Origin of the sequence: Haloferax sp. KTX1, assembly GCF_902410085.1 — an archaeon.
Taxonomy (GTDB): domain Archaea; phylum Halobacteriota; class Halobacteria; order Halobacteriales; family Haloferacaceae; genus Haloferax; species Haloferax massiliensis.
In genome coordinates this window covers 1-57,671 of the sequence record NZ_CABPRH010000005.1, presented here as the reverse complement: position 1 = coordinate 57,671, position 57,671 = coordinate 1, and the positions used below count along the sequence as shown (strand labels likewise).

General features: G+C 62.7%; 53 protein-coding genes (1 of these 53 running past the window's edge). 26 read left to right on the top strand and 27 right to left on the bottom strand.

What is annotated here, in order from left to right:
* Positions 1-521: the start of a sulfatase-like hydrolase/transferase gene (locus FY251_RS09920; RefSeq protein ID WP_187367383.1), read on the bottom strand. The gene continues 649 nt to the left of window position 1, outside the view; the window shows 521 of its 1,170 coding nt (coding positions 1-521); it begins with the start codon at positions 519-521; its stop codon lies beyond the left edge, outside the window.
* Positions 522-884: 363 nt separating this feature from the next.
* Between FY251_RS09920 and FY251_RS09915 the strand changes: the two genes are divergently transcribed.
* Genes FY251_RS09915 through FY251_RS09905 form a run of 3 tightly spaced genes read left to right on the top strand, consistent with a single transcriptional unit; the run spans position 885 to position 4,092 of the window.
* The gene (locus FY251_RS09915) at positions 885-1,826 is read left to right on the top strand and encodes a polysaccharide deacetylase family protein (protein ID WP_148414568.1); all 942 of its coding nucleotides are present in this window, start codon (positions 885-887) and stop codon (positions 1,824-1,826) included.
* 2 nt (positions 1,827-1,828) lie between these two features.
* Positions 1,829-2,899, top strand: a complete 1,071-nt coding sequence (locus FY251_RS09910; protein WP_148414567.1) for a GNAT family N-acetyltransferase — start codon at positions 1,829-1,831, stop codon at positions 2,897-2,899.
* A gap of 2 nt (positions 2,900-2,901) precedes the next feature.
* Entirely contained in the window at positions 2,902-4,092 is a 1,191-nt protein-coding gene (locus FY251_RS09905) for a glycosyltransferase family 4 protein (RefSeq protein WP_148414566.1), read from the top strand.
* 10 nt (positions 4,093-4,102) lie between these two features.
* Here the strand turns inward: FY251_RS09905 and FY251_RS09900 are convergent, their stop codons facing one another.
* The 7 genes from FY251_RS09900 to FY251_RS09870 all read right to left on the bottom strand — a co-directional run bounded on the left by FY251_RS09900 (position 4,103) and on the right by FY251_RS09870 (position 13,227).
* On the bottom strand, positions 4,103-5,029 hold the full coding sequence (locus FY251_RS09900) for a hypothetical protein (RefSeq protein WP_148414565.1): 927 nt from the start codon (positions 5,027-5,029) through the stop codon (positions 4,103-4,105).
* Between the two features lie 119 nt (positions 5,030-5,148).
* A complete protein-coding gene (locus FY251_RS09895) occupies positions 5,149-6,009 on the bottom strand; it encodes a family 16 glycosylhydrolase (protein WP_148414767.1) in 861 nt (286 codons plus the stop codon).
* Between the two features lie 286 nt (positions 6,010-6,295).
* On the bottom strand, positions 6,296-7,792 hold the full coding sequence (locus FY251_RS09890) for a family 16 glycosylhydrolase (protein WP_187367382.1): 1,497 nt from the start codon (positions 7,790-7,792) through the stop codon (positions 6,296-6,298).
* Between the two features lie 748 nt (positions 7,793-8,540).
* Positions 8,541-9,053, bottom strand: coding sequence for a metal-dependent hydrolase (locus FY251_RS09885; RefSeq protein ID WP_148414563.1), 513 nt, complete (start codon positions 9,051-9,053; stop codon positions 8,541-8,543).
* A 100-nt stretch (positions 9,054-9,153) separates the two neighbouring features.
* The gene (locus tag FY251_RS09880) at positions 9,154-10,440 is read right to left on the bottom strand and encodes a PQQ-binding-like beta-propeller repeat protein (protein WP_148414562.1); all 1,287 of its coding nucleotides are present in this window, start codon (positions 10,438-10,440) and stop codon (positions 9,154-9,156) included.
* A 127-nt stretch (positions 10,441-10,567) separates the two neighbouring features.
* Positions 10,568-11,941, bottom strand: a complete 1,374-nt coding sequence (locus tag FY251_RS09875; RefSeq protein ID WP_148414561.1) for an ATP-binding protein — start codon at positions 11,939-11,941, stop codon at positions 10,568-10,570.
* Between the two features lie 236 nt (positions 11,942-12,177).
* On the bottom strand, positions 12,178-13,227 hold the full coding sequence (locus FY251_RS09870) for a PQQ-binding-like beta-propeller repeat protein (RefSeq protein ID WP_148414560.1): 1,050 nt from the start codon (positions 13,225-13,227) through the stop codon (positions 12,178-12,180).
* A 1,774-nt stretch (positions 13,228-15,001) separates the two neighbouring features.
* On the opposite strand from FY251_RS09870, the gene FY251_RS09865 reads away from it, so the two are divergent.
* The 6 genes from FY251_RS09865 to FY251_RS09840 all read left to right on the top strand — a co-directional run bounded on the left by FY251_RS09865 (position 15,002) and on the right by FY251_RS09840 (position 20,989).
* Positions 15,002-15,775: an IclR family transcriptional regulator gene (locus tag FY251_RS09865; RefSeq protein ID WP_089780757.1), complete on the top strand. Its 774-nt coding sequence runs from the start codon at positions 15,002-15,004 to the stop codon at positions 15,773-15,775.
* 198 nt (positions 15,776-15,973) lie between these two features.
* Entirely contained in the window at positions 15,974-16,927 is a 954-nt protein-coding gene (locus tag FY251_RS09860) for a mannonate dehydratase (protein ID WP_255516652.1), read from the top strand.
* A 173-nt stretch (positions 16,928-17,100) separates the two neighbouring features.
* The gene (locus FY251_RS09855; protein WP_255516651.1) at positions 17,101-18,171 is read left to right on the top strand and encodes a TRAP transporter substrate-binding protein; all 1,071 of its coding nucleotides are present in this window, start codon (positions 17,101-17,103) and stop codon (positions 18,169-18,171) included.
* A 25-nt stretch (positions 18,172-18,196) separates the two neighbouring features.
* A complete protein-coding gene (locus tag FY251_RS09850) occupies positions 18,197-18,748 on the top strand; it encodes a TRAP transporter small permease (protein WP_148414559.1) in 552 nt (183 codons plus the stop codon).
* 48 nt (positions 18,749-18,796) lie between these two features.
* The gene (locus tag FY251_RS09845) at positions 18,797-20,095 is read left to right on the top strand and encodes a TRAP transporter large permease (protein ID WP_148414558.1); all 1,299 of its coding nucleotides are present in this window, start codon (positions 18,797-18,799) and stop codon (positions 20,093-20,095) included.
* A 126-nt stretch (positions 20,096-20,221) separates the two neighbouring features.
* Positions 20,222-20,989, top strand: coding sequence for an SDR family NAD(P)-dependent oxidoreductase (locus FY251_RS09840; RefSeq protein WP_148414557.1), 768 nt, complete (start codon positions 20,222-20,224; stop codon positions 20,987-20,989).
* On the opposite strand, the gene FY251_RS09835 is transcribed toward FY251_RS09840, so the two are convergent.
* The gene (locus tag FY251_RS09835) at positions 20,984-22,024 is read right to left on the bottom strand and encodes an NAD(P)-dependent alcohol dehydrogenase (RefSeq protein ID WP_148414556.1); all 1,041 of its coding nucleotides are present in this window, start codon (positions 22,022-22,024) and stop codon (positions 20,984-20,986) included. The two genes, FY251_RS09840 and FY251_RS09835, sit on opposite strands and share 6 nt — an antisense overlap.
* A 1,114-nt stretch (positions 22,025-23,138) precedes the next feature.
* On the opposite strand from FY251_RS09835, the gene FY251_RS09830 reads away from it, so the two are divergent.
* The 8 genes from FY251_RS09830 (at position 23,139) to FY251_RS09795 (ending at position 30,046) form a co-directional block, all read left to right on the top strand.
* On the top strand, positions 23,139-23,915 hold the full coding sequence (locus FY251_RS09830; protein WP_148414555.1) for an IclR family transcriptional regulator: 777 nt from the start codon (positions 23,139-23,141) through the stop codon (positions 23,913-23,915).
* Between the two features lie 106 nt (positions 23,916-24,021).
* On the top strand, positions 24,022-25,182 hold the full coding sequence (locus FY251_RS09825; protein WP_187367381.1) for an amidohydrolase family protein: 1,161 nt from the start codon (positions 24,022-24,024) through the stop codon (positions 25,180-25,182).
* Positions 25,179-25,577, top strand: a complete 399-nt coding sequence (locus tag FY251_RS09820) for a Rieske (2Fe-2S) protein (RefSeq protein ID WP_042662997.1) — start codon at positions 25,179-25,181, stop codon at positions 25,575-25,577. Before FY251_RS09825 ends, FY251_RS09820 begins: the two co-directional genes overlap by 4 nt.
* A 50-nt stretch (positions 25,578-25,627) precedes the next feature.
* Positions 25,628-26,314, top strand: a complete 687-nt coding sequence (locus FY251_RS09815; protein ID WP_148414553.1) for an RraA family protein — start codon at positions 25,628-25,630, stop codon at positions 26,312-26,314.
* A 341-nt stretch (positions 26,315-26,655) separates the two neighbouring features.
* Positions 26,656-27,597 carry a glycine betaine ABC transporter substrate-binding protein gene (locus FY251_RS09810; protein ID WP_148414552.1) on the top strand — a complete coding sequence of 314 codons (942 nt, stop codon included), beginning with the start codon at positions 26,656-26,658 and terminating at the stop codon, positions 27,595-27,597.
* Position 27,598: 1 nt separating this feature from the next.
* Positions 27,599-28,348 carry an ABC transporter permease gene (locus FY251_RS09805; RefSeq protein ID WP_148414551.1) on the top strand — a complete coding sequence of 250 codons (750 nt, stop codon included), beginning with the start codon at positions 27,599-27,601 and terminating at the stop codon, positions 28,346-28,348.
* Positions 28,345-29,382, top strand: coding sequence for an ABC transporter ATP-binding protein (locus FY251_RS09800; protein WP_148414550.1), 1,038 nt, complete (start codon positions 28,345-28,347; stop codon positions 29,380-29,382). Before FY251_RS09805 ends, FY251_RS09800 begins: the two co-directional genes overlap by 4 nt.
* On the top strand, positions 29,375-30,046 hold the full coding sequence (locus FY251_RS09795; protein WP_148414549.1) for an ABC transporter permease: 672 nt from the start codon (positions 29,375-29,377) through the stop codon (positions 30,044-30,046). Before FY251_RS09800 ends, FY251_RS09795 begins: the two co-directional genes overlap by 8 nt.
* 99 nt (positions 30,047-30,145) lie before the next feature.
* Here the strand turns inward: FY251_RS09795 and FY251_RS09790 are convergent, their stop codons facing one another.
* Positions 30,146-31,309 carry an MFS transporter gene (locus FY251_RS09790; protein WP_148414548.1) on the bottom strand — a complete coding sequence of 388 codons (1,164 nt, stop codon included), beginning with the start codon at positions 31,307-31,309 and terminating at the stop codon, positions 30,146-30,148.
* Positions 31,310-31,548: 239 nt separating this feature from the next.
* Entirely contained in the window at positions 31,549-31,893 is a 345-nt protein-coding gene (locus FY251_RS09785; protein WP_148414547.1) for a hypothetical protein, read from the bottom strand.
* A 137-nt stretch (positions 31,894-32,030) separates the two neighbouring features.
* Between FY251_RS09785 and FY251_RS09780 the strand changes: the two genes are divergently transcribed.
* The 8 genes from FY251_RS09780 (at position 32,031) to FY251_RS09745 (ending at position 40,949) form a co-directional block, all read left to right on the top strand.
* Positions 32,031-32,837, top strand: a complete 807-nt coding sequence (locus FY251_RS09780) for an aldo/keto reductase (RefSeq protein WP_148414762.1) — start codon at positions 32,031-32,033, stop codon at positions 32,835-32,837.
* A 137-nt stretch (positions 32,838-32,974) separates the two neighbouring features.
* Entirely contained in the window at positions 32,975-34,222 is a 1,248-nt protein-coding gene (locus FY251_RS09775) for a saccharopine dehydrogenase family protein (protein ID WP_148414546.1), read from the top strand.
* A 341-nt stretch (positions 34,223-34,563) separates the two neighbouring features.
* Positions 34,564-34,974: an EamA family transporter gene (locus tag FY251_RS09770; RefSeq protein ID WP_042662600.1), complete on the top strand. Its 411-nt coding sequence runs from the start codon at positions 34,564-34,566 to the stop codon at positions 34,972-34,974.
* Positions 34,975-35,034: 60 nt separating this feature from the next.
* Positions 35,035-35,481 carry a universal stress protein gene (locus FY251_RS09765; RefSeq protein ID WP_148414545.1) on the top strand — a complete coding sequence of 149 codons (447 nt, stop codon included), beginning with the start codon at positions 35,035-35,037 and terminating at the stop codon, positions 35,479-35,481.
* A 126-nt stretch (positions 35,482-35,607) separates the two neighbouring features.
* A complete protein-coding gene (locus FY251_RS09760) occupies positions 35,608-37,056 on the top strand; it encodes an aldehyde dehydrogenase family protein (RefSeq protein WP_148414544.1) in 1,449 nt (482 codons plus the stop codon).
* A gap of 236 nt (positions 37,057-37,292) precedes the next feature.
* Positions 37,293-38,168: an IclR family transcriptional regulator gene (locus tag FY251_RS09755; protein WP_255516649.1), complete on the top strand. Its 876-nt coding sequence runs from the start codon at positions 37,293-37,295 to the stop codon at positions 38,166-38,168.
* 155 nt (positions 38,169-38,323) lie between these two features.
* The gene (locus FY251_RS09750; protein ID WP_148414543.1) at positions 38,324-39,082 is read left to right on the top strand and encodes an HpcH/HpaI aldolase/citrate lyase family protein; all 759 of its coding nucleotides are present in this window, start codon (positions 38,324-38,326) and stop codon (positions 39,080-39,082) included.
* A gap of 223 nt (positions 39,083-39,305) precedes the next feature.
* A complete protein-coding gene (locus tag FY251_RS09745) occupies positions 39,306-40,949 on the top strand; it encodes a BCCT family transporter (protein ID WP_148414542.1) in 1,644 nt (547 codons plus the stop codon).
* 582 nt (positions 40,950-41,531) lie between these two features.
* Here FY251_RS09745 and FY251_RS09740 read toward each other — a convergent pair.
* The 13 genes from FY251_RS09740 to FY251_RS09680 form a co-directional block, all read right to left on the bottom strand.
* Entirely contained in the window at positions 41,532-43,085 is a 1,554-nt protein-coding gene (locus FY251_RS09740; RefSeq protein WP_148414541.1) for a glycoside hydrolase 43 family protein, read from the bottom strand.
* Positions 43,086-43,388: 303 nt separating this feature from the next.
* Positions 43,389-44,024, bottom strand: coding sequence for a molybdenum cofactor guanylyltransferase (locus FY251_RS09735; RefSeq protein ID WP_187367380.1), 636 nt, complete (start codon positions 44,022-44,024; stop codon positions 43,389-43,391).
* A 10-nt stretch (positions 44,025-44,034) separates the two neighbouring features.
* Positions 44,035-45,333, bottom strand: coding sequence for a P-loop NTPase (locus tag FY251_RS09730; protein ID WP_148414540.1), 1,299 nt, complete (start codon positions 45,331-45,333; stop codon positions 44,035-44,037).
* A 2-nt stretch (positions 45,334-45,335) separates the two neighbouring features.
* Positions 45,336-46,166 (bottom strand): HEAT repeat domain-containing protein, encoded by an 831-nt coding sequence (locus FY251_RS09725; RefSeq protein ID WP_148414539.1) that lies wholly within the window; start codon positions 46,164-46,166, stop codon positions 45,336-45,338.
* The gene (locus FY251_RS09720) at positions 46,163-47,062 is read right to left on the bottom strand and encodes a hypothetical protein (RefSeq protein ID WP_148414538.1); all 900 of its coding nucleotides are present in this window, start codon (positions 47,060-47,062) and stop codon (positions 46,163-46,165) included. The genes FY251_RS09725 and FY251_RS09720 overlap by 4 nt, the downstream gene beginning before the upstream one ends.
* Positions 47,059-47,829, bottom strand: a complete 771-nt coding sequence (locus FY251_RS09715) for a molecular chaperone TorD family protein (protein ID WP_148414537.1) — start codon at positions 47,827-47,829, stop codon at positions 47,059-47,061. Before FY251_RS09715 ends, FY251_RS09720 begins: the two co-directional genes overlap by 4 nt.
* Positions 47,830-47,839: 10 nt before the next feature.
* On the bottom strand, positions 47,840-48,655 hold the full coding sequence (locus FY251_RS09710) for an ethylbenzene dehydrogenase-related protein (protein ID WP_148414536.1): 816 nt from the start codon (positions 48,653-48,655) through the stop codon (positions 47,840-47,842).
* 58 nt (positions 48,656-48,713) lie between these two features.
* Positions 48,714-49,784, bottom strand: coding sequence for a 4Fe-4S dicluster domain-containing protein (locus FY251_RS09705; RefSeq protein WP_148414535.1), 1,071 nt, complete (start codon positions 49,782-49,784; stop codon positions 48,714-48,716).
* The gene (locus FY251_RS09700) at positions 49,781-52,732 is read right to left on the bottom strand and encodes a molybdopterin-dependent oxidoreductase (RefSeq protein ID WP_148414534.1); all 2,952 of its coding nucleotides are present in this window, start codon (positions 52,730-52,732) and stop codon (positions 49,781-49,783) included. The genes FY251_RS09705 and FY251_RS09700 overlap by 4 nt, the downstream gene beginning before the upstream one ends.
* Positions 52,729-52,941, bottom strand: coding sequence for a hypothetical protein (locus FY251_RS09695; protein WP_148414533.1), 213 nt, complete (start codon positions 52,939-52,941; stop codon positions 52,729-52,731). The genes FY251_RS09700 and FY251_RS09695 overlap by 4 nt, the downstream gene beginning before the upstream one ends.
* A complete protein-coding gene (locus FY251_RS09690) occupies positions 52,934-54,382 on the bottom strand; it encodes a cytochrome bc complex cytochrome b subunit (protein ID WP_148414532.1) in 1,449 nt (482 codons plus the stop codon). Before FY251_RS09690 ends, FY251_RS09695 begins: the two co-directional genes overlap by 8 nt.
* The gene (locus FY251_RS09685) at positions 54,382-55,035 is read right to left on the bottom strand and encodes a ubiquinol-cytochrome c reductase iron-sulfur subunit (RefSeq protein WP_148414531.1); all 654 of its coding nucleotides are present in this window, start codon (positions 55,033-55,035) and stop codon (positions 54,382-54,384) included. The genes FY251_RS09690 and FY251_RS09685 overlap by 1 nt, the downstream gene beginning before the upstream one ends.
* A complete protein-coding gene (locus FY251_RS09680) occupies positions 55,035-55,610 on the bottom strand; it encodes a hypothetical protein (RefSeq protein WP_148414530.1) in 576 nt (191 codons plus the stop codon). The genes FY251_RS09685 and FY251_RS09680 overlap by 1 nt, the downstream gene beginning before the upstream one ends.
* A 263-nt stretch (positions 55,611-55,873) precedes the next feature.
* Here FY251_RS09680 and narO point away from each other — a divergent pair, with 263 nt between their 5' ends.
* Complete coding sequence (gene narO / locus FY251_RS09675) at positions 55,874-56,509, top strand: transcriptional regulator NarO (protein ID WP_148414529.1); 636 nt, start codon at positions 55,874-55,876, stop codon at positions 56,507-56,509.
* Between the two features lie 93 nt (positions 56,510-56,602).
* Here narO and FY251_RS23085 read toward each other — a convergent pair whose 3' ends face one another.
* From FY251_RS23085 to FY251_RS09665, 3 genes are all read right to left on the bottom strand, one after another.
* On the bottom strand, positions 56,603-56,728 hold the full coding sequence (locus FY251_RS23085; protein ID WP_255516672.1) for a hypothetical protein: 126 nt from the start codon (positions 56,726-56,728) through the stop codon (positions 56,603-56,605).
* 134 nt (positions 56,729-56,862) lie between these two features.
* Entirely contained in the window at positions 56,863-57,261 is a 399-nt protein-coding gene (locus FY251_RS09670; RefSeq protein ID WP_148414528.1) for a hypothetical protein, read from the bottom strand.
* Positions 57,258-57,671: ParA family protein (locus FY251_RS09665; RefSeq protein ID WP_148414527.1), on the bottom strand; the 414-nt coding region annotated here is incomplete at its 5' end. The genes FY251_RS09665 and FY251_RS09670, both read right to left, overlap by 4 nt.

Here is a 57,671-nt window from a genome sequence, read left to right as displayed (position 1 = left end):
AACACGACTAACGTTTCGTCGAGGAGCCCGTCCTCGGATAGTCGTTCGTACAGCCGAAGGAATCGCTGCGCGGAGTTGTGACAGTCTTGGCGATAGAGGCTCACCAACTGCGGACGACGCTTCTCGTGCGTTCGGAAGAACTCCTTCGTTGATTCGAATACCCCGTTTTCGAACCCGTACGGAGCGTGCGGTCCGACGTCGTGGACGAAACTGACGAACGGCGGTTCGAGGTCTTCGATTGTCCGCTCGGTATCCACGTGGTTAATCTGGAGTGGTGGTTTATCGGGCGCGTCGAGTTCGATCCACACCGTCTCCGTGTCAAATCCGACGTCATATGCGTCGTCGTCGAGTAACGGCGGCCGTTCCGGGAGTCGGTCGTCGAACATCCAGACGCCATGTGTCGCCGGGTACAGGCCCGTGGTCAACGACGGTATCGAAGACGCCGTGAACGTACTCGCGGAGATCGCCTTCGCCGTCACCCCCAACTGTCGCACTTCGTCCGGGAGGAAATCGTACCGCATCGCGTCGGACACGAATATCAAGACGTTATTCACGGTGGGACGGTCGGCCAGTTTCGAGAGAGGCGTGCCACTAGTGGACGCAGTCGTGTCTGTCATGCTAGCAACAGCGTATTCGACGGGAGGCCACCTAATGGTTAGTGTCAATCCGGTATCTTATCATCGGCGGAAGTAGAGCCATCCTCCGTCCGGTGTCAGGTATCGTCCGGAACGTTCACAGGCAGACAGTTACGCCGAAACCGTGTCTGACGGGTGTCTAGGGGCGAATAGAAGATATCAGGACGAGTGACATTACGCTCTAACTCAGCAATAATCAGATTATCAAATATATAACAATAGTCGCTACCGTCAACCCGTGTCTTACGCGTGAGCGAGAAGCGCAACGACTGTGTACGGAATTCGATATCCTTCGACCTGGAGCACTGGCACACTGCGACGCTCCTCGTCGACGAGGTGAGAGATCCGATAGACCGTATCGTGGAATCCACGGAAATCGTCCTCGATTTACTCGACAGACACGACGTCGCGGCGACCTTCTTTGTCGTGGGAGACGTCGCCGACGAGTACCCGTGGCTCATCAACCGAATCCACGAGTTAGGACACGAAATCGGCTCTCACGGACAGACGCACAGACCGCTGTTCGACCTCTCGCCGAGCGAGTTCGAGCGGGAACTGGCTGAGTCGGGTGCTGCAATCGAATCAGTGACGGGTGAGTTCCCGATGGGGGTTCGACTTCCGAACTTCTCGCTGACGAGACGAACACAATGGGGGTTCGAAGTCCTCGCACGGAGCAAGTACCGATACGATTCGAGCGTGTTCCCGGTGAAGACGCCGATGTACGGCGTCCCCGGAGGGCCGTTGAGGCCGTACCGGGTACATCCCGGACGGCCGTTCGATTCGAGTGCGGCGGTCGGCAGCCAAAGAGAGTTGCTCGTAGAATCGCCCCTCGCCGTGACCAATACGATGTTACGACTCCCCATCGGTGGGGGATTTTACGCGCGGGTCACACCGATTCGTTTGTTCGAGTGGGCGGTCAGTCGGCTGAACGAGTCGAGTATTCCGGCAAACCTGTACTTCCACCCGTGGGAATTCAACCCGTCGGTCCCCGTTTCGGAACCGAAGTTCCACAAACGAGCGGTGAGTTTCGCGGGAATCGAGCGGTTAGCAGACAAAGTTGAACGGCTCCTCACGACCTTCGAGTTCGGACCAGTGAGCGAATTGATCCGTGCGGAACTTGGGGTGGACGTGTTCGACGAACCGAAGCCCCGGACCAGTCGCGAGGTCTCAAAGGGAACCTCTCACCACTGAAGATGAGTACGAGCAAGACAAAGACGCGGTTGACGGTGACGGACTGTACAGACAGGCGCGAGTGGAACGACTTCGTCGAATCGAACGACGGTCCCCCGTTTGGACTGTGGGGGTGGCGCGAAGCCAGTCGGAATTACGGACACGACACGCACTGGCTCGCCGCCCGAGATGGGGGTGACATCGTCGGCGCACTCCCCCTCGTCGAAATTCGAAGCCGTCTCTTTGGTTCGAAGCTCGTCTCACCCCCGTACGGTGAACGCGGGTCGGTCATCTTGGCCGACGACGCACCGGAGTCGACGACCACGCATCTCGTCCGGCAGGCGAAACGCATCGCGGACGACGCGGGAGTTGATTTCGTCAGTCTCCGTGGGACGACCGTCGACCACGCGCAATTCGAGGGGTTCGAACACGAAAATCGGTTCGTCACCTTCGACGTTCCGGTGGGCGTCAGCCACGATGAGATGTGGGACGGTCTCAAGGAGAGTCGACAACGGCAAATCGACCAGGCCCGGGAAAACGACCTAGAGTACGTCGTCGGAGAGTCACTCGACGAATTACGCGAGTACTACGAGCTGTATCTCCAGTCGGTGAGAGGCCACGGGTCTCCACCCCACTCCTTCGAATTCTTCGAAAGGGTCTGGGAAACCTTCGCAGACCACGGAACACTCCATCTGGGACTGGTACGACACGACGGACGAGCGATTAACGGCATCGTGAATCTCGGCTGTGGGTCGACGGTCTCACAGTGGGGGGTCATCACCGATTACGCGTACCGTGACCTTCAGGGCGGGAGTTTCCTACTGTGGAAATCGATGGAGCACGCACACGAAAACGGGTCCCAATCCTACGAACTCGGACGGACGAGAGAGGGGACGGGCGTGTACATGTTCAAAAAGAGCTTCGGCGGAAAGAAGACTCAGTACGACGATTTTCACTACTACCCGAACGGACCGGTCGAACTTCCACACCCGGACAAATCGGCCTACAAGCCAATAAAAGAAGCCTGGAAGCGACTCCCGATTCCGGTGACGAAACTCATCGGTCCCACGCTTCGGAAGGACATCAGCCTCTGACCATGCACGTACTCTATATCGTTGGACAGAGCACGGGGGGGCTCCCCCACTACGCCGCCGAACTCGCAAACAGCGTTGCGAATTCCGCCGAAGTGACGGTGTTCAAACCGACCGAAACGTCGGCGGACGATCTGTTCTGTGACGATATCGAACTCGTGAACGCGTTCGATCCGATCGGCATCTCGATGCCCGGGCTGTACAAGTTAGATATCAATCCACTGAACATCTTCAGAGGCCTGTACTCATACAGCGCGGTGAAAGAAATCGAGCAGTACGACCCGGACGTCATTCACGACAGTACCGGAATCTTCCCACAGGTGAAGTTTTTCGCCAAACTCCACGATGTGGACGACTATCCGTTCGTGACGACCCGACACGAAGTGCCGGTGAGCCGCTTCAGCCTCGCACGCCCCCCCGTCCTCATCGAAGAGATACTCAACCTCACGATTCCAGCTCTCGATGAAGACCGGACTGTCGTCCACACGAAGCGACAAAAAGAGGTCCTCGTAAGCCGTGGATTCGACGCGGACGGCGTCGTCGTCATCCCACACGGGGCGTACTCAGTTTTCGGCGGCGTCGAGGATATCGACCGTGAACCCGAGGAGAACACGCTTCTGTTCTTCGGGAACATCGTTCCCCCGAAAGGACTTGACACACTCGTCGACGCGGTCGAGATACTCCGCGAAACGATTCCGGATGTGAATCTGATCATCGCCGGGGACGGGCAGCTTCCGAGCCGAGTGCGCAAGACCATTGAACGGTATCCCGATAACTTCGAGGTTCACCGTCGGTTCATCCCCAACGACGAGGTCAAGGAGTTCTTCGCGCGGACCACAGTCGTCGTGATGCCGTACCGAGATCAGAGCGGGACGAAGGGACACAGCGGTGTTCTCTCGACCGCGTTCTCGTTCGGGAAACCCGTCGTAGCATCGACAGCGAGTGAGTTCCCCGAACAGGTCGAAGACGAGGGCTGTGGGCTCGTCGTCCCCCCGGAGAACCCCACGCGGCTGGCTTCGGCTCTTGAGACGGTGCTTCGAGACGAGGCCGCCCGGTCCGAGATGTCGCAAAACTGCGTCCGGATGAGCGAGCTGCTCTCGTGGGACAGCGTGGCGCAACAGTATCTCGACGTGTACAGCGCCCTCGCCGGAGCGCACGAGTCGGGAGGCAAACAGGCCGTTCTTCGGACTCCGTGACCGGTTCCCGTCACTCGGTGTACCCCAGTGCGCGGAGTTGTGCGTCGCGGGAGACGTCGCTCGGTTGCGTGTCGTACGATGCGGGCGTGTGTGTCCCCTCGTCTGTTCCCGTCGTCGTCACCCACGGGACCTGCGTCAAACACGGGAGGTCGATCTGATTCGGATGCCCGTAGATGCCCCACTCTCCGAACGCCTCGCCGTGGTCGGCAGTAATCACGACCCGCTCCGCGTCTACGTTCCGTAAGAGGAGGTCTACGTCGGTGAGGACGAACCGGAGCGTCTCCCTGTACCGGTCGATAGCGACCTGCCGCGACAGCTCTCCGCTCGTCACGCGGTCCCATGCGTCGGGATTGCTCTCCCTCCCGAAACTGAAATTCGCGCGGTCGAGCGCTTCGGCGCCTTCGGTGAGGAACGGGACGTGCGGCTGAAGATAATGAACCAAGAGTCGGTCTGTCTCGGCGTTCCTCCCGTGGTGTATCGCTCTGTCAGTGACGGGCCTCGGCCGGACGGTTCCCCACTGCTCGTCCCACGCGTACCGCCACACTTCGTCTAATTCACCGAACGTGTCTTCGTCGCAGAATTCGTCAGTGAAGGGGTTGGCCGATACGTACGCCGTCTCCCGAAGAACGTCTTCCGGCGTTCGTTCGAGGGTTCTGGGGAGCCAGTTCCACGTGCACGACGCTACGGAGGGAAAGTCGTCGACGCGCTGTATCCAATCGTAGCCGTCCGATTGACGTCTGAGTTCGTCCGCCCTGCACGCGTCCAAGAGTATACAGACGTCCCAGTCCTCCTCGAAGACGCTACGCCCTGTGATATCCCCCGTCGAACGGTGGTACACGATTCCGAACCACCGACGCAAACCGCCTGAGAGACCATATCTGTCTACGAATCCCGGGAGGCTTCCGAGACCGTTCCGTAACTCTTGGGAAGTGACCATACGTCACTCCATTGATCGGTGACATATATCAAATTATCCCAAGATATTCCGGAGAAAAATACAGTATCTGTTGAAATTGTGGTATCACTGTGTTTCATTCACGATATTAGCGACCGTGTCTACGGAGACGTATCCTCCCAGAGCCGGACCCAATCGACCACCATCTCTTCCCCCCACCTCTCCGTTTGGTCGGCGGTGCCGATGTTGTTGATATTGAGTGAGAACATGAAATAAAACGGGGCTCCGTTGGACAGTGCGGTCAGTAGCGTTTCGCCGAGCCACTTTCGGACGACCTTCCCGTCGACGTAGTGAACTAGCTCGTCGGCCTGCCACTCGACACCGTACGTGTGAAACTCCCGCGTGAGGTCCCCACCTGGCGTATACGACGCACCGAGGTTCTTATGGGTCGAGCGGTCGCCCACCTCCCTCGAACTCGAATAGTGGACGGTGTGTCTCGAAATGTGCCTATCGTCCCACCCCGTGTCGTCCTGCCAAATCTCCACAACGTCGACCTCGGGCGGCCACGCCTCGGTGTTCGGTTTCGCCCAGAACGCGTTTTGAAAGCCGGTTCGCCCCGCGAACGAAATTCTGGCTTCGAGATAACTTCCCGGTCCGAACGTCACCTTGTTCTTCGTGTTCACGGCACCGGATCGTATCTCGCCCCGTTCGTGTGTCCCTCGGAGCCGGAGTGACCCGCCTTCCGTTCGAACGTTCTCCGAAACGATTCGAGTCGGACTTGTGGACGTTTCGACCCCCCACCCCCAACCGATCGACCACGACGAGGCGTCTAACGAGTCACCCGAGAAGGTATCTTCGAAAGCGAGTTTCCAGTGTGCTCCCCCCGGTGAGCGTGCGCGAAGTCTGTCTCCGTACCGATCAGCGAGCGACTCTCGATTCAGTACGACGCCGCCGACGACGAGACCAGCGCCGGCAGCGCCGGCTGTCGCCCCTGACACTCGGAGGAACTCTCGTCGGTTCATGTCTCCGAATCCCTCTTATCCATTCGCACGGAGGACCGAACGTGGAGTGGCTGCGACGAGCTCTCCGAGGAGCGTGATAACCCCCCTCACCGACAGCGTCGTCGTGCCACCACCGGCGAGAGAGTCTCCGAGAGATATCGACGGGTGCCGTTCACCGGTCACACGGCTGTGGGTCTCCGAGCGCATGCTACTACTGTGGGGGTAGAGACACAAAGCCGCTTCGTCAAAAAGTCAGTTCCGTGCTTCCAACAGCCCCGAATCCGGACGTAGCCTGCGCTACTACGGATTAGAGCTCTTGGCCGTTGAGCGTCGCGACGACGTCGCCGCTGTACGTCGATACGTCGAGGACACTCCCATCGAACAGCCAATACGCGTCCGAATCGTCCTTCACGGACCCGTGAATCTTCGAGTTGCCGACGTCGTCGCCGCTGTCCGCGACACCCGACGACGTCTCTGCCTTCTGGACGGCCCCATCGGTTTCAACGAGGTACCAAACGGTCCCGTTGCTGTTCGACCCACGGCGGATGACGAGGAGGTCGACGCGCGACTCATTTACGTAGACGTCTGCGGGTCCATCGAGCGCGATATCCGTCACATCGCCTTCGAATCGGTACGTGTCTGACCCGGCACCGACCGCCCCGCTTGCGGTCGTCCCAGAGACCGAGTCTTCGCTCGTAATCGAGTCGGTCTCGGCGAGCGCATCGCTCACAGAGACGGTATAGGAGGTCGAACCACTGTACCCACTTCCGTCGATGGTGACGGTGTTGGGAAGTGTCGTCGTCTGCGTCGAGTCCGACGTTTGGCTCTGGTCAGACGGCTTGTAGGGGCCGGGTTCAGAATCGTCGACTAAGTCGGCCGTATTGACCGGCGAGTTGTCGATATAGATGTCGAGGTCGCCGTCGAATCTGAGGTCCGTGATGTCACCGGTAAACCGGAATCCGGGGAGTGACGACGTCTTACTGGTCGTCCCACCCGCGACGGTACCGTCTTCAGCGACCCAGTAATCCTCGGTCGCGTCCTGCGGTTCGATTCCGATGTTCCCGCCACTCGCCTCGAACGCGAACGTGACCGGGTTGCCGTCACCCGACCGGGCCCAGAGATAATGCTCTGTGTCGGTCTGACTGGTCGTGTCAGTGGTCGAGTCGGTCGTCGAGCCGTCCGAACTAGTCCCCGAGTGGTCCCAGAGGCGGACCCAGTCGATTGCGACTTCTTCGCCCCACGGCACCGAGTAGTCGGGCGTGCCGACGTTGTCGATGTTCAGAGAGAACATCATGTAGTGAACACCACCGTTCTGCATCGCCTGCATGGCGGTGCTATCGGTGGACTCCCAGACCGCTTCTCCGTCGACGTAGTGAGTGATTCGGTCTTCTTGCCACTCGACTCCGTAGATGTGGTAGTTCTCAGTCAGGTCGTCACCCGGCGTGTAGCCGCCGCCGGGGCCGACGTGAGTCGAATTGTCGCCCGGCTCCGTCGAGGTCGAGTAATGAATGTGGTGTCGTGACCGATGGGTATCGTCCGTCCCACTTCCGTCCTGCATCAGTTCGACGACGTCGATCTCAGGCGGCCACGCCTCGGTGTTCGGCTTCGACCAGAACGCGTTCTGGAACCCCTCGCGTCGCGCGAACTTGATCTTCGCTTCGTAGTAACTGCCCGGGCCGAAGGTGACTTTGTTCTTCGTGTTCACTCCGCCCGCGTACGGTTGGTCTCCGTCGTGCGTTCCCTTCAGATAGAGGTTGCTGTCGCGGACATCGACGTTGCGTTCGACCACTTCGGTCGGACTCATGGTCGTTCCGGTTCCCCAGCCCCAACCGATAGACCACTGCTCTGTGTCCAGGGAATCACCGTCGAAGTCGTCTTCGAAGGTCAGGGTCCATTCGTCTTGGTTTGCGGGGCCTCCCTCAGTCACTGCTGCAGAGCCCACACCGACGCTAGAGACGCCCAGTGCTGTCAAGGCACCGGCGCCGGACAGTTTCATGAGATTCCGGCGAGTGCAGTGGAGGGACTTCGCATTCGTTTCTTCGTCCGGTGTATCCGGACATTCGTCGTCTCTCATAGGTACAGTTTCGTGAAAGGCAGTGGAGTATAAATGTCTTTTTTGAATGAATTTGTAAATATTGGCACATTAATTGAACAAATAAGTTATGTCTAGGATAATACCACGTTATAATTTTGCGAATTTAAGCTAGCGATTAAGATAAATTCAATTTTCTAATTGTAGGTGGATTCAATCAATACACTGGCTATATATAATTGATATAGTTATATAACTAATTTATTAAAATACGCTATGTAATCGCTATACATGACTCGGCCACTGGGCAATCAAGATAGTTACAAGATATTATAGTTATCAAGCTAGACATTCTTTTTTCACCGGGGGAAAACAGTCACTTAATACATATCTTCTGACGATAATTTCGCAGAAACCGTTTGTTAACCCCGCGTTAAGCTATTCTGAATATCTGATACGTCATCGGCTCGCACTGTGTGTTAATAGTCACCACCACACGTAGTGGCGGCGTTCGAGCAGGTCAGCTGTGGGCAGTGCGCGCCCGGAGATACCACCCTATCGCGACGAGTGTGAGGAGACCGAGTTGGACGAAGAGCGCTGGCGAGGGGTCTAACGCCTGAAGTCGGGGGAGCAACGTGAGCTCCGTACCGTAGTCCACTGCCGGGAGTGCAGGCCAGAGGAAAAACGTCGCGTAGTACAGGTCGCCATCGAGCAATGGCGGGACAACGTCACCGACGATGTGCGTGAAGTACCCAAAGAGAAAGGCGAACACCGCTTCATCTCGGTCCACCCTCAACCCGACCCGAGTGAGGACGATCGCCACGAGAAAGAAGGTGAAGACGGAGTGAGCAAGCGACCGGCCGTTCGGTAACACGCCGACGTACCACGCGAGCGGTTTGTCAACCAAGTCCGGAAACTGCGTACCGAGCGTGAGCGACAGTCCGACGCCGACCCGTGAGATGCCCAACTGTCGCATTCGACGATAGCCGTAGTACGCGAGAGCGCCGAATAACAGATGTCCCCAGGGCCACATCAACGTAGATTGGTCGACGGGCAAACTATGTAATGTGCTCGCTACCCAGTTCCGCCGCTACGAATACCTTCTCAGCGGACACCGGACTTGCGACCAGGGATTACTGTAGTGAATAGACTGCACCCTTCGCAGACCCGACGTAGACCTGATCGCTATCAGCCGACAGATCGGTGAGCTGGGCTCCATCCTCGAACGCCCACTGTTTCTCACCCGTCGTTACATCGAGCGCGAACTTGAATCGGTTCCGCGGGTCGTCTCTCCCCCACGAGTCGACGTACAACGAGTCACCTATCGTCACAGACGGTACCACACCCTCAACGCCCTCGTTGGGGGTCCACGTCCAACTGAGAGTACCGCCCTCAGTATCGAACGCTCGCACCGTTCCGCCACCGGCAAAGAGAACATCGTCCTGAACTGGTACCCGTGGGACGAACCCCGACTCGGCTGCTTGCCACTGTTTTTCACCGCTTTCCGGGTCGAATGCGGCGATGTGTTGGCCGCCGACGTAGAGAGTGTCACCGTGGAGCGTCGTCGACGTCGCGACCCAGTCGTCGCGACTCCACGTCTCCTCACCCGTCTCGCTGTCCAGCGCAATGAGTGTTCCACGGGTATCGCCCTCGTCAGCAACGAAACAGACTGTTTCGTCGGTCGCTGCAACTGTCTGGTACGAATAATCTTCGACCGCTGCAGTCCACCGCTGCTCACCGGTTGCTGTATCGTACGCATAGAGGCGGCCGTAGGCGGGGACGTAGATCGTCTCAGTAGTCAAGAGTCCGCCAGAGGGGTCGCCGATCTCGCCGGACCAGTGCTCTGTTCCGTCAGCGACGGAGAGCGCGTAGAGCGTCTGACCGGCCTCCTCAATCGCGTCGTCTTCGGTCCCGACGTACAGCACATCCTCGGTGACGCCGAGAATTTCCAGCCACCATGCTTCGGGGCTGAACGTCCACTCCACGGTTCCGGTTTCGGCGTTGAGGGCGACTACGCCGTGGTTCTCGAACAACTCGTTCTTCCCGACAATGACGAACACCGTCTCGCCGACGTGGGCCGGCGAACCACGGAGTTCGGTGTCCGCGTCATACGACCACTGTTTGCTCCCATCAGTAGTGTTCAGCGATTCGAGAGACCCGGACTTCGTTCCCACGTAGAGACGATCTCCGGTACTCGTCGGGGGAGTCGTGATTTCTGACCCGAGCGTTTGCCGCCAGACGACTGGGGAGTCCGGCTGCGTGGGTTGGGTACGGGCGGTCGTCTCCGTTCCCGTTTCTGTCCGGGTCTCGGTCTCTGTCGTCGTCTCCGCAGGCACCTCGGAACCAAGACAGCCAGCAGTTCCGAGCCCAACGGCGGCGGTACAAGCACGAAGGAATCGGCGACGGTGAGGGGAGGGCATCTACTAGCAGTTTCGTGTTGGCCGTTAGATATTTTGTGGTCGGCTGCTGGAATGTAGCGGCGTACGGTATCAGCGTATTTTGGACAGAGGACCGGCCGTCCCGTACGAAGGACAAAAACGCGGGACCCTACTCGAACAGCGCCAACACGTCTGACGGGGTGAAGAGATGGACGTTCTCACGCTGCGCTGCGCGCTCCACGAGTTCGTCCGTGAAACCGGACCGCGAAAAGAGCCCGTACGCAACGTCTCGATCGGAACCTTGCCAACGCACGTCCGGTTCAGTCGCTTCGAGGTCGCCTAGGAGTGACCGGCCAACGGGGCGAGTGGTCCATTTGCATTCTCCGAGAAACAGCGACTTCGCTTGCGGATTCAATCCGACCACGTCGATTTCTTGCTCGCTGTACCACCAGCGACCGACTCGGGAACTGGAAACTGGGAACGACGGCGCTCGGGCGGCTTGTCGGCAGACTTCTTCAAACGCGAAGCTCGTGTGCGTCGGTACTGTTTCAGCAATCGATTCTCGGACGGGTTCCGTTCGCCCTTGTTCGAGTGTTCCCCGGTTCGGCGAGACGTAGCGGAACCAAAACCGGACGAACTGGTCAGTCAGTTTGTAGACACCGCGTCCGTCGGGATCTGTGACCGGCGTTTCGCGCTCGACGAGCGCTAACTGAGTCAGGTTTTGGAGATACCGTGAGATGCCGCTTGCCTTCTTATCGATGCGATTCGCGATATCGGTCACACGAGTTGCACCGTTGGCAATCGCCTCAAGAATCGCCATGTAGGTGGTCGGTTCCCGGAGTTCCTGTCGGAGGAGGAATTCGGGTTCCTCGTAGAGGAACGCGCCTTTGGAGAGGATGTGCTGTTCGATGTTCGAAAAGAGGTCTTGAGTCCCGTCAAATTGCTCTAAGTACGCCGGCACCCCACCGAGAACGCTGTACGTCTGGATTGTCGCATCAGCATCATACCGAGGGAAGAATTTCGAGACGTCACCGATGGTGAGCGGTTCGAGTCGCCACTGTCCAGTTCGGCGTCCATAGAGCGGACTCTCGTAACTCAACACGCCTTCTTCCATCATCGATATCGACGAGCCGAGGAGGACGATCGAGATGTCTGTGTCAGCGAGCACCTCGTCGACGACAGTCTGGAATACCGACGGGATGGTCTCGTCCTCCCCTACGAGATAGGAAAACTCGTCTAACGCGACGACAAACGGGCCGTCAGTCCGTCCCTTGAGATATCGAAACGCATCCAGAAACGTGTCCACGTCGGGTGGAACATCGTCGAAGTGATCCGCGCACTGTCGTGCAAACTGCGTTGCATTGTGTTGCGGTCCTCGCTGGTCACAAAGGTAATATTGGGTATCCTGTTCGAGCGAATCGAGTGCTGTCGTCACGAGCGTCGTTTTCCCAACTCTACGGCGGCCGTACACAACGAGAAACTGCCGGTCATCTCGTTTGAGATGTGAGGTCAGCCATTCTAATTCCCGCTCTCGGTTAATCATTATGCAGTAGATTATATTATCTCGTGCATAAAGATTGTGGTGAGGCGCGACGCAGCCTGGTGCTCTGTCTTCATGAACGAGACGGTGTGATGTGTAGAGCGGCTGGGAGACACGCAATACTCAGCGAGCGGTTGTTTCAGGCAATAACGTATCGTATCCGAAGAGGAGGGTTTCAAGAGGACCGTCGAGGCACATCTCCAATGGAAGACGCCGAAGCACGACTACGGGGGCGATTCCTAGCTCTCTCCGAGTGCAACCACGCGTCCATCCGACTCGGGTGAGAAAATCGCCTCCGGAGTCACGATTACACGACCCGCACCGCCGGGGGTCGTGCTCCACCGCTCGTCACCGGTTGCCCGAGATACCGCGACAAGCCGTTTTTCGCTTCGGATGAGTACCGTCTCGCCGGCGACAGTCGGAGTTCCCACCCGCTCTCCGGGAGATTCGTACGTCCACGCGTCCTCCCCATTCCAATCGATCGCCCGGACCGTGTCCCCGGCGGACACGTACAGGTGTTGACTGTCGACCGCGATCTGTTGCACCCTAGCATCGGGGATGTTGAACGACCATTGGCGTGTCCCATCGGTGTCGAACGCAGTCACGAGTTGATGACTCTGCACGACGACACCCTCGGGATGGGCTACCGGCCCACCAGTCACCGCGCGTGTAGATTCGCCCCATTCTTTTTCGCCCGTTGTGGCGTCCAAGGCAACGACGCCGGTCTTTCCTGACCGCGAGCCGAGGTAGAGCGTCTCATCGAGAACGGCGACTGGTTCGGTGAATGTTCGCCCACCAGCCTCCGCATCGACGTGGTGTGACCACCGCACGGACCCGTCCCCGACTGAGAGAGCGTGGACGCGACCGCTCCAGTCGGGGACGTAGACGACTCCGTCGGCAATCGTGGGCGGGGCAGTGAGTCTGGCGTCGATGTCGACGAGCCAATCCTCGTCACCGTACCGCGTCTGGAAGCCGACGATACGACCTTTTTCGAGCGCCCGCTTGGCCGTCACGACGATGTGATCACCACGTACTGCGGGTGGTCCGTTCGGCTCCGACCGAAGTGGCACCTGCCATCGTTCCTCGCCTGTCGCCGCGCGCAACGCGTGAATCCGATACCGATGGCGTGCCGTATCGGAGATCGCGTCGACGGGAAGGTAGAGGTGCCCAGCGCTGACAGCTGGTGTGCCAGTGGCCCGTACCCGACTGAGGTCGGTTTGCCAGACCGTCTTCGGGTCCGTCGGACCCGACGCCACCCGTCGAGTATGACCGGGGTTTCGACCGCTCATCGGCCACGTTCCGGCGACGTCTCCGAGATCCCCCGAGGGGCGAGACGGCGAGAGACAGCCAGCAAGCGCAATACTTGTGGAGCCGAGGGTTGTAAGGAGTTGGCGGCGCGTGTGGGAGGGCATGAGGGCGGGTTCTTTCCGGAAATACGTTAATTCGGGGGTGATATGCCGCTCGAAAGTCGAAATCGCGTATCTGTGTAGCGGCTGCCGCACTGGCTAATCCGACTGGCGTCGTCCAGATAGGGTTCAACAGAGCCAGATATTTCATTGGCAAATCTGAACCGTATCTCGGGGAGGAAGACGGACATAGAGCACTCAGTGACAAGTGCCCCGCTGTGGAGGAACAAGTGAACGAAAATGTGATAATTGACATTTTCCACGTATCGAGGCCTTTCACTTAGAGAGACAGAAGTGATTTTTCGGCTTCTCGGCATAGTTCGTTTCAGGCGACCCGACAGTAGGTACGGCGGGTAGCTGACAACATGTCTAACCCGCCGAAGACGCAGCTAAGGCGGGTCGCGGTCGACGAAACCGGCGTCAAGATCGATAGCGAGAGTCTTGTACTTAAACTACAATATATATCGGTTCGAAAGTGGTCCTTGACGTTGCGCTGTCCGAGCGTCATGGGACTGATTCGATGGCTGCGGTTCTCCACGGAGTCGTGAGAAACACGACTGTTCAGAGACGGCGTTTCCGGATAGCACCACCGAGTATCAGACTACATTCTTTCGATTAGAGGAAAGTTGTCCGGGTGGCTACACAGACCGAAATCTGATTAAAATCGATTCACACGTTCAAAATGGGAGTTGACCGTTTCCACAATTCACGGGAGAGCAGTCGGCTGAGCGCCCGCCAGTTTCTTGCAGTAGTTACTCATCACTACCCCTCCAACGACCACATCAGTCGTTCGACGGAGGAACGCCATTTCAGGGGGCTAACTAGACAGTAGTATCGACAAAATGTATGATTCTCTAGTATTCATACAGAGTCGACACATATATCATATTTCAGGGTCATTGCGGTCGCGACACCGCTTGGCTGCACCGACGTTCGGTCGCTGCCGGACGGGAGGTCATCGACGCCGCACTCGTTCGCAGGCTCCACGCCTACGCCGGTCGGTGTACCGACCACGTCGTCGTCCGCCTGTCCGGCGAGAATCCGCAGGAGCTCCCGGACACGTACCGACGACTTCGGGCGCAGTGACCCCGAATTGACGGCTCAAGACGGTTACCCGTGACAGACATAGTTCTGTAATTACAACTCGCTGAAAACGAATTACTCAAGCGGATGCCCGGAGCCACCCATGAGTTACACGGGTAGGCCTGTTATGCACGGCCGGCCCCATCCGAAGCGACGTCGTAGGGACCGGCGTGTCATCGGGACGCGAGCGGCGGAGTTCGCGTGCACCGTCGGTCCGTTTCGTGCTGGTGAACCCTCCCGGAACGGAAGTCGGTGGCTGAGTCGGGCTGTCCGCGGTGGACCGCAGTTCTACTAATAGTAGAGGCAAGCGATGCGAGCGATCGGCTCCGTACCCGGTGCGCCGCGTGAGCACACGTGTCTAATTGAGCGGGAATCGAAGTTATCGCGTCGAATCTCCCACCGATTCGGATTAATTGTGAACATTCGTCAATCATCGGAGAGACGCCCGACGGTACCGGTACGACGGCAGTGAGGGGAAACCCACGTTCGACGGCGTCGGTCGCGGTAGCTCCCGGCTTCGTGGGACGCTTCCACCATCAGTAGAATTTATCTATCCCGCTCCGAAAGGCGAACTATGGCACCCAACGAAAGCGAAGACGGTGGTAAGCGCGTAAAGGCGGTCATGCGCTCGTACCGGGTAATCGGGGTTCTGCGAGAGCAAGGGACGGTGCGGATTAACGATGTCGCGGACGCGCTCGGGGTGCCGACCAGTACCGCGCACGTGCATCTGAAAACCCTCGAAGCGGCGGGGTACGTCGTCAAGGACGAACACGGGTACCGGCTCGGTCTTCGGTTCCTCCGCGATGGAAGCGTCACCCGGGGGCGCTTAGACGTGTACGACGCGTCGCGGTCCGAAATCAAGGACCTCGCGGAGTCGACCGGCGAGGTGGCGAATCTCGGCGTCGAAGAGAACGGACAGCGGGTCATCGTCTACCAGGCCGAGGGCGACAAGGCGGTGTACGACAACGCGCCGATCGGCGAGTTCACGCACATGCATTGGACCGCGCTCGGAAAGGCGATTCTCGCGGAACTCCCCGGCGAGCGGGTGACCGAAATCGTCGACGAGTACGGACTCCCGGCGAAGACCGACCACACGATCAGCGACCGAGACGCGCTCCTCGAAGAACTTGAGGCGATACGGGAGCGGGGTTACGCGCTCGAAGACGAAGAGCGGAGAGACGGGATTCGCTCCATCGCGGTCCCGCTCGTCAGCGACGGGACGGTCATCGGCGCGGTGTCGCTTTCCGGACCGAAAGAGCGGTTCAACGACGACCGAATCGTGGACGAGCTGTTCCCAGCGCTCAGAGACCGGAAGAACGTTATCGAGGTCAAGTACGCGTACGACTGAGCGCAGTCCACCCGGTCGTTTCACCGAGTTCAACGAACCCGTTCCACTATGAGTGGAACACAATCCCACGAAGATACGTTATAGACATAGAACTGGTGAGAGAGGCGCTGTCGACGTCGATTCGTAGGTTTCGGTTGACGGCACCGCCGTCATCTGTGCGAAACGCTTTTAGTCGGAGTGAGTCTGGAATGTGAGTGTATGAATCCAGCAGTGATGCTGCCTCCCTCCCCGGACAGACGGTGGACCCTCGCCAAGCAACTCGGCGTCGAAAGCGCCGTCGTACGGTTCTGGGGCGTCGACGAGTGGTGGGAGTACGAGACGCTACTCGAAACTCGAAACCGCTTCGCAGACCACGGATTCTCGCTGGACGTCGTCGAGGACCGCCCGCCCATGGAGCGAACGGTTCTCGGTCAGGAGGGTCGAGACGAGGAGATCGAGACGGTGAAACGACTGCTTCGGAACATGGGACGCCTCGGCATCGACGTGTACTGCTGGGTGTGGACTGAAAACCCCGTCGGCGTCATCAGAACCTCCGATTCGATTCCGGACCGCGGTGACTCGCTCGTCACCGGGTACGACCACGAGTGGCTGGAGCGGGCCGAGGACCACCCCGCGGCGGGCATCACCGAGGAGGAACTGTGGGACAACCTCCAGTACTTCCTGGACGAGGTCGTGCCGGTCGCCGAGGAGGCGGGCGTCAAGATGGCGCTGCACCCCGACGACCCGCCGGTCGAGGAGCTTCGGGGAGTTCCCCGCCTCGTCACGTCGCTCGAACGGTACGAGCGCGCCTTGGAACTCCACGAGAGCCCCAACCACGGCGTCACGTTCTGCCAGGGGAACTTCGCCGCGATGGGCGAAGACGTCCCGTCGGCGATTCGACGCCTCGGAGAGCGGGTTCACTTCGTTCACTTCCGCGACGTCGAAGGGTCGCCCGAGTCGTTCGTGGAGACGTGGCACGACGACGGACCCACGGACATGGCGGCGGCGATGGAAGCGTACCAAGACGTCGGCTTCGACGGCGCGATTCGCCCCGACCACGTCCCCAAGATGCTCGGCGAGGAGGACCGAGCGGAAGCGCACGCGGGGTACACCGACATGGGCCGGCTGTTCGCAATCGGCTACATGAAGGGCCTCATCGAACGCGGACAGTAACTGTCGCCCGGCCGGTCGACCTCGCCTTGCCTCGACTTGACCGGAGAGTGCCGGCGACTGCGGCGAGTGACGAGTCGAACTACCCCGAGCAGGTGACGCCTCTCCTATGATATATTATTAAAATGAATTATTGCGATAGATATAAGTACCAGTGTAGAATCGTTGTGAATGGTATGCGTAGACAAAGCCGACGGAGCTTCATGGAACAGCTCGGGCTACTTACTGGCACCGGGGCAATCGCATCGATGGCTGGCTGCATGGGCGGCGGTTCCGACTCCGGAAACGACGGTATGACCGAGTCAGGCGGCTCAGACACCGACACGACGGAGAGCGGTGGCGGCGGTCAGAGCCAATCGCTCATTATCGGGAGCGTCTTCCCCAGCGGGCACGTCATCAACGAGATGGCCAAGGAGTGGGCGTCCTCCGTCGAAGCGGAGACGGACGGGCGGGTCGCCATCACCATCGAGGAGTCCTTCGGTGGCGAAAAGGAGGTCATGGAGCAGACGCAGATCGGCTCCATCGACGGGACCATCATCGGGACGCGCTGGGTCATCGACTACGACCCCAAGAACTTCTGGGTCGAGTCGCCGTTCGTCTTCGAAGGCTGGGAACAGCAGCGACGCGCCTTCCAGACGGAGTTCTTCGACGACGGTCGACAGCGTCTCCGCGAGCAGGGTAAACAGATGCTCGTGAACGAGCCGGTGTACCGCGGCTACCGGCACACGAGCGGGAACAAGGCCTTCGAGACGCCCGAGGACATTCAGGGTGTCAACCTGCGGGTACCCGACCTCACCCCGTGGGTGAACATCTGGAGCGGTATCGGCGCGAGTCCGACGACCGTCGCGTTCGACGAGCTCTACAGCGCGCTGCAGCAGGGCGTCGTTGACGCCCAAGAGAACCCCGCCGAGACCGTCCGGTCGTCCTCGCTGTACGAGGTGCAGGAGTACTACACGCTGACCAAGCACCTCGCGTCGACGGGCTGGTTCACGCTCGGCACGCAGGCGCTATCGAACATCTCCGACGAGGACCAGACGACGATGGTCGACTCGCTGACGTCGAGCATCCAAGACCTCAGCAGCAGCATCGCCGAATCGGAGTCCCAGGCCATCGAAGCGCTGAAAGAACAGGGGATGAACGTGGTCGAACCCGACCGCGACGCGTGGTTAGAGGCGGCGAAGGAGCCGCTCCAGACGCAGTTCGAGAATAACTGGGAACCGTCGCTCGAAGAAGTGCGAAACATTTGAGCGGACGCTTACTCGTAGAGCACCCATGGAAGAAGTAAACCTCGCAACGAAACTCGGCCGGCTTTTCGACGGGCTGGTCACGTCCATCGCGTTGGCACTCTACGTGCTGATGATACTCGTCGTCGGGTTGCAGATTCTGACCCGCTGGGTCTTGGGTTCGATACTCGGGTCGAGCCTCCCGTGGACGGTCAACCTCTCGCAGATGCTGCTCGTGTCCATCACGTTCTTCGGTGCGGCGGTCGCCAGTCGAAAGCGACAGCACATCTCGCTCGACCTCCTCGTCTCGCGGCTCTCCGACGGCGTCATCCGGGTGCTGACCGGCCTCCGGACGCTCCTCATCCTCGCGTTCGTCGGCGTCATGGTCTCGGGAGCGTACCCGCTGTACCTGCAAAACCGGGGATTCGGCATGGGAGCGCTCCCGTCGCACCCGCCGTTCACCGAAGCGTGGCTGTACGTCCCCGCCGTCGTCGGCGGTATCTGTATCGGCATCTACGCGCTTCGCGACCTGTGGCTCGTCGCCGTCGAGCCCGAAACGATCATCGAGGACATCAAAGGAGAAGACGAAAATGCAGACTGAACGCCGACCCGCCACCGAGATGCGCCCGCTCCAAGAGGGGTGCCGCTAATGGCCGACGTCGTCCTGCTCGGCCTGTTCATCGGCGTCCTGCTCGTACTGTACCTGTTCGAGGTACCCGTCGTGTACGCGCTGGGGCTGACCAGTCTCATCCTCATGTGGACCACGTCGATTCCGTTCGAGCCGCTTCTGGTCGCCCAGACGATGGTCTCCGGGACCAACTCCTTCGTGCTGCTGGCGATTCCGCTGTTCCTCCAGACGGGGCTGTTGATGAACAAACTCGGCCTGACCGACGTCATCTTCGACTTCGCGAAGGCCATCGTCGGCCCGATTCGCGGCGGGCTCGCCCACGTCAACATCGTCGCCAGTATCATCTTCTCCGGAATGACGGGGACCGCCGCGGCGGACGCCGCGGGCCTCGGAGCCATCGAGTACCGCGCGATGCGCGAGGAGGGATACGACCAGGGGTTCAGCGTCGCCGTCACCGGGTCGTCGTCCATCATCGGCCCGATTATCCCGCCGAGCGTCCCGCTCATCATCTACGGGATCCTCGCGCAGGTCTCGATTGGCACGCTGTTCATCGCCGGACTCGTCCCGGGGCTGGTGATGGGCGTCGGACTGATGGCGCTGTGTAGTTTCTACGCCCATCGGAACGGCTACGAGAAAGGCGACTGGTGGTCGCTCGGCGAAATCGGACGGACGTGTTACCGGGCGCTCCCCGCACTCGGGACCCCGGCGCTCATCATCGGCGGGATACTGGGCGGGTGGTTCACCGCGACCGAGGCTGGCGCAGTCGCGCTGTTCTACACGCTCATCATCGGGACCGTCTTCTACGACGGCCTCTCGCGGGAGGAACTCGTCGCGTCGTTCGACGAGGGGATGACTCACACCGCGACGCTCACGTTCATCGTCGCGGCGGCGTCCCTGTACGGCTTTCTCATCCGGCGCGCACAGCTCCCTGAGATTCTCGCACAGGCGATTACGGGCGTCTCGACTGACCCGCTCGTGCTCATGTTGCTCATCGCCGGCGTCCTGTTCATCGTCGGACTGATGCTGGAGACGATTGCGGCAATCACCATCCTCACGCCGGTGTTCCTGCCCATCGTCGAGCAGACCGCAATCAGCCCGATTCACTTCGGCGTCGTGATGATCGTCACGCTGATGATCGGCCTGCTCACGCCGCCGTTCGGCGTCATCCTGTTCGTGCTCAACGCCGTCACCGGCGTCTCGCTCGAACGGATCACCCGGCACATGGTCCCGTTCTACCTGCCGCTTTTGTTCACCCTCCTGTCGATTATCGTCTTCCCCGAGCTCGTCCTCTGGCTGCCCCGCGCGATAGGGCTCGCCTGAGCGGCGCTCCACGTTCTTTTTAGACCGACCACCGACGGCGCGCAGACGGGAGTACGAGAGCGGTTCGCGCCGCGGGTTCGTCTGTCGACCGCAAGAGTTAGCATGCCATGGCCGGTCGAATCGAGTATGGTTGAGACATCACCCACGGTTACCGTATCGGATAGCGCCGCGGTCGTCATCGGCGGTACGAGCGGCATCGGGCGAGCCATCGCGCTCGCCTTCGCCGACGACGGTGCCGACGTTGTGGCGACGAGCCGCAGCGCTGACGCCGTCGAGGAGACCGCCGAGGAGCTCCGCGCTCGCGGCGCAGAGACCGCCGAGGTGACGTGCGACGTTCGAGACAACGAGTCGATAGAGAACCTCTACGAGGTCGCCAGCGACGCCATCGGCGACGTCGATATCCTCGTGAACTCGGCGGGGTCGGTCGCAAGAGCGTCCGTCTCCGAGATGAGCGACGACCAGTGGAACCAGGACATCGACGTGAACCTGACTGGCGTCTTTCGGGCGTGCCGCGTCTTCGGCCGAGAGATGGAGTCGGGAAGCATCGTGAACATCTCCTCGATGTCCGCAAAACAGGCCCGCGAGGAGCGCCCGGCCTACTGCGCCGCAAAGAGCGGCGTGAACGGGCTCACGCGCGCCGCCGCGGCCGACCTCGCGCCCGACGTGCGCGTCAACGCCATCGAGCCGGGATTCGTCAAGACCCCGCTCGCCGGCGACGGCTTCAACGAGGGAACCGAACTGCGAGAGAAGATAGACGAGGGAACGCCGATGGAGCGCGTCGCGACGCCGGACGAAATCGCGGGCGCGGCCGTCTACCTCGCCAGCGACGCGGCGTCGTTCACGACGGGCGCGGTCATCACCGTCGACGGCGGCTACAACGACAACGCGCTATAGCTCGTCGCTGACGCGGATTACGCCTTTTACTTCTTCGGGCTCGGCCGCGCGGTCGAAGGCGGCCTGCGTGTCCTCGAACGACGACTCGAAGGTCACGATACTGTCCACGTCGAACCGGCCCGTCTCGATTCCCTCGATGGCCGCCGGGTAGGTGTTACTGAATCTGAACGACCCCTTCAGGTCGTACTCCTGGCCGATTGTCTCGACGATGTCGGTGGGGAACTCGGGTTCGAGCGGGATGCCGACGAAGACGACGGTGCCGCCGCGTTTGACGGCCTCGGTCGTCGTCTCGATAGCGCCGCCGAAGCCGGAGCTTTCGAGAACCACGTCGACGCCGCGTTCGTGGACGTGTTCGCGAATCGTCTCGACGGGGTCGGACTCCGTCACGTCGACCGCGTAGTCGACGCCGCGGGACTCCGCGAGTTCGAGCTTTTCGGGGACGACGTCGGTCAAGACGACCGTCTCGGCTCCGCGGGCCATCGCAACCTCTGAGACGAGTTGACCGATGGGGCCGCCGCCGGTGACCAACACCGTGTCCCCGTCGGAGACGCCGCCGCGCTGACAGGCGTGCATCGCGACGCTCAGCGGCTCCGCGAGCGCCCCTTCGCGGAGCGACACCGAGTCCGGAAGCGCGTACAGGTACTCGGCGGGCCACGCGACGTACTCGGTCAGCGCGCCCTCGACCGGCGGGGAAGACATGTACTCCATGTCCTCGCAGAGGTGGTAGGTGTCGTCGCCGGCGCAGTACTCGCACTCTCCGCACGGGAGACCGGGTTCGATTGCCACGCGGTCGTCGGGACCGACGCGGGAGACTTCGTCTCCCACCTCAACGACGGTGCCGGCGGCCTCGTGACCGAGAACGTGGGGGAACTCGACGACGTTGCCTCCGTTTTCGCCGTGTTGGAAGTAGTGTAAGTCGGACCCGCAGATGCCGACGCGGTCGATTCGAACCAGCACTTCGTCGGGACCGATTGTCGGGAGGTCTCGCTCGACAAGTGTGAATTCACTAACAGCTGTGAGCTCGCAGGTTCGCATGCTTGTACCGAAGAGAATTACCGTTATATTCCTTTTGCCGTGTGGTGACGCAGTGGGCGATAGCGTGGACGAAGTGAGTCCGGCCCCGGAGAGTCGGGGGTAGCTCGCGGCGCTCGCCGTGGCCGAGGCGTCGATTCGGCCGGTCGCGTTCGCGCTGACCAGCGGTTCGATATCGACCGTCAGACCGTGCTCTTGGCCGTGATACTGTTGACGACTGCTGGTCCCGATTCACTCGCCGGCCGTTTGGAGCCCAATGGCCGTTGGAAGCGCGCCGTTCACGCGACGAACCGTTAGGGAGTCGCCCCGAGTGAATAGTCATATAATATTGAGACGAAACAGGAAGCATAAGAATTAGATAATATATCTATGGCAGGTCGTCGATGAGGCATCGAACTCGGACAGCAGTAAGTGATCAATGGCGAGCGCACGTAAACAGGAGTGTTCGATACTATCTCTGCGAGTTAGGTTGGATAGCGATCGAAAGAGAAACAGCTGAGAAGCAATTTCACACTAGAACAGTAAATACACCAGTATAACCCTGCTCGTCGATTAAATAAGATTTGAGGTGCGAATACAGCAATTATAGATCCGTTATAGAGTACGTCTCAACAATTAGGTGTGAGGAGGGATCTCAGGATAGATCAGAGTGAGTAGATCATAGCGTGAAATGTCTATAAATTTTTTGTAATAGAATTATTTCGTATATGTCGTTCGAATATCGGTGCGATAGCGAGGGGTCATGCCGCCCGAATGCCACTGGTGGTACGCGGCACTCAGAAGATTACAGATGTACTAATGTAATCCCAATCCCGGCTGCTGCGGGTAACCACACGGCTATCCGTCGCGGCAGTACCTCGGAGCGCGACTTCGGACCGACGTCACTCGTCCGAAGGTGTCGAACGTAGATAGCGAACCGGGCGTTTTGTGAGACGAAACGGGTGCGTTGGCAGACGGGGGCTGACCCACAGAAACCTCAAACCGGTTCCGATTAGGTTGCTCGCCTGAGGACTAACACAACCGTACGCAAGCGTGGTTCGAACTGGTATCTCAGAACACGATACGCCAGATTTCGTGATACGAAACAATGAAGTCCCTCCGAAATAGACGTCAACGTATGCCACACGAGGCAAAAAACCCCATTAACTCCGACCTGACACTCCTCGAAATCCTCAACGGACTGGAGGAGCTGGGCGGAGGGCGCATCCAAGACATCGCCGACGAAACGGGAATCACGAAAAGTACAGTCCACAATCACCTCAGTACGCTCCGTCAGCAGGGCTTCATCGTCAAGGACGGAGATCAGTACTACCTGGGGCTGCGGTTCCTCAGACTGGGGGAGGTCGCACGAAACCGCGGGCCGTTGTTCTCGTTCGGTCGCCCGGAAGCGGACAAAGTCGCCAACGAGACGGGAGAACTAACCAACTTATCGACCGTAGAACACGCCCGAGGCGTCTATCTCTACCGAACTCAAAGCGAGCAGGAGGTGCGGTTTTCGACGGCCGCCGGCGAGTACCACGACCTCCACTGCTCCGCGACGGGAAAGGCGATACTCGCCTTCTCGCCGGAGTCGGTGTTAGACGAATTCGTGGACGTTCACGGTCTGACGAGATACACCGAAAACACCATCACGGACCGCGCGGAGCTCGAAGAAAGCCTCGAAACGGTTCGCGAACGCCAACTCGCGTTGGACCTCGAAGAGTACGAGAAGGGGCTTCGGTGCGTCGCCTCCCCGATTCTCGACAAGGACGACCGCGCGCTCGGCGCAATCAGCGTCTCCGGGCCGGCGATGAAATTCACCGGAGAGTACTACCGCGAAACGCTCGCAGAAGCCGTCAAGAGTGCGGCGAACGTCATCAGTCTCAACATCACGCGGACCGAGGGAACGTACTAATCGCCCGAAAACGGTGCTGTTTCGTGTGATGAAACGCTTCGGGGGCGTCTCGGGTGCCCTGTTTGAGGAGAACATTTATAACGATTGTATTCGACATTGGAGTCGTATGGCTGACCAAAGCAAACGACTCGCCGAACGTAGTGAGCAAGCCAGGTCAAACCCCCTCGCAGACCAGCTCAAGGAAGTGCCGGTCATCGACATGGACGTTCACACGTCCTTCAGAAACGAGGAAATCCAACGGGACCTACTGAAACACCTCGACGAACCGTACAAGCGGGAAATCGAGTACTACCTTCAGCCGGGGACGTCCTCGTACGACGGGATGTACCCGACGGACAATTACAACCGTGACCTGAGTGGGAAGCTCCCGACAGAGCTAATGCAGGTGACGGAGCCGAAAGAGGACATCGACGATATCCTTTCGAAGGAGTTCCACGTCGACTATCCCATCGTCAATATGCTGCCGGAACTCAACATGGTTCGGCAGACGGACAAGGCGGTGGCAATCAACGAGGCTGCAAACAAGGTGCTCGTCGAGCGCTTCCTCGACGGCCACGACAACATCTACGGCCTGGCGTCGGTCGTCCCACACGACCCGTCGGCCGCCGCAGAAGAGATCGACCGCTTCGCCAGCGAGGACCAGATCTGCGGCGTGTTCCTGAACTCGACGGGGACGAAGACGCCACTCGGCGACGAGAAGTACGACCCGATTTACCGTGCGGCCGAGGACAACGACCTCCCCGTCGTCTTCCACGGGGCGGCCGCTCCGGGGCTCGCTCTCGACTTCCCCACGCTCCAGCACGAACTACAGACGTACATGGCGAACCACGCGCTCGCACACGTCTACTCCCAGTTCCTGACGCTGACGAGTCTCTTCGAGAACGGGACACCGGCGAAGTTCCCCGACGTCGACTTCGTGTTCCAGGAGGCGGGCATCGCGTGGCTCTCGCTCATCTTCCGTCTGAACCGGGAGTACAAGCAGCGCCGGAGCGAGGTCCCGCTGCTGGAGAAGACGCCGGAGGAGTACGTTCGCGACCAGTTCTATTTCGCCACGCAACCGCTCGACGAGCCGAACGACCCCGTCATGATGAAACAGCTCGTCGAGATGTGGGGTGGCGACGTGCTCATGTTCGCGACGGACCACCCCCACTTCGACATCGACAACACGGAAGCGCTGCTGAAGTACCTCGGCAACTTCTCCGAGGAAGACCGTAACAAGGTGTTGTACGGAAACTCGGCAGAAGTCTTCGACATCGACGTCTCATGAGCCAGAATGCACAGAATCTGCCGCTCGACGACGACGAGCACGTCGTCGCGCGGTCCGATGAACTCACCGACGGTGAGCGCGTCATCGCGCTCCTGAATGGAAAAGAGATCGGCGTGTTCAACATCGACGGCGAGCTGTACGCCTACCCGAACTGGTGTGCTCACCAGGGCGGCCCCCTCTGTGAGGGGATGGTGAGCGGAACCGTCGAAGCTGAACACGACCGGGACACGCTCACGACCGAACTTGAGTGGTGCCGAGAAGGAGAGATTCTCAGCTGTCCGTGGCACGGCTGGGAGTTCGACGCTACGACCGGCGACTGTCTCGTCGACGACGGCTGTAAACTCCGGTCAATTCCCGTTCGCAACGAGTCCGGCTACGTCGTCGTCACGCTGTAATCGCTATCCGAACACCACACCCACCAACCACACCACACCAACCCAAACCGATGAGCAATCAATCCACTACGGAAAGAAGACGAGAAGTCGACAAGGAACTGCTCGCCAAATACGAAGACCTGTACACGCCGGCGGTGGCAGACGTGATGCACGAGTACGGGTACGAAGAGCAGACGCTCGACCCCGAAATTACGCCGCTCGACGACGGCATGACCGTGGTCGGAAGCGCGTTCCCCATCGTCGGGCGACCGAACCGAAGCGTCAACGCCGACGAGGTGCTCAAGCGCTTCCTCGAAATGCACGAGGACGTCCCCAAAGACGGCGTCATGATCTACGACACAAACGACACGAACTCGGCCCACCTCGGCGAGCTCGAAGTGACCTCGCTCCAACCGTCGGGCGTGGCCGGTGCCGTCATCGACGGCGGCGTCCGCGACACGAGCGTCATCCGAGAGCGCGGCTTCCCCGTGTTCAATCGCTACACCACCCCCGTGGACTGTATCTTCCGCTGGGAGTTGCTCGACTGGGGGACCGACGCCGTGGTCGGCGGGGTCGAAGTCTCACCCGGCGACATCGTCGTCGGCGACGGCGACGGCGTCGTCGTCGTTCCCCAGGAAATCGCCGAGGACGTCGCCGAGGACGCCCACGAGATGGCGTCGTCCGAAGACGCCGTCCGCGCCGCCCTCGAAGACGGCGTCGGGGCGTTCGACGCCTACGAGGAACACGAGACGTTCTAGGCGTTTTTGAGACGACAGCGGAGCGTCCCATAACAGCCTGCCAAGGACGACGGCGCGACCCCGAATGGGTGAGCACGGAGCAGCACGCTACTCAGTCGCTCGGAGAGACGGGATTGCGGCCGTGAGCGAACCCGCTCCCGCGAGACCGGCTTCCGAGGTCGTCCGGCGCTGCTCCGATCCGCTGGTCGGAGGCGAGAGCGGGCATTTATGTTACATAGATGCTGTTTCTGGATATCCGAGCATACATCATCTAGGACGCGTAGGGTTCGACCAGTTCGGACGGCAAAAACTGTCTGAGGATAAATTATAAATACCCCCAACACTGTTTGTCAGGATGAATCATGCACAACAGTAGGAGAGCGTTCCTTCAGTCAGCGGGAGCAATCGGTATCGCAAGCATGGCGGGCTGTTCCAGTATCGTAGACGGCGGCGGTAGCGGCGACAGCATCACTATCGGTTCGAAGCAGTTCGCGGAACAGGAGATTCTCGGACACATGGCGATTGCCGCACTCCGGGAGAACACCGACCTGACGGTCAACGACGAGACGGGACTCGGCGGCACCTCCCAGTGCTTCAACGCGCTCAAGAACGACGAGATCGACTGCTACTGGACGTACACCGGAACGCTCTGGCACCAGATTCTCGGGAAGTCGAACGTCATTCCCGACGGCGAGAAAATATACACCGAGTCGAAAAGCGCCGCCGAAGACGAGTGGGGACTGACGCTGACCGAACCCACGGGGGCTGACGCGTCGTGGACTATCGTCGCCCGGCCCGACTGGGCAGAAGAACACGGCATCGAAACGATCAGCGACTTCGCCTCGTACGTCAACGACGGGAACACGGACATGACGTTCGTGTCCTACACGGAATACGCGGAACGAGAGGACGGTCTCCCTGCCCTCATCGACGACTACGGCATCGACCAGTCCGCGTGGGACCAGGTGAAACTCCGGAAAGTCGGCTACGGCGGCCTGAACTACCAGATTCTCAACGACGGTCAGGCCGTCGCAACGTCGGGCTGGCAGACGCAGCCGCAGATATACAAGTACGACCTGCGCATCCTCGACGACGACAAGGGGCACTTCTCGAAGTACTGGATCGTCCCGATGATACAGCAGACTGCCGTCGAGGAGAATCCCGTCGTCAAGGAGACGCTAGACGAGGTGGCGCCGAGCGTCACGACCGAGAAGATGCAACAGATGGCGCTCGAAGCCAGCGAAGAAGACAAGGACCCGGCGAGCATTGCTCGCGACCACCTGAGCTCCGAAGGACTCATCTGACATGCCATCGACGACATCCCTCGAAGCGGTCCTCACCGTCCTCACGTCGGTGACGCTGAACTCCACGCTCGGAGCGTACCAGTCGTTCGTCTCCCGGTACGCCGGCGACCTGCTCGTGCTGACGCTGGAGCACATCGATATCATCGCGATTTCGATGCTGCTCGCGATACCGATCGGTATCTCTCTCGGCGTCCTGATAACGTTCAACGACACCGCCGCCACGGTCGTTCTCTGGCTCGCTGGCGTCGCCATGACGGTGCCGAGCATCGCGCTGTTCGGACTGCTCATCCCCGTCTTCGGAATCGGGGAACCGCCGGTCATCGTCTCGCTGGTGTTGTACTCACAGCTTCCACTCGTCAGGAACACCTACGTCGGACTCAACGGCGTCGACGACGCGGTCATCCAGTCCGGTCGAGGCCTGGGCATGACTCGCATCGAGCGCCTGCGGCAGATTCAGGTTCCGATGGCGCTCCCGGTCATCATGACCGGACTGCGGAACGCCGTCGTCATCATCATCGGCGTCGCCGCCATCGGAGCGTTCGTCGGAGCCGGCGGGTTGGGAGATTTCATCTTCCAAGGCATTCGCGAGCGTAACATCCCGATGATCGTCGTCACGACCGTCGTGCTGGTGGTGCTGACGCTGGCGTTCGATTACTGCTTCGCGGTCAGCGAGCAACTGTTCAGACTTCGTAACGGAGAGCGGATAGACCAAGCACGACCGACCCGCGCGATTTGGAGGATACTCTCATGAGTCAACACGCAATCGAGTTCGAAAACGTTCGGAAAGAGTACGGGCAGACAGTGGCGCTCGACGGTGTGAGTTTCAGCGTCGAAGCGGGGACGACGACAGTCCTCGTCGGGCCCTCTGGCTGCGGCAAGACGACCACGATGAAGCTCGTTAACCGCCTCGAAGACCCGACCGACGGAACGGTCCGGTTCGAGGGCGAAGACGTACAGAACGTCGAGAAGACGAGTCTTCGGCGAAGCATCGGCTACGTCATCCAAGACATCGGCCTGTTCGACCACATGACCGTCGCGGAGAACGTGGGAACGGTCCCGCGGCTGAAAGACTGGGACGAAGACCGCATCGAGAGCCGGGTCGACGAACTCCTGTCGCTCATGGACCTCCCCCCGGATCAGTACCGGGAGAACTACCCGCGCGAGCTGTCCGGCGGCCAGCGGCAGCGCGTCGGCGTCGCCCGCGCCCTCGCGGCCGACCCGGACCTGATGTTGATGGACGAGCCGTTCGGGGCGCTCGACCCTATCACCCGCGACAACCTCCAAAACGAGTTCCTCGAGATTCAAGAGCAGATCAACACCACGATTCTGTTCGTCACCCACGACATCGACGAGGCGCTGAAGATGGGGGACAAAATCGCGATTTACGACGTGGGCGAAGTCGTCCAGTACGACACGCCCGAGAACATCCTCCAGAACCCGGCGAACGAGTTCGTCGAGGACTTCATCGGGTCGAACCGCGGCCTGAAGAAACTGCAGGTGCTACCGGTCGAAGACGTCATGGACACGGACAGCTCGCTCGTGGGGAAGTCCGTCTCCGAACTGGCTCGGGAGCGGCCGGAATTCGAAGCCGCCGCGGCGGACGGCGCGGGAGTACCGCCGCACGTCGCCCCCGGGCAAAGCGCCGAGACGGCGCTGTCGGTGCTGCTCGAATCCGAGTGCGACGACCTCCCGGTCGTCCGAGACGGAAGCGTCGTCGGGACGGTGACCCTCGAACATCTCCACCACAGTGACGGGTCGCAGCGGGGGGAACTCGCGCATGAGTAACCTGCTCGTCGAGGCGACGAACTACCTGCTCAGCAACTTCGACACGTTCGTCGACCTGTTGCGCGAACACCTCATCTTGGTGCTCGTCGCGCAGGTCGGTGCGATACTCGTCGCGGTGACGGCTGGTATCCTCGCGACGCGAAACGAGCGAACGAAGACGTGGGTCCTCTCGTCGGGGAACATCTCCCAGACGGTCCCACCGCTGGCCGTCATCGCGCTCGTCTTCCCGTTCGTCGGTATCGGCTTCAATTCGGCGTTGCTCGCGATGTGGGTGTACGCGCTGTTGCCCATCATCACGAACACCATCGCCGGCATCGAAGACGTCGACGAGGGAACCATCCGAGCGGCGAAAGGGATGGGGATGACGGACTCGGAAATCCTCCGTCAGATCCAACTGCCGTTGGCCGTCCCGGTCATCTTCGCGGGAATCAGGACCAGTACCGTGATGAACGTCGGAACGGCGTACCTCGCCATCTTCATCGGTGCCGGGGGGCTCGGCGACTGGGTCGTCACCGGCATCCAACTGTTCAACACGCCGCAGATTCTCGCCGGCGCGATTCCCGGCGCGGTGTTGGCGATTTCGCTCGACACCATTCTCGGCGTCGCCGAGCGGAACCTCGACACGCAGACCACGCAAAGCGGCGGTCCGGCCGCGGAAGCCTGAGGCGGCCCCAATCGAACCGGTCCCCGATACCGCCGACGGTCGTAGACGCTCTTACTCCCATCGTCATGGAAGAGACCTGAACCCGACGAGCCGTTCGAATCAGCGTCGCCCGAGCCACACCAGCGGTATCACTGCGAGCCCGAAGCCGACGAGCAGGCTCGCGAACGCCGACGTGTAGCCCAGTCGCGTGGCGGCGGTCCCGATGTACGCGGGGCCGAGACTGCCGACGGCGAAGTACACCGTTCTGAGGACGCCGAGGTCGCCGCCGATCGTCTCCGTCGCCAGCACGTCGCTGAGATAGACGTACATGACCGGCCAGATGGCGGTGATAGCGACGGCGTAGGCGACGAGTCCGAGCCCGACGCCGACGGGGGAGTCGACGAGTACGAGCGTCGAGAGCCCGACGACGCCGAATCCCATCGCGGCGACGCCCATCCCGGTGGGAGACCACGCGTCGCTGAGCGCGCCGGCGACGGGCGTCACCACCATGCCGACGACGAACATGCTCGCGAAGGCGACCGTCGCCTCGAACGACGAGAACGACTTCACCGCCTGCAGATACGCCGGGAGAAAACTCGCGCTGCCCTGCCAGAGGAACATCGAGACGGACATGACGACGAGGACGGCGTACGTCTCGCGCTCCCGAAAGAGCCGAGAGCACACCGCTTTGGGGTCGAGCGCCACGCGCGAGACGGCGTACTCGCCGCGGTTGTGTCTGTGCGTGCCGGCCCCGACGAGCGCCAGCAATACGACCACCGGAACGAACGCGTCTCGCCACGAGAACGTCCCGACGATGGCGACCGCGAGCACCGCCGACAGCGCGCTTCCGAGGTTGACGGCCGCGTCTCGGATACCGAAAGCGCGCCCGCGGTTCTCCTCGAAGTGAGTCTGCAGCAGGACGAATCCGGCGGGTTCGAACAGCCCGTAGCCCGCGCCGATGAGGCCGAGCCCCGCGACGAACACCGGGAACGTCGTCGCCGCCGCCAAGACGAGGAATCCGAGAATCATCACGCCCTGGCTGCCGAGCAACACGACGCTAGCCGAGAGGCGGTCGGAGTACCGACCGCCGGGGAACTGCGCGACGGCGTTGCACGCCCACATGAACGAGATGGACACGCCGGCCTCGGCCGCGCTGACGCCGAAGTAGTCGATTATCTCCGGGAGCATCGGTGCGACGACGAGCAGACCGGAGAGCGACACGACGATGCCGAGCGCGTGGAGGTTCAGTTGTCTGCCGTTGTATCCGCGAAACGTCTCTAGCATTGGTGTGGGAGTGTCATGGTGTCTGGGTGAGTCGTCAGTGAGTCTCGGTCGTCGGTGAATCTCGGCCGCCGTCGGGGGCGAGAATCGAACTGCTCGCACGGTCGGGGAGGCGGCCCGCGCCGCGGGAGGAACTCCGCCGGAGCGTGACGAGACGAGCGACCGGTCTCAGGCTCTGCTTGCAGCGTGCTATCTTTCGGTCCACGGCGCTGGCAATTAAAATTGCCGAGTGAGACGCGCGGTCACTCTCGCTCGGCGACCGCGCCCTCGACGAGGGATTTGAACGCCGACGACGTGATAGAGAAGACGGTGTTCGCGCTACTGTCGCGCGACCGGTGGACCGACTCGATTGGCTCGCCGTCGAGCCGTATCTGCCACGTGCTCAGTTTCGACGGCGACGGGTCGACGAGCCGGATGTTGCAGCCGTGACTCGCTTCGAGCTCCTCGACGACCGTGTGGACGTAGACGTCGTCTTCGAACTTCGGTGCGTCGTAGCCCGGGAGGTCGAGCTCCTCGCGAATCTCCACGTTCTCGTCCCACCACGGCGGAACGTCGTCGGGACGGTCTGTGTCAGAACTGTCGGTCATACTCACACCTCGTCAAGCAACCGCAAAGAAACTTCGCCTCGGTCCCAACCTGGTCGGAGTCAGGTGCTTCCGAGGGGCAAAGCGTTATACCTCGCTCGTTGGTAGTTGGTGTCGTGAGTAATAGTAGCACGTTTGAGATGGGTATCGGAACATGGTACCCGGACCAGCGACAGCGGTGCGTCGACAGCGTTCTCACCGCGCTCGACGAGGGGTATCGATGCGTAGACACCGCACAGCAGTACGGTACGGAGGAGTACGTCGGTGAAGCCATTCGACAGTCGGACGTTCCACGCGAAGAGGTGTTCGTCGCGACGAAGGTCCGGCCGAGCAACCTCAGCTACGACCGCGTACTCGAAAGCACGAAAGAGAGCCTGGACGCGCTCGGCGTCGAGACGATCGACCTACTGTACGTCCACTACCCGCTGAAGGCCTACGACGTCGAAGAGACGATGGCGGCGTTCACGGAACTGCACGAGCGGGGACTCATCGACAACGTCGGTCTCAGCAATTACTCGATACCGATGCTCGACGAGGCGATGGGGGTCCTTGACGCACCCCTATTTGCTCACCAGGTCGAGATGCACCCGCTCCTGCAGCAACAGCACCTGCTCGAACACGCCCAGCGACACGACTACTGGCTGGTCGCGTACCGGCCGCTCATCGGAGGCGACGTGCTGGAGGTGCCGACGCTCGTCGATATCGCCGACAAGTACGACGCGACACCGACGCAGGTGAGTTTGGCCTGGCTGCTGAGCAAAGACCGGGTCGCGGCCATTCCAAAGGCGACAGGCGACCACGTCGCGGACAACTGGGCTGCCCGAGAGTTAGAGCTCGCAGCCGAAGACATCGCCGAAATCGACGCTATCAGCGAGGAGAGGCGGACCGTCACGCGCGAGTCGAGTCTGATGATTCACGACGAGCCGATGCCCTGGGAAGAAGCGTAGGTCCTTCGAGACGACCAGCGGGCGGCTTTCGCCGATTCACGGGAACGGGTCGGGGTTCGGTCCGTCGGAGACGCGGACTGCGGCGAACCGACACCCCATAGAATTAAGTTGGTTAATCATGCATGTTCAGTCGTATCATGAGCGGTAAGACCGTAGTCCTTGGCGGTTCCGGAGCGATGACCTCCGCCTGCGTGTACGACCTGTACCGAACCAGCGACTTCGACGAAATCGTCGTCGCGGACGCCGACGAGAAGAACGCCCGACGGCTCGTCGAACTAATCGACGACGACCGCGTCACGTTCGAGCCCGTGGACGCGACGAGCGCGGACGACATCGCCCGCGTCCTCGACGACGCGGCGTACGTGGTGAACGGGCTCCCGTACCAGTTCGAAGAGAACGTCCTCGACGCCATCGTCGAGGTCGGCGACCTCACCGGTGTCGACCTGAACGCCTTCGACTTCGACGCCGTACTCAGCCGGTCCGACGAGTTCGCTGAGGCGGGTTGTTCGCTGTGGTTCGCGAACGGCGGCCTCGTCAGCACGATCGCGCTCGGCATGGTCGGCTGCGACGAGTTCGACGACGTCGAGGACGTGAACTTCTACTGGGGGATGTGGCGGCTCCTCAGCCAGACGACCGCCGGCCTCACCGACACCGTTACCTACGAACACGACCCGAACGTCGACGAGCGGGCCCGCTGGGAAGACGGAGCGGTCATCAACGACCTCCCGCCGTTCTCTCAGGAGCGGACGTTCGAGTTCCCCGGTCCCATCGGGGAACAGGAGACGTACGTCATCTCCCATCCCGAACCCATCACGTTCCCGAAGGCACCCATCGCACAGGAGACGAACGTCGACCGAATCATCACCCGCGGCGTCTGGCACGACGAGTGGGCCGAATACGAGCGGACGCTCCACGCGATGGACGCGTTCGACGCGGACCCCATCGAGGTCGAAGGCGGGACCGTCGACCCCCTCGAAGTCGCCCAGTCGCAGGTCAAGCGCGCCGGCCGACAGCGAGACGCCGAGTGGCGGGCTCCCGAGGAACTCGCCAGCGAGACGGAGTGGACGCCACAGACGATTCTCTCGTCGGAAGTCACGGGGACGGCGGCCGGAGAAGCGGGGACCGCGGTCTACCACTTCGAACAGCCGTTCCCGTTCTTCGACGGCAACGAAATCTCGATGATGCGGGAGTACGGCTGCTACGTCGGCGTGCCGCTGTCGGTGACGCTTCAGCTCATGGCCGAGGGTTCCGTGGACAAAGACGGAATCTTCGTGACCGAGACCAGCGGCATGGACGCCGAGCGGTACTTCGAGATGATGGAAGCGCGCGGCTTCGAGCTGACCGAAGAACAGACGCCGCCTAAGCAGGCCGCGACGTCCGCGTAAGCGAACGCGCCGAGAGTCTCGGTCGCTGTCCCTCTCGATTCGACAGTTGTCGTATAAAGATTTAACCTACTGTCGAGTCGACGTGGACCTGTATGCGATGTCCAAACTGCGACGAAACCCTCGTCGCCGTCGAGACGTACCACGACAGCGAGTTCGTCTGTAGAACGTGCGGGTACTACCTCCCCCGGGGGTCGGATTGACCCGACGAGTGACGCATTCCTCGGACGCCGGCCGAGCCAGGGGGAGAAAGGGACGTGAGCAGGCTTTCTTCCGGGTGAGTTCCGTCACGGACAGCCAAAGAACCAATACCGGTTGTCCCTGACATACGGGTAACGCACGCTATGTCGAAGACAGTTATCTTCGCGTTCGGGTCGATGGCGCTCTACGCGGGCTGGGCGTTTCTCGCCAAGGTCGCAACGAAGTCGCTCCCGGCGGAGCAAGCGGTCATCTACACGTACGTCGCCGGGCTCACGGCCGCCGCCTCGTACCTCCTTTGGCGCGGCGGCCCGGTCGTCGTCTCCACGAGGGGAATCGGATTCGCGCTCGCGGGCGGACTGTTCCTCGGACTCGGAACGATCAGCTACTACCTCGCGCTCAGTCAGGGCTCCGCCGCCGTCGCGACGAGCATCAGCGGGATGTACCTCCTCGGGACGACGCTCCTCGCGGTCGTCTTCCTGGAGGAGTCGCTCGGTCAGGTCAAGATTGCGGGCATCGCGCTGGCGGTCGGCGCAGTGATACTGCTCGCGCAGTGAGCGACGGAGGGCAATACCGCCTCCCAAGGAGATTAGTCACCTGACCTCGATACGGTGGATATGGCAATCGTGACCGCAATCGACGATTCGGACCGAGCAGCGACCGTACTCTCGAAGGCGTCGGCTCTCGCCGCGGACCTCGACGAACCGCTTCACTCGCTTCACGTGCTCCAGCGTACGGACCTCGTTGACACCCTCGAAAAGGAGGTCGAGGGGCAGGCAGTCACCGAGAACCACGAGGTCAGACGCGTTGGAGCGGAGATTATCGAGCGGGCGGCGGCGGACGGAGAACTCGAACACGACACAGCGGAGATCGAGAACGTCGTCCGCGTCGGCGACCCGGCGGAGCAGATCACGACGTACGCCGACAGCGTCGACACCCGGTATATCGTCGTCGGGGGACGACGCAGGTCGCCGACGGGGAAGGCCCTGTTCGGAAGCGTCACGCAGCGCGTGATGCTCAGTTCCGAAGTACCGGTGCTCAACGTCCCAACGGGCACCGAGTAGCGGTACGCGCCACTCCGAGACCGCCGGCGTAACTCGTGAGAGACGCAGCGACCGCGATGGCCGCGACGGCACCCGGATTGACGATACCGACAGATATTATAATGAGGGTTCTGTGAATGAGAGTACATGCCGGCGTTCAATAACTACTGTAACGGCAAGTGGACAGGCTCTGAATCAGGCGAGACGTTCGAGGTGCGGAACCCCGCGGACCCGGACGACGTAATCGGCGAGTTCCCGTCGTCGACGGCCGACGACACCCGAGACGCGGTGGATGCCGCGGTCGCGGCTCAAGCGGCGTGGGAAGACACCCCAGCGCCCGAGCGCGGTGCGATTCTCCGCCGCGCCGCGTCGCGTCTCGAATCCCGGTCCGACGAGGTCGCCGAACTCCTCGCTCGGGAGGAAGGAAAAGCACTCCCCGAGGCGACGGGCGAAGTCGGCCGGGCCGTCGGTATCCTGTACTACTTCGCCGAGAAGGCGCTGGACCTGGGTGGCGAGGTCAAAGCGTCGAGTTCACAGGACACGCGACTCGAAACCAAGACCGAGCCGCTGGGCACGGTCGGGCTGATTACGCCGTGGAACTACCCAATCGCCATCCCGACGTGGAAACTCGCACCCGCACTCGTCACCGGGAACACCGTCGTTCTCAAGCCCGCGTCTCGGGCGCCCGCCGTCGCACACGAAGTTGCTAAGTGCCTCGACGAGGCCGGTCTTCCGGACGGCGTGCTCAACGTCATTACCGGTTCGGGCAGCAAGGTCGGCGGCACGCTCACGACCCACGACGACATCGACGCGATTTCCTTCACCGGGAGCACGGTCGTGGGACAGCAGGTCGGCGAGACGGCCGCGGCGGACGGCAAGCGCATCCAACTTGAGATGGGCGGGAAGAACCCGACGGTCGTGATGCCGAGCGCCGACGTCAGTACCGCCGCGGAAATCGTCTCCGACGGCGCGTTTGGCGGAACCGGACAGGCCTGTACCGCGGCGTCCCGAGCCATCGTCCACGAGGACGTCTACGACGAGTTCGTCGACGAACTCGTGGCCGCTGCGGAGGACATCAGCATCGGGCCAGCACTGGACGGCTACGACATGGGGCCGCACGTCAGTAAATCCGAACTCGAAGGGACGTTAGACTACATCGACGTCGGTGTCTCGGAGGGAGCGACTCTCGAAACCGGTGGGTCCGTCCCCGAAGCACCGCGCCACGAGTCGGGCTACTTCGTCGAGCCGGCGGTCTTCTCGGACGTCTCCAGCGAGATGCGCATCGCACAGGAAGAGATTTTCGGGCCGGTCGTGGGTGTCATCCCCGCGAGTTCTTACGAAGAGGCGGTGACGCTCGCCAACGACACCAAATACGGCCTCTCCGCCAGTATCGTCACGCAGGACCTCAGCGAGGCCCATCAGTTTGCCGACGACGTCGAAGCCGGCGTCGTCAAGGTCAACGAGAAGACGACCGGTCTCGAACTCCACGTCCCCTTCGGCGGCATGAAGTCGTCGTCGAGCGAGACGTGGCGCGAACAGGGTGACGCCGGCCTCGACTTCTTCACGACGTCGAAGACGGTGTATCTCAACTACTGAGCCCGGTTCCGAGTTCACGCGCCCCGCACTTCCCGCTGTTTTTTACTTTTCCCGACCACGCAGAGCGTCGCGTCCGCATTCGACAGGGTACTAACACGACGAGACCGAGGGACACCGCCAGGGCGTTCTACGACATCGAACGAGTTTGTGCCTGTCGAGCGAGCGTTTGGCCGCCGATTTCGTTACAAACATATGTCTGTAAAGGGGGTCCGTACTAAAACAACAGTCCACGAGAGGTGCCAGAAACCGTCACTGAAAGCGCCGATGACTTTTCAAACAGGCGTTCGACTACAACGAACGATTATCGGTTGGGAAACACTCTAGGGGCTGGACGCGGTAGGAGTCACATGACCGAGAAAGCGACCCGGCCGATACGGTCGGACGAAACGCTGCTGGCGATACTCGAAGCGCTGGAAGAGCGGACGGCCCCGAGCGTCAGCGACGTGGCCACGCACGCGGGAGTCTCGAAGAGCACGGCGCACAACCACCTGAGCACGCTCCGCGAACACGGCTACGTAGTCGACGGCGATCGGGGCTACGAACTCAGCCTCCGGTTTCTGGAACTCGGCGAGAGCGCTCGCACGAACACGGAGATATACGAGGTCGCTCGGCCGCACGCCGACGATATCTCCCGGGAGACCAGACTACTCGTCAACATCAGTGTTGAGGACCGGGGGAAGGGCGTGTACCTCTACCGGACGAGAGGCGATGACCGCATCCGCCTGTCGACGCGGGCCGGCGAAGTCCACGAGCTACATTGCACCGCCACCGGAAAGGCGCTTCTCGCGCACTTGCCGGAGCGGCGGGTCGAATCGATTCTCGACCGGCACGGCCTTCCGAAGCGGTCGGAAAACACGATAACGGACCGCGAGACGCTCCGCACGGAGTTAGCCGAGATACGCGAGCGAGGATACTCGGTAGACGACGAGGAGTACGGACAGGGGCTGCGGTGCGTCGGGGTTCCGGTCCTGAACGGCGATGACGCGGTCATCGGGGCGCTGAGTGCGTCGGGGCCCGCGACGGAGGTCGTCGGTGAGAGGTTGACGACGGAGCTGCCCACACACCTCAAGCGGGTCAGAAACCGGATCGAGTTGAACCTCCGCGATTACTGACGCGGGAGCTACCGTTCGTCGCTCCCACGGGCGCGATCGAAGCGCCGAGCGGGGCGCACCCATGACGCCAAGCCGTGTTCTATCACGCGAAACACCGGGTGCATGCAGTGCGGTCGGCGGCAGATTGATAGTTCAGCCCTCGAAACGTTCTTCATATGACTGGGAGCTCTCTCCGCGAGCGGATCGTAGACGGCGGTTCCGTCCTCGGCACGTTTCAGATCGTGAATTCGATGATGGTCTCCGAAATCGCGACCGTGGCGGGGTTCGACTTCGTCGTCATCGATCAAGAACACGGCCCCGCCACTGCACAAGCGACAATGCGCGCCTGTGCCGGCGCACAGTCGCAGGGCGGGGCGGCGGTCGTCAGGGTCCGGGAGAACGCGCCGGGGGAAATCCAGCGGGCCCTGGACGTCGGCGCCGACGGCGTGCAGGTCCCACAGGTAGAAACCGCGGACGACGCTCGACGCGCGGTGAACGCGGCCAAATTCCACCCGGTAGGCGAACGCGGACTCTCGCCCTACGGCCGCGCCGGAACGTACGAGGGGGGACCCGAGTTCGAATCGACGCAGAACGAAGAGACTGTGCTGGCGTTGCAGGTAGAGGGCGTGAAAGCGGTTGATAACGTCGATTCCATCCTCGACGTCGACGGTATCGACGTCCTGTTTCTGGGACCGTACGACCTCTCGCAATCGCTCGGCGTCCCCGGCGACGTGCAACACGATGACGTCGTCGAGACAATGCGGTCCGTCGTCCGCAAAGCCAGGGACACCGGCACGGTCGTTGGAACGTACGCCGACACGCCAACGCAGGCGCGGAACTGGCTCGAAACAGGCGTCCAGTACGTCACGCTCACCGAAGACGCCCCCGTTCTCCGCGACGCCTTCGCGGAGCTGGCCGGCGCAGTCGAGCGCTGAGCGGTCTCGACGCGGCGGCGGCCGCTGTGCGCGACCGTCAGTTTGAGTAGAGATTCAAAGGGTTTAAATACATAAACACTGACCACACATAGTGTATGTCAGGTATTAACAGGCAGTTTGTGGGAACTGCGGAACGCGTACTCCACCGAGTCGCGAAGACCCAGAAGATGTTCCACCGACTCGGGCCAGCGCGCAGTAACTTCACCCGGACGTAACTATTCCAATGCCAGGCTCACCAATCCGCGATGAGATCGCCAACCTGTACGACGAGATCGACACCCCCGTGTTCGCGATCGGGGTCTTCCTAACGGGCGTTCTCGTCTCGGCGTTAGCCTTTTATCCGAAAGCGTCGAGCACCGTGATCGGGAACGTCAACGAAGTCATCACGACGAACCTCTCGTGGTACTTTCAGGCGCTGATTTTCGCGCTCGTAATATTCTTCCTGTTCGTGATGATCAGCCCGTGGGGAGAGATTAAATTAGGCAAGCCGGACGAGCCGCCGGAGTTCAGCTACGGGTCGTACATCATGATGGTGTTCGCGGCGACCTTCGGGGCCGGAATCGTGTTCTGGGGGGCCGCAGAGACGCTGTCCCACTACGAGACCGTCCCTCCCTTGGTCAACGCGCAACCACAATCGGTCGGCGCGATGATCGGCGCGATGCAGTACACGATGTTCCACTGGGGCATCTCGCCGTGGGTCAACCACATGATACTGTCAGTCCCGCTCGCGTACTACGTCCATCGCAAGGACGCCCCGATGAAGCCGTCCTCGGTGTTCGTACCGATTCTGGGCGTGAACAACTTGGATAAGACCTGGCTGAAGATCGTCGACGTCATCGCCGTGGTCGCCGCGGCCGGCGGCGCGACAGTTACGGTCGGACTCGCCGCCCAACAGTTCATCACCGGACTGTCGTACAACTACGGCGTGTCGGTCGGTGACTTCGGGATTATCGCCCTCGTGACGGGGCTGACGGTCGGCTACACCGCTTCGGCCGTGTTGGGAATCGAAAAGGGAATAAAGCGAGTGTCCACGTTCAACGTGGTGCTCTTCCTGTTCATCCTCGTCTGCATTCTCGTCTTCTCGCCGTTCGCGTCGATATTCAACCTCGGGACCGCGGGCATGGGGAAGTACATCGCGAACTTCGTCGATATGTCGCTGTACGTCAACGTGGGCGGCGGGCAGTCGTGGGTCGGTTCGTGGACGGTGTTCTACTGGGCGTGGTGGATTAGCTTCGCCCCGATGACCGGCATCTTCATCGCGCGCATCAGCCGCGGTCGGACGCTCAAACAGGTCATCTTCGGCGCGATGGTCGGCGGTACCGCCGCGACGCTGCCGTGGTTCGTCACCATGGGCGGCTACTCCATGCTGCTCCAGCACTCGGGGCAGGTCGACCTGCTGTCTATCATCGATTCCTACGGAATCTCGGTCGCTACGTATCCGATTCTGGCGCAACTGCCGTTCGGGGAACTGTTCGTCGTGCTGTTCTTACTGCTCGTGTTCACCTTCCTCATTACGACCATCGACTCCGCGACGATCAGCCTGGCCATCCTCACCACCAGCGGGGGAACACAGCACCCCTCGATCGCCAACCGGTTCGTCTGGGGCGTGATTATCGGGCTTCTCACGTCGCTACTCCTGATAATCGGCGGCGTGGGAATCCTCCAGAACTTCACGATCATCGCGGGGCTCCCGATGGCGCTTCTCGCCTTGGTGACCGTGATCGGGTTCGCGTATCAGCTAGAGAAGAGCCGCCCCGTCCTACTCACGCGCGAGGAAGACTGGGGGTCGTCGAACGCGCTTGTCAACTGGGTCTCGTCGGCGAAACAGTCACAAAGTAATTCTGACAAGAGCACGGACAATGATTAGTCAGATTTCGGTAACGAATCGGATTTGACGTCGTTCGGAACTCCGCCCTGCCCCGGTCGATTATCTCTCCATACCAATGGGGACGAACCGACCGCACAACGACCGTGGTGTTGTTAGTATAGTCGGCAACTGCCGGGACTGGTGGAGTCATCACGGTCGTGACTGCTCGTGAGCAACTCAGTAACCGGTTAGCATTATAGCGCTGTTTTCCCCGGAGGAGCGTTAGAGATTCGTCTTCGTGTTCTGCGTCTCGATTCGGACGGGTCGGAGGTACCGAATCGGTCACCTCGGACGGAGAGTTCCGCACTAACAGTAGTGGAGGAATAGTACAGATTACTCGCCGGTGTCTCAACTGATGTTCGAATCCCGCTCTCGGTCGTCGAGTCCACAGATTCGCTGTGCGAGTTCGGCTTCTGGCCGCCCAGTCTCACTGCCCGATAACCCTTACCCCTGACGTGAAACACGTCGTTCCCGGCAACACCCCACTTCGAGAGAATATTTGCGTGGTGATACTACATCCCGAGATTATTGATAAAATTCCCGTTATATTAGGCGCAGAACGTGCGCCCCTCTGGAGACAGTTCAGTCGCTGACCTCGAAGTACTCGAAGTCGCAGTAGCCATCACCGACCCCAGAGTCGGTCGACCGCGCGACGAACAGACCGATTTTGGCACCGATCCAGCGCCCCTGCTGGGCTTGAAACGGCTCTCCAATCGACTCGAAGCCGGCATCGCCCGTCGCGTACGCGAACTGGACGCGACCCCCGTCCTCGACGGTCGCCCGCAGTCGTGCGGACGAGCCTCGGAGGGGGACTCGTTCGACGACCGTATCGGGGTCGCCCTCCGATGGGTTGGTGTTACGTCCCTGTATCAGGCGGACTCCGTCCGTGCTCTCGCGGATACTGAGGTAGGCGTACTCGGAGCCCATGACGAGAAGCCCCCCGTGTCCGGTTTCTTCTTGGAGGCCGCATCGGACTTCTGTCGTCGCCGTGAACGCCGGGGCGGGGAACTTCTGGAGGAGGAGATTCGGGGCGGTCCACAGGTTCTCAGACGCATCGACACGCTGTCGGAACAGGCGGAGCGCGCCGGGACGGTGGGTGAGCGAGTGCCAACCGAACTTCGGGTTCCCGTGCCATTGCCACTGGAGCCCTAAGCGGGCCGCTTCGAAGTCGTCGGAGGTCTGCGGGACCATCGTCGGAAGCGTCTCAGCAGCGACATCGGGTTTTTCGTGCGTTCGAACCGGCTCGCCGGTCCCATCGCCGTCCTCGTCGCGGCCGATGACGGGCCACCCGTCGGTCCAAGCGACCGGCTGAAGGTGGACGATGCGGCCGTACGGGTCGGCCTCTTGGAAGTGGACGAACCAGTCTTCGCCGCCGTCCAAGCCTACGAGCGCTCCCTGATGCGGCCCGTTAATCGGCGTCTCCCCCTGGGCGAGGACGACTCGGTCGTCGTACGGGCCGTAGATGTCGTCCGAGCGAAGGACCGTCTGCCACCCGTCGCTAACGCCGCCGGCGGGCGCGAAGATGTAGTAACTCCCGTCCCGCTCGTACAGCTTCGGCCCCTCGATTGTCGGGTGGTCGTCGTGGCCGTCGAACACCTGCCTGCTCTCGCCGGTGATGTGCGTCCCGTCCGGTGCCATCGGGGCGATGTTGAGCACGCTGTTGAATCCGGCACGGCTCTTGGCGAACGCGTGGGCGAGATACGCGTTCCCGTCGTCGTCCCACAGCGGTGCCGTGTCGATCCACCCCTCGGCCTCGTGCACGAGCGTCAGGTCGGACCACCGACCACGGGGGTCGTCGGTCTCGGTCATGTAGACGCCGCGGTCGGGGTCGCCGTAGAAGATGTAGAACGTCCCCTCGTGGTAGTTGATCGAGGGCGCCCAGACGCCGTTTCCGTGCTGCGGACGGTCGAAATCCGGTGGTAACTCGTCGATGGCGTGATTGATGAGTCGCCAGTTCACGAGGTCGCGCGAGTGGAGTATCGGGAGTCCGGGGACGGCGTTGAAGCTCGAAGCGGTCATGAAGAAGTCATCACCCGCGCGAACGACGTCGGGGTCGGAGTAGTCCGCGTAGATGACCGGGTTCCGATACCGGCCGTCGTCGAGGTTCGGGTCCCAGACCGCCGGGGCGTGTTTCATGATAGCTGACAACAAGTAACGCACGAATAAACGTTGTGTTCAGGGGCTTCGAGTGCGTGGCGTTTGACGTCCTCATTAAGCGGTCCGTCGCTAATATACGTTTGATAGACATCTGTCACAGCTCACCCGAGAAACGCCGAATTGGGGTGCGGCCGAAGAGGCCGTTGTCGGAATCGATCGCGAGCGGTCTTCGTTGTATCATGCGATCTATTCTTGTTCAGTTTCGAGTGGCCGTGGGTGATGTTCACGGCAGATATATTGAGTTAATAGCACAACACAGTTGACTCAGAAATAGCCGCAAGCTCACTCGGCAAACCGTTGACGGAGCCCGCTGAGCTCCGCTCGCGTGTTCACGTTCGCCATCGACGCTTCGAGCGAGAGGGAGTCGGGTACCGACGACGAGTCGACGCGGTCGACCGAGAGTTCGGAGACGAGGGCGCGGAGGCTGTTCGAACCGAGCCGCCGGTCGCATCGCGCCGCCAACGCCGACGTTCGGTAAACTCCGTGGAGGGGCTGTCGGCGACCCGCCGAATCGACCGGGAGCGTCGCGTCAGCGCCTGAGCCGACGTGACGGTCGATGAGCCACGACACGGCCGCGACCGACAACAGCGGCATATCGCAACCGCAGACGAAGGCGTGGTCGGTCGAAACCGCGTCGAGCGCGGCACAGAGGCCGGCGACGGGGCCGTTACACCAGTTCGCGTCCGCGACGTACCGCACGGGGTCGGCGTCGCTCAGTACGCGGTCCACAGCCGCGCGTTTGTCGCGCGGTCCCGCGGCGACGATCGGTCGACGCCTCGTCGCCGCCCGGACGCGCCGGACGACGCGTTCGACGAGCGGGCGTCCATCGAAACTGGCCGCCGCCTTGCACTCCTCACCGAACCGCTCGCTCCGGCCGCCGGCGAGCACGACGCCGGTCACCGGTGGCTGTCGTTCCATCGGACCTCGCTTACGGTTTCGTCGCAGTCAACAGCCAGTCGTTCGGCGTTCGGCGTTCGACGCTGAACCCGTCGATTTCCGCGGGGTCGTGGTCGGTCAGTCCGCCGAGGAACCGCCGGACTGGCGTCGGGTCGCGGTCGCTGACGAGCGCGAACGCTTCGCCGCTCGCGAGCGCGGTGAACCGTTCTGCGACCCGCTCCTTCCGTCGCTCCGGCGGGTCCCCGCGGATGTCGAGTGCGTCGTCGGGAGCGTCGACATCCCACGCGGTCGCCGCCGCCTCGGAGACCGACTCCGCGAGCGTCTCGAACGCGGGTGCGGCGTCTCCGGGGACGGGCGTCTCCTGAAACCGCGGGGAGAACGGGAGTTCGGCGAGCACCGTCGCGTCGAGCCGTTCGCCGGCGGCCTCGCCGGGGAAGAGCCGGTGAGTGTCGCCGCAGGAGGGACAGGCGAACTCGCCCATATTGACGACCGCCCCGAGAACCGGAACCCCGTTGTCGCGGAAGAGTTCGATGCTCCGCGCCGTATCGTCCAGGCTCGACTCGAAGGGCGTCGTCACAACGACGACGCCGTCGACGGAAATCTCTTGGAGCGTGGTCAGGACCACGTCGCCGGTCCCCGGCGGCAGGTCCAACACGAGCGTGTCGTCGGCGCTCCAGGCGGTGTCCGCGAACAGTTCGGTCAGCGCGTCGTGCGCCATCGCACCCCGCCACGCCAGCGGCGCGCCCGACTCCATCAATCCGACGCTCATCACGTCGAGCGAGGCGTCGGGGCCCCTCACCGAGACGGGCAGCGGGTGACCTCCGTCGTCCGAGTGGACGTGGCCTTCGACGTCGAGCAACGAGGGAACGTTCGGGCCGTGGATGTCCGCGTCGAACAGCCCGGCTGGACGCTCGCCGGCGAGTGCGCACGCCAGGCGGGTCGAAACGGTCGATTTCCCGACGCCGCCCTTGGCACTGGCGACGGCGATGACGGTGTCGAACGCGTCCACGCCGGTCGCACCGTCGCCGGACGACGGCGAGACGGGCTCGACGTGCGCACCCTCGACCGCGGGCACGTCGCGGACCGCCTGCGCCATCGCGCGCATGACCCGCGTCGCGTTCGCGTCGTCGAACTCCGACACGGCCGCGCGGACGGTCACGCTCGCCCCGTCGACGGCTATCGATTCGACCAGCCCGGCCTCGAAGACGTCGACGTCGGCATCGGGGTCTCGGACGGCTCGGAGCGCGGATTCGACGCGGTCTCGAAGCTCGGACTCGGTGTCTGGCTCGCTATTCGACGGGTCGTGGTTCGTCGGGTCGTGTTCGCTCATGGTCAGAGGTTCGGCGTTCGATTGAGGTCGTCTTCGCCGGGGAGAGTGCGGTCGGTCTCGTCGAGGACGCCCGTGAACTGGCGGCGGAAGCTTCCGGAATCGACTTCGCGGGCCCGGACCGCCGTCTCTCGGACGACGCTTCGCTCGTCGTCGGCGAGCCGGGACAGCGCCTCGGCCGCCCGGTCGTTGTCGATTCCGCCGAGCAGGTGCGCCGCCCACTCTCGCACCCGCTCGCTCGGGTCGTCGGCGGCGGCAACGAGCGCGTCGCACGCGCCCTCGCCGCGGCGTTTGAAAAGCGAGACGAGCGCGTTTCGCCGGGCGGCGTGGTGCTCGTCGTCGAGCGCGGCTTCGATGACCGCTTCGTGTTCCGCCCGGTCCAGGCGGTCGAGCGCGACGACGGCCTCGGCCCGAACCCACGGGTCGGGGTCGTCGGTCAGCGCCCGCGCGGTCTCGGCCGCGAGGTCGCCGCCGTGTTTCGCCAGCGCCTCCACGGCGAACTGCCGCACTTCGGCGACTTCGTCCGTCGTCGCCGCGCGGGACAGCGCCTCAACGACGACCTCGTCGCCCTCCCGTTCGGCGAGCGCGAGTGCGGCCCGACGACGCTCGACCGCGTCGTCGTCGGCGAGCGACGCAAGCAGGTCAGACACCGGATGGTCCTCGACGGGCTCCGTGTCGCTTGCACCGAGTTCGGCGAGCGTCGCCTCGCCGATGGTCACGTCGCGGTCGACTTCGATGTCTTCGAGGCCCGCGGGGTCGGCACCGAATCCGGGGCTCTGTTCGGGGTGTAGCTGTGGGTCCGGCGGTCCGTCGGTCGCCTCCTCTTCGTCTCTCACGCTCGCTCACCCCCGTCGTACGCGACCAACGCGGCCGCGACGACGACCCCGGTTGCTCGGAGCACCGTCGCGGGGACGCCGGCCGCGCAGAACAACGCGGCTCCGAGTGCGACGGCGAGCCGACCGTCGCGGAGCGCGGAGACGACGCCGGCTGTTCCGCCGGCCGCGGCGAAGGCGACGAGACCCGCCGGAACGCCGACGACACCGCCGCCGACGAGCAGTACCGCCCCCGCGACGTACGGTGCGCTCGCGGCGGTTGCAAGCACAGTCGCTCCCGCGGCGACACCGGCAAGCGCGCTGGTTCGGTCCCAGCCGACAGCGAGCGGGACGACGCCGACCGCGGTGAGCGCGACCCCGGAGCCGAGCGGCCGAAGCGTCGCCGGCATCACGCCGGCGGTCGCCGCGAGAGAGGTCGCCACGCCGACCGCGGCGAGGCCGACCGGCGCGGCTCGTCGGACTCCGTTCCACTCTCGTTTCCGTCCGAGCGCGACGAGCCTGTCCGCCGCGACGACCGCGAAGCCGACCGAAACGCCGATTGCGGCCGGCCGCCACGCCGCGGCCGCCGTCACGAGTGCCAGGACTCCGAACCCGCCGACGAAGGCGAGCCCCACGCGTTCGGCTCCGGCGTCGGCGGTCGACGCGAGAAGCAGCGCCGCGAGCGCGGGCCCGACGACGGCGAGGCCCGACCAGTCCGCCGCGAGCGTCGCGACGCCCCCCGGGAGGCCGCCGGGAACGTTGTGGCCGACGCGATACGCCGTCACCGCGGCGACCGGGCACAGCGCCAGTACCCCGGTCAGTATCCGAAACGTTCGCCCGGGCGTTCGAGACCGAAGCGCGGCGATACCGGCCAACGGGGAGGTCGAACCGACCGCATCTTCGACTCCGCGACCGCTCATGCGCCGTCACCTCCCTCGAACCGCGCGGCGAGCGCGCGCTGGTCGGCGGCGACGAACCGGTCGAGGAAGTCCGCGACTTCGCCGTACAGGCCCGAGCCGGGCGTGTCGGCCGCTCGTTCAGCCAAGCCCCCGGCGACGACGTGGAGGTGGCGGTCGTGGAAATCGAGCCGCGCCCGCGCCGCGTCGTCGGCCCGCCCGCCGCCCGGGTCGGCCGCGGCCTCCAGCCGCGCGAGGTAGCCCGCGAACTGGAGTTCGTACGGGAGATAGTCGTGGTTGTCACGGGTCTCCGGGTCGATTTCGAGCCCGAAGTAGTCGTACGCGCGTGCGAGGTCGAGATTCACGTCGTTCCACGCCGCGTCGGGGCGGTACGACGACTCGTACAGCGAGATTCGCGGCCCCTCGCTGTCGAGCGAGCCGTCGGTTCGGTCCGCGTACTCGGCGTAGCCGACCGTGAACAGGTCGTTGAACCGGGCACACGCCGTCTCGTAGTCGTCTTCGACGGTCAGCTCCGGCGGGGCGACCGAGAGCCCGGTCGCACCGAGGAGTCCCCGGACGGTCTCGTCGACTTCCCCGGCGGCGAGTCGCTCGTGGAGCCGCTCGTCGGGCTCGTCGAGCAACGTCGCCAGCGCGGTATAGATCGCCGCCCGCGCCGCCGCGGGTCGGTCGACCGCGCTCGAATCGATTCGGTCGGTGTCGTTGTTCGTATCGCTGTTGGTGTCGCGGTTCGTGTCGTCGGTTCGCGTCTCCGCGTGGGTGTTCGTATCCATCGTCGTGTCCTCAGTTCTTCCGCACCGCTTCGATAGTCACGAGCGCGACGCCGACGATGGCGAGACCGGCGACGGCCCACAGTATCGACTCGTACGGCGGCCCCTGCGGTCCGGGACCGAACGGGAAGTGATACCAGTCGCTGACCGATTTCCGGCCGGAACGCTCCATCTCGGACCCGTTCCACACCGCGAAGGCCACGTCCACGTCGTTGTCGACGGCGAACGAGGTCCGGTTCGCGGCGTCCGAGTCGAGCGGCCGCGACATGACGACCGTCCAGCGGCCGTCGTCGTGGCTCGCCGCCGTCTCGACGGCCGTCCGTTCGAACTCGGTCGTCGACCCCGGGCCGCCGGCGAGCAGTTCCTCGCTCTCGCCGTCGGCGCTCCAGTACCAGACGTTCACCAGGTTCCGCGTGCTCCCCATCGAAATCGGGGGGCGGACCGAGGTGTTGACCGGTACCTGCACCGCGGCCGCGTCGAGGAACGACCGCGGACCGGTGGCGTTGCGGTCGGCGGTTCCGTCGGCCCACGAGAGCCGGAGATACAACCGCTCGTCGGTCCGGGCCGACTGGACGCGAACCGATTCGACGGAGGTGTCGCTCGCGTTCGGAACGCCGCTGGGCGCGCTCGTCAGCGGGACGGTCACCGACGGAACGGTGTCCCACGCCTCGCTCGTCGGCCGCTGGGGCCGGTCGTCGGCAGCGACCGATCCGACGGGAATCTCGTTCGCGGGGCGCGCGGACACCGCCGCGGGGCCGGCGACTGCGGCGGCCAAGAGCAGCGCCACGACGGCGACCGCGCCGACGGCGACCGCTCGACGCTCACGCATCAGTCGAACACCCCCGGGGCGAGGCCCGGCGAGCCCGACTCCGCTCGCGTTGCTCGCATCAGTCGAACACCTCCAACCGGTACTTCCGGGCCGGGTTGGTGTCGGTCAGCATGTCGAGGAGTTCGCTTTCCCCGCCGCGGTCGACCTTGTCGCGTTCCTTCTCGATGGTGTCGAGCGCCTCGTGGACGCGGTCGCCGAACAGCTCTTCGAGGTAGTTACGGGGGATGCGGTCCACGTCCACCGTCTCGCCGTCCTCGGAGTGCTGCGGCGGCGCGAACGGCGGGATGTAGTAGACGTTCGGCTGCGTCTGGTACTCCGGATGCAGCGGGAGCGCGACCTCGTACTCCTCGACGAGCTTGTGAATCGGCCCCTGTTCGTCGTCGAGGAACCCGACGAGTCGCAACTGCGGCGGGCAGTCCTCCGCGCAGGCGGGGGCGAACGTCTCGCCGTCCGGGCCCTCGCCCTCGATGCGGGGGTAACAGAAGATGCACTTCTCGGAGGTCTTCTGCGTCGCGTTGTAGTACACCTTCTTGTACGGACAGCCCTCGACGCAGTAGCGGTAGCCGCGGCAGCGCTCCTGGTCGATGAGGACGATGCCGTCCTCCTCGCGCTTGTAGATGGCCTTCCGCGGGCACGCTTCCACGCAGGACGGGTGCGTGCAGTGGTTGCAGATGCGCGGGAGGTAGAAGTAATACGAGTTCGGATGCTCGCCCGCGCCTTGGTCTTCGTCCCAGTTCGGCCCCCACTCGGGGTCGCTGTCGGGACGCAGCGGCCGGTCGCCGCCGTTGTACATGACCTCCTCGTGGTTGAACGACCACGCGTCGCCGTAGTCCGCTTGGTCGGGGATGTCGCCGGGGTTTCGCTCGGTGTGTTCGGCGTCCGTCCAGCCGCCGCCGGAGTCCTCCCAGTCGCGCGGGTAGCCCTTGCCGGGCTTCGTCTCGACGTTGTTCCAGTACATGTAGTCGCGGCCGCCGCCCTCCGTCCAGAGCGACTTGCACGCGACCGTGCAGGTCTGACAGCCGATGCACTTGTTCAGGTCCATCACCATGGCGACCTGGTGGTCGACGCCGTCGGCGAGGTTCACCCCGTCGCCGTCGGCCTGTGCCGCTGGCCCGTCGTCGGTGCTCATTCGGCGTCACCTCCGCCTTTCCGCACGTCGACGCGGACGTCGCTGTTGACCCCCGTCGGCCCCCAGTAGTTGGGGAAAAAGTAGAGGTGTTCACCGGAGTCCGCCGGGTACTGGACCAACTGCGTCGGCTTCATGTACATCGGGACGAGCGAGTTGAAGTTCGTGTCGCCGTCGAACTGGAACCGCTCCCAGGCGAAGTACATCCGCGCCGTGCCGCGCTGGCTGCTCGGGTAGAGCTTCGCCTGCAGTTCGACCGACGCGAGGTCGTTGAACACTTCCACGGTGTCGCCGTCTTCGATGCCCCGTTCGGCGGCGTCCTCGGGATGGAGGTAGACCACCGGTTCCCCGCGCTGGAGGCGGAGCAGTTTCTCGTTGTCCCGCCACGTGGAGTGGATAGACCACCGTCCGTGGGGCGTGTTGTACTCCATCGGGTAGTCGCCGCCCGTCTGCGTCGGCCCCTCCTTGTGGGTCGGCAACTGCTCGCCGAGTTCGAGGAACCAGTCGTGGTCGATGTAGTACTGCTGTCTGCCGGTGACGGTCGGCCACGGGTTCTTGTCTTGGACGAAGTCCTTCCACGGCGTGTACGCCTCGCCGTCCTCGATGTCGGAGGTCCAGTGGTCGCCGGCGGCCAAGAGCCGCTGGGGCTGTTCGACCGTGTCGGCGAACGTTATCCGGTCGTCGCTCTCGGACGGGTTCGACTCCTCGGAGTGTTCGAGGATGTACTCGCAGGCGGCGCGGTCCTCGGCGAGGGCGTCGGCCTCGCCGGTCTCCCAGTCGCGGACGTAGTCGTCGTGGACGGACTGGAGGTCGATGTCGCGGTCGAACTTCCGGTCCGAAATCGGCCCGACGCCGCGCTCGGTGGCGACCTCCTGAACCTTCGCGGCGAGTTCGCGGAATATCTGCCAGTCGGTCTTCGACTCGCCGAGCGGTTCGACCGCTGGCGTGAACGGGTGCACGTAGCTGTGCATGTCCGTCATCGAGAGGTCGTGTTTCTCGTAGTGGCTCGCGGTCGGCAACACGATGTCCGAGTACAGCGCCGTCGAGTCCATCCGGAAGTTGATGTCGACGACGAGGTCGAGTTTCGGCCACAGCTCCTCCTCGACGGCGACGTTCCCCTTCGCCTGGTTGAAGTAGTTGCCGCGCCAGACGAACATCGTCGTCGGGTCGGGACGAGAGCCGTCGTCGCGCTCCTCGGGGTAGACCGGCATCCACCCCTCGTCGATGGACTCCCGTATCTTCGCGGCCGTGTCGGCGTCGGTGTTGTCGAGGATGCCCGCGTGGTAGTAGGTCCACAGCGTCGTCGGCACCCCGCGGACGTTGCCCGTCGGGAACGACAGCGTCTTCCAGCCGTGGAACGTCCATATCTTCTCCTGGCCGACGTAGTGGTCCAGCCCGGTCCCCTGCTCGCCGAGGTTGCCCGTCAGCGTGACGAGCAACTGGAGCGCGCGGTTCCCGAGGTCGTTGTGGTACCAGTCGTTGACGCCCTTCCCCTGGATTATCTTCGCCTTGTCGGCCTCGGCGAACTCGCGGGCGACGCGCTGGTACGTCTCCTCGCCGACGCCGGTCTCGTCGTGGACCGTCTCGGGGTCCCAGTTGTCGAGTTCGTCCCGCAACTCCGCCCACACGGTCCGGACGCGGACGCGCCCGCTTTCGGTTCTGACCGTGGTTTCGCCGTCCAGTTGCGGGTCGAAGTCGAGTTCGATGCTCTTGGAGTAGTCTTTCTGTCCGTCGCGTTCGCCGAGCGACCCCGGCGCCTCGCGGAGGCGTCCGTCGGAGTCGAGCATGAGCAACATCCACTCGGGTCGGTCGGCGTCGGTCGAGACCGATGGAACCTCGCTCGCGCGGAGGAACTTCCCGGTGTCCTGCCGGACCAAAAGCGGCATGTCAGTCTGCTCTTTGAGGTGGCCCTCGTCGTACAGTTCCTCGGCGACGATGGTCCGAGCCATGCCGAGCGCGAGCGCGGTGTCGGTGCCCGAATCGGGACTGAGCCACTCGTCGGTGTGGACGGCCGTCTGCGAGTAGTCGGTGAAGACGCCGACGCGCTTCGTCCCGTTGTAGCCCGATTCGAGGAAGTACTTCGCGTCGGGGATGCGGGTGACGTTGATGTTCGACCCCCACGCGATGATGTAGTCGGCGTTGTACCAGTCGGCGCTCTCGGCGTTGTCGGTCTGGGTGCCCCACGTGATGGGCTGACCCGGCGGCAGGTCGGAGTACCAGTCGTAAAACGAGTGGCTGACGCCGCCGAGGAGGTTGATGAGCCGCGACCCGCTGGCGAACGAGACGGGGCTCATCGCCGGGATGGGCGTGAAGCCGCTGATGGCGTCGTACCGTCCCGCCTGCACCTCGTCGACGACGTGCTCGGCGATTTCGGTGAGCGCCTCGTCCCACGAGATGCGCCGCCACTTCCCCTCGCCGCGCTCGCCGACGCGCTTCAGCGGGTGTTTGATTCGCTCGTCCGCGTTGACGTAGTCGGTGTAACACGCGCCCTTCTGACAGCCGCGGGGGTTCGGGTCGGGCAGGCTCTCGTCGAACCGCGGGTAGTCGCCGGCCTGCTCTTCGCGCCACACCTGTCCGTTTTTGACGTAGACGTTCCACGAGCAGCTGCCGGTGCAGTTGACGCTGTGGGTCGACCGGGAGACCGAGTCCCAGTCCCACTTCTCGCGGTACAGGTCCTCCCAGTCCCGGTAGGGGTAGTTCCCGATGGGGTCGTCGACGGGGTTCAGCCCGCCCATCTGGAACAGCGGGTCGTCGTCGGCCGCGGACCGGCCGATGCCCAGAAGCGAGGCGATGCCGACGCCTTCGAGGAACCGGCGACGGGAGACGCTCGTCCCCTCGGTCGCCGGCTCTCCCGGCGGGTCGCCGACCGCCGGCGGGCCGTCCGTCTGTTCGGCTTGCGATTCGTCCGTTCCCGACTCGTCGTCGGGGGTCGAGGTGTTCGTTCGGTTCATGAGTCTCTCTGTAGGAAGACGGTCGTTAGTGCCAGTCCAGCGCCCAGAACGCCGAGGGAGATTCCCACGAGCGTGTCGCCGCCCGCGTCGAGGCCGACGGCGACGAGCGCCACGCCGAGGAGTTTGCTCGCGCGGTCGAGGTGTCGGTACGTCCGAGGCGAGAGTTCGATGCGTCGCCGCGGAGCCCCGCCGGTGTTCGCGTCAGTCATCGCCGGCCTCCCCCGGAACGCGCCCGGTTCGGCTCTCGTCCGCGTCGTCACCCAGCACGCGGTAGACGAGGGCCGCGGAGCCGACGGGAACGACGAACAACGCGACGGTCAGAATCGGGTTGACGACGCCGGTTCCGACGCCGAGCGCCCGGCCGAGGAGGTTGTTCATGCCCGCGATGGAGGCGATCATGATGAACTGAACCGCGGCGACGCCGACCGCGGTCTGCCACGGCCGGTCGAGGGGGTCAGCCGTGAAGTGGACCGACTCGTCGTGGTAGTCGACGAACGGCCACACCGCCACCGCGCCGAACACGAGCGTCGGCAGGAGGACGCCGCCGACGAACTCCGTCGAGACGTGGACGCCGGTGAACGGAACGGTGAACCCCATCCACGACGGGAGCAGTTTCAGCAGGCCGTAGACCCACATCAGGAACCAATCGGGCATGATGAGTTCCGGCGTCCCCGCGGGGTTGTTCGGCCCGTACTCGGCGATGTTGTGGACCGGAAGGAACCCGGCCAGCATCGCCAGCGTGGCCAGCGTGAGGAAGAACACGACCGCGCTCACGGCCGCCTGGTTGGGGAACGCCGGGAGACCGACGACGACGCTGTCGTCGTCCCTCGGGACGGTCTGTTCGGTGCCGCCGTCGCTCGCCGTGGAGCCCTCTGCCGGGCGTCGGTCCCGGTTTCCGAGTCCGCGGACGTCGTCATCGCGGGGGGCCTCCGTGTGCTTCTGGCGGACGAGAATCGCCATATGCACCGCCAGCAGCCCCCCGATTGCCACGGGGATGACGAGGACGTGGAGGAAGTAGAGCCGGGGTATCGTCGCGCTCGACGGGAACTCCCCCCCGAAGAACGCTTTCCCGGCTACCCCCCCGACGAGCGGAATCGACGTAGCGAGGCTGTAACCGATGCCGGTGGCCGTCGCGGCGAACTCGTCGAAGGGAAGTGCGTAGCCCGTATAGGCCGCGCCCATCGAGAGTCCGGCGAGGCCGGTGCCGACGACCCAGTTCGGCTCGCGCGGATTGCGGTACGCCCCGGTGAAAAACACCCTGAGCATGTGCAGCCCGATGGACGCGACGAACAGGTGGGCCGCCCAGTGGTGCATCCGCCGGATGAACATCCCGAAGGGGATGTCGTAGGTGATGTGCAGGACGCTCGCGAACGCCTCGGGCACCTCTTGGCCTTGGAACTTCGCGACGCTCCCCTCGTATTCGACGCCGCTCGTCGACGGCTCGAAGAACATCCCGAGGAATATCCCCGTGAGGACGAGAAGCAGGAAGCAGAACAGCGCTACCTCGCCGAGGAGAAACGAGTCCTCGGCGGGGAACGCCTTCCCGAGGAACGCGCGGCCGCTGTCGAGGTCGAACCGCTCGTCTACCCAGTCGTACGCCTCGTCACCGGCGTCGCCGGCGCGGTCGGCGAGACGGTCGAGACGCGACATCACTCGCCCCCCGGGCCGACCGGCCCGTTGAAGTCGCCCGTGGCGATGAGATTGCCCTCGCTCGACAACGTGATTGGCAGTTGCGGGAGCGGTCTCGACGGCGGTCCACCGACCACTTTCGCGCCCGCGGTCGGGTCGAACTTCCCGAAGTGACACGGGCAGACGAACGTCTCTCCCTCCTCGTTCGACACCATACAGCCCGCGTGGGTACAGACCTTCGAGTAGGCGGCGTAACCCGACACCGTGTACTCAAGGTTCGTCGCGCCGCCGTAGGCGTCTTCGGCGTGTCTCACGAGCAGCGTCGGTGCCCGTTCGATGCCCGGCCGGGGCTCCGGGAACACGGTCATCTTCTCGCCTTCGCTCAGGGCGTTCTCGCCGACGCGTTCGCCCTCACCGTCGACGAGGTAGATGCCGTCCGAGTACACCGGCCCGGTGTACGAGCGCTCGAAGACGCGAGTCAGCCCGGCCAACGGTGCCGCGAGGCTCCCGACGGCGGTCAATCCCCCGACGCTGGCGAGCAGTTTCGCGTAGTCGCGGCGGGCGAGCGAGGCGCGGTCGTCGGAGAAGATGCTCGGCCGATAGTTGCCGTCGTCCCCGCAGTCATCGCAGTGCTCGTCGCAGTCGTCCGATGCGTTCTGATTGTCGAGTCTCATTAGTGTCCCCTCCGTTCTGCGACCTCGACGTGGGGGAGGAACCACGCGTAGTACGACACGGTGAGCAACGCGAGCGCGGTGAACATCCCCGCGGCGTAGACGCCGAAGTACTGGGTCCGCGCGAGCGTCAGGTACTCGCCGGTGAACAGCGCCGCGAAGACGATGGCGAGGATGGTCAGTCCGCCCATCGCCACGATTCCCTCGATGGCGTCGGAGGCGTCGTCGTACTCGACGACCCAGCGGTCCGCGGTCCAGAACCACGGCAGTCCGACCTGACCGCCGTCCGCGATCGTTGATTCGTCGCCCGGGCCATTCCTGACCGCCGTGTCCATGAACCGGTGGACCGCGGCGAGGACGCCGACGAGCGCGAAGAGCGCGACCCACACGATGACGCCCACCTGACTCGGCGCGAGTTTCTCCGGCGTGTCGACGATCTCCTGCAGCGGTCGCATCTCGGTGACGCTCTGGTCGATTTCTATCTGTTCGCTCGGTGGCTCGCCGTGCAGCGCCACGTACCACGTCGGCAGGAGCACCGCGACGACGAGCAGCAACACGACGACCGTCCCGCGTCTCACGGTGACTCACCCCGCGTACCGACTCGCCGCCTCGCGCTCCAAACGGGCGGCGTTCCGTTCGCCCGTTCGGCCCCGAGCAAGCTCGTATATGTCATACTTCGATTCGTTGGAGAATCTGCACCGAGGCCAGTAACACCCGAACCATAGGGTGCGGGGACTTTATACGGCTCTCGTGGGGAATCCACTCGAACACGGACCGGAATCACGAGACGGCAAACAGATTCGGCGAAGAGTATTTCAGAGCCACCGTCGTACGCCGACCTATGACCGAGGGCGTGCACGGTGAAATTCACGTGACTGACCCGTCTGTCTGCCGAGTGTCTGAAGCGTCGGCGGAGACCTCCGTCGAATCCGTCTCGCGGTCGGTGGCTGCCGACAACGACACCGCCGCGGTCGAGTTTACCGCCCCCTCGTCAGCCGCTATCGACGACGCGGACGAGGTGTTTCACCACGAGCAAAAGACGATTTATCGCGTGACCAGCGGCCCCGCCGAGGGGCCACGGTGCGCCTGCGAACTCGTCGAGTGTCACGGCTGTCCGGTCCGGCACCTCGAAGCGGAGTGCGGCACCGTCGTTCTGTCGTTCGTCGCTTCGGACCTCACATCGTTCCGCGACATCGTCGTCAATCTTAAATCGGAGTTCGACGGCATCTCACTTCGGCGACTCACGCAGTCGGAACCGGATTCCGTCTCCAGCTCGCTCGTGTTCGTTGACCGCGACAAATTGACGGCGAGACAGCGGGAGGTCCTTGAGACGGCCCACGAGATGGGGTACTTCGACCATCCCCGCGAGGCAAACGCGACGGAAGTCGCCGCGGCGCTCGATATCAACCGGTCGACGTTCACCGAGCATCTCTCGGCCGCCCAGTCGAAGCTTCTCGACGCGATTCTCGACGTGTAGTCGGGCCTAGCGTATGTATTCCCGCCCTATGGTGGGGTGTGATAGATACTGACAGCGCCTGTGCTTCGGGTAGTGGTCGCCGTGCCAGGCCAGTTAGTCTTCGACTGCCCGGAGTGCAGCGTCGAGGTGTTCGTCGACGCGGGCATCCGTGAGCGGATTCTCGACGATGGGTGCGTGCTGTGCGGTTCGCCGGTCGGGGCGGACGCGTTCGATTCGCATCCCGGAGAGTCGTGACCGGGGGTGGCGTCTCCAACGTCGCGAACGGCTACGGGGGCGGGACACGTGTCAGGCTCGACCGTCTCGCCGATGCGGGTCGAAGTCTCGAAGTTGCATTCCGCGTTGCTCCCGATTCGCTAGTCGAAGGTCATCCCGTAGCCCCACTCTTCGAGGCACTCTTCCGTTTCGTCGAGGTGCTGCAAGCCGACCTTCACGAGCGCTTCACGGAGGTCGGTGAGCGAGACGTTCTCTTCGAACCTATCTTCGAACTCTCGGAGGGCGTCTCGCTCCGCGACTTTCGTCTCCTTCTGCAAGAACAGCGGAACCCGGTCACGGCCGTCTTGGACGCCATCGCGGCGGAATTTGTACGGTATTTGGACCTGCTGGCGAGACTGGTTTGCGTCTGCACCCTCGGCTTGGTTCGAATCCCCCTCATCGGCCTGTTCGGGGGCTGGTTCCTCAGCCTCGGTCGCCGATTCAGGTGACGAATCGTCCGCGAACGGGTTTTCACCAGCTCCTTTCTTCATGCCAGTCATACCGTCATCACCTCGTGGTCGACGTCACCGGGTTCCGGAGGGTTCGGCGCGTCGATGCCGACCTGTTCTTCGAGATGCCTCGCGATGCGGTCGAACTGGGCGAGCGTCTCGATTTCGTAGTCACGGCGGCGGTCGCGATGCTCGCGAACGTACTTGAACGCCGAACATTGCTCCATCCAACAGCATTCCAAGAGGGAGGCACGCTCGCTGATGATTTCCGGAATCGGATAGTCGATTTCAGTCAGCACCTGCCGTTGGTCACGCGTGTTTTTGAATCCCGTCGGCACGGCGGCAAGCACACCGACGTCGATTTCGAGTTGGTCTTCGAAGCCCGCGACGAGAGCTTCGAGTCCTTCGACTGCTGCACGGCCCTTTGCGCTCGGCTCGACGGGGATGACAAGCGACCGCGT

Excerpts from the sequence above, each read along its gene's own strand:
- FY251_RS09910 (WP_148414567.1), top strand. The coding sequence starts at position 1,829 with ATGAGTACGAGCAAGACAAAGACGCGGTTGACGGTGACGGACTGTACA.
- FY251_RS09905 (WP_148414566.1), top strand. The coding sequence starts at position 2,902 with ATGCACGTACTCTATATCGTTGGACAGAGCACGGGGGGGCTCCCCCAC.
- FY251_RS09900 (WP_148414565.1), bottom strand. The coding sequence starts at position 5,029 with ATGGTCACTTCCCAAGAGTTACGGAACGGTCTCGGAAGCCTCCCGGGA.
- FY251_RS09895 (WP_148414767.1), bottom strand. The coding sequence starts at position 6,009 with ATGAACCGACGAGAGTTCCTCCGAGTGTCAGGGGCGACAGCCGGCGCT.
- FY251_RS09890 (WP_187367382.1), bottom strand. The coding sequence starts at position 7,792 with ATGAGTCCGACCGAAGTGGTCGAACGCAACGTCGATGTCCGCGACAGC.
- FY251_RS09885 (WP_148414563.1), bottom strand. The coding sequence starts at position 9,053 with ATGTGGCCCTGGGGACATCTGTTATTCGGCGCTCTCGCGTACTACGGC.
- FY251_RS09880 (WP_148414562.1), bottom strand. The coding sequence starts at position 10,440 with ATGCCCTCCCCTCACCGTCGCCGATTCCTTCGTGCTTGTACCGCCGCC.
- FY251_RS09875 (WP_148414561.1), bottom strand. The coding sequence starts at position 11,941 with ATGATTAACCGAGAGCGGGAATTAGAATGGCTGACCTCACATCTCAAA.
- FY251_RS09870 (WP_148414560.1), bottom strand. The coding sequence starts at position 13,227 with ATGAGCGGTCGAAACCCCGGTCATACTCGACGGGTGGCGTCGGGTCCG.
- FY251_RS09865 (WP_089780757.1), top strand. The coding sequence starts at position 15,002 with ATGGCACCCAACGAAAGCGAAGACGGTGGTAAGCGCGTAAAGGCGGTC.
- FY251_RS09860 (WP_255516652.1), top strand. The coding sequence starts at position 15,974 with ATGAATCCAGCAGTGATGCTGCCTCCCTCCCCGGACAGACGGTGGACC.
- FY251_RS09855 (WP_255516651.1), top strand. The coding sequence starts at position 17,101 with ATGCGTAGACAAAGCCGACGGAGCTTCATGGAACAGCTCGGGCTACTT.
- FY251_RS09850 (WP_148414559.1), top strand. The coding sequence starts at position 18,197 with ATGGAAGAAGTAAACCTCGCAACGAAACTCGGCCGGCTTTTCGACGGG.
- FY251_RS09845 (WP_148414558.1), top strand. The coding sequence starts at position 18,797 with ATGGCCGACGTCGTCCTGCTCGGCCTGTTCATCGGCGTCCTGCTCGTA.
- FY251_RS09840 (WP_148414557.1), top strand. The coding sequence starts at position 20,222 with ATGGTTGAGACATCACCCACGGTTACCGTATCGGATAGCGCCGCGGTC.
- FY251_RS09835 (WP_148414556.1), bottom strand. The coding sequence starts at position 22,024 with ATGCGAACCTGCGAGCTCACAGCTGTTAGTGAATTCACACTTGTCGAG.
- FY251_RS09830 (WP_148414555.1), top strand. The coding sequence starts at position 23,139 with ATGCCACACGAGGCAAAAAACCCCATTAACTCCGACCTGACACTCCTC.
- FY251_RS09825 (WP_187367381.1), top strand. The coding sequence starts at position 24,022 with ATGGCTGACCAAAGCAAACGACTCGCCGAACGTAGTGAGCAAGCCAGG.
- FY251_RS09820 (WP_042662997.1), top strand. The coding sequence starts at position 25,179 with ATGAGCCAGAATGCACAGAATCTGCCGCTCGACGACGACGAGCACGTC.
- FY251_RS09815 (WP_148414553.1), top strand. The coding sequence starts at position 25,628 with ATGAGCAATCAATCCACTACGGAAAGAAGACGAGAAGTCGACAAGGAA.
- FY251_RS09810 (WP_148414552.1), top strand. The coding sequence starts at position 26,656 with ATGCACAACAGTAGGAGAGCGTTCCTTCAGTCAGCGGGAGCAATCGGT.
- FY251_RS09805 (WP_148414551.1), top strand. The coding sequence starts at position 27,599 with ATGCCATCGACGACATCCCTCGAAGCGGTCCTCACCGTCCTCACGTCG.
- FY251_RS09800 (WP_148414550.1), top strand. The coding sequence starts at position 28,345 with ATGAGTCAACACGCAATCGAGTTCGAAAACGTTCGGAAAGAGTACGGG.
- FY251_RS09795 (WP_148414549.1), top strand. The coding sequence starts at position 29,375 with ATGAGTAACCTGCTCGTCGAGGCGACGAACTACCTGCTCAGCAACTTC.
- FY251_RS09790 (WP_148414548.1), bottom strand. The coding sequence starts at position 31,309 with ATGCTAGAGACGTTTCGCGGATACAACGGCAGACAACTGAACCTCCAC.
- FY251_RS09785 (WP_148414547.1), bottom strand. The coding sequence starts at position 31,893 with ATGACCGACAGTTCTGACACAGACCGTCCCGACGACGTTCCGCCGTGG.
- FY251_RS09780 (WP_148414762.1), top strand. The coding sequence starts at position 32,031 with ATGGGTATCGGAACATGGTACCCGGACCAGCGACAGCGGTGCGTCGAC.
- FY251_RS09775 (WP_148414546.1), top strand. The coding sequence starts at position 32,975 with ATGAGCGGTAAGACCGTAGTCCTTGGCGGTTCCGGAGCGATGACCTCC.
- FY251_RS09770 (WP_042662600.1), top strand. The coding sequence starts at position 34,564 with ATGTCGAAGACAGTTATCTTCGCGTTCGGGTCGATGGCGCTCTACGCG.
- FY251_RS09765 (WP_148414545.1), top strand. The coding sequence starts at position 35,035 with ATGGCAATCGTGACCGCAATCGACGATTCGGACCGAGCAGCGACCGTA.
- FY251_RS09760 (WP_148414544.1), top strand. The coding sequence starts at position 35,608 with ATGCCGGCGTTCAATAACTACTGTAACGGCAAGTGGACAGGCTCTGAA.
- FY251_RS09750 (WP_148414543.1), top strand. The coding sequence starts at position 38,324 with ATGACTGGGAGCTCTCTCCGCGAGCGGATCGTAGACGGCGGTTCCGTC.
- FY251_RS09745 (WP_148414542.1), top strand. The coding sequence starts at position 39,306 with ATGCCAGGCTCACCAATCCGCGATGAGATCGCCAACCTGTACGACGAG.
- FY251_RS09740 (WP_148414541.1), bottom strand. The coding sequence starts at position 43,085 with ATGAAACACGCCCCGGCGGTCTGGGACCCGAACCTCGACGACGGCCGG.
- FY251_RS09735 (WP_187367380.1), bottom strand. The coding sequence starts at position 44,024 with ATGGAACGACAGCCACCGGTGACCGGCGTCGTGCTCGCCGGCGGCCGG.
- FY251_RS09730 (WP_148414540.1), bottom strand. The coding sequence starts at position 45,333 with ATGAGCGAACACGACCCGACGAACCACGACCCGTCGAATAGCGAGCCA.
- FY251_RS09720 (WP_148414538.1), bottom strand. The coding sequence starts at position 47,062 with ATGAGCGGTCGCGGAGTCGAAGATGCGGTCGGTTCGACCTCCCCGTTG.
- FY251_RS09715 (WP_148414537.1), bottom strand. The coding sequence starts at position 47,829 with ATGGATACGAACACCCACGCGGAGACGCGAACCGACGACACGAACCGC.
- FY251_RS09710 (WP_148414536.1), bottom strand. The coding sequence starts at position 48,655 with ATGCGTGAGCGTCGAGCGGTCGCCGTCGGCGCGGTCGCCGTCGTGGCG.
- FY251_RS09705 (WP_148414535.1), bottom strand. The coding sequence starts at position 49,784 with ATGAGCACCGACGACGGGCCAGCGGCACAGGCCGACGGCGACGGGGTG.
- FY251_RS09700 (WP_148414534.1), bottom strand. The coding sequence starts at position 52,732 with ATGAACCGAACGAACACCTCGACCCCCGACGACGAGTCGGGAACGGAC.
- FY251_RS09695 (WP_148414533.1), bottom strand. The coding sequence starts at position 52,941 with ATGACTGACGCGAACACCGGCGGGGCTCCGCGGCGACGCATCGAACTC.
- FY251_RS09690 (WP_148414532.1), bottom strand. The coding sequence starts at position 54,382 with ATGTCGCGTCTCGACCGTCTCGCCGACCGCGCCGGCGACGCCGGTGAC.
- FY251_RS09685 (WP_148414531.1), bottom strand. The coding sequence starts at position 55,035 with ATGAGACTCGACAATCAGAACGCATCGGACGACTGCGACGAGCACTGC.
- narO (WP_148414529.1), top strand. The coding sequence starts at position 55,874 with ATGACCGAGGGCGTGCACGGTGAAATTCACGTGACTGACCCGTCTGTC.
- FY251_RS23085 (WP_255516672.1), bottom strand. The coding sequence starts at position 56,728 with ATGCGAATCGAACGCGTCCGCCCCGACCGGCGAACCGCACAGCACGCA.
- FY251_RS09670 (WP_148414528.1), bottom strand. The coding sequence starts at position 57,261 with ATGACTGGCATGAAGAAAGGAGCTGGTGAAAACCCGTTCGCGGACGAT.